The 57,671-nt window shown below is 40.8% G+C and carries 47 protein-coding genes and 1 tRNA gene (2 of these 48 only partly in view); 34 read left to right on the top strand and 14 right to left on the bottom strand.

Annotated features, from left to right (window positions below):
* The 5 genes from KZP23_RS01700 to KZP23_RS01680 all read right to left on the bottom strand — a co-directional run.
* Positions 1 to 2,333: the 5' portion of an McrB family protein gene (locus tag KZP23_RS01700; RefSeq protein WP_226334428.1), read on the bottom strand. Its footprint begins 508 nt before the window's first position; only the first 2,333 of its 2,841 coding nucleotides appear in the window; it begins with the start codon at positions 2,331 to 2,333; its stop codon lies beyond the left edge, outside the window.
* Positions 2,334 to 2,344: 11 nt separating this feature from the next.
* Positions 2,345 to 5,563, bottom strand: coding sequence for a type I restriction endonuclease subunit R (locus KZP23_RS01695; RefSeq protein ID WP_226334427.1), 3,219 nt, complete (start codon positions 5,561 to 5,563; stop codon positions 2,345 to 2,347).
* An 85-nt stretch (positions 5,564 to 5,648) separates the two neighbouring features.
* Positions 5,649 to 7,013: a hypothetical protein gene (locus KZP23_RS01690; RefSeq protein ID WP_226334426.1), complete on the bottom strand. Its 1,365-nt coding sequence runs from the start codon at positions 7,011 to 7,013 to the stop codon at positions 5,649 to 5,651.
* An 11-nt stretch (positions 7,014 to 7,024) separates the two neighbouring features.
* Positions 7,025 to 8,326, bottom strand: a complete 1,302-nt coding sequence (locus tag KZP23_RS01685) for a restriction endonuclease subunit S (protein ID WP_226334425.1) — start codon at positions 8,324 to 8,326, stop codon at positions 7,025 to 7,027.
* On the bottom strand, positions 8,323 to 9,888 hold the full coding sequence (locus tag KZP23_RS01680) for a class I SAM-dependent DNA methyltransferase (RefSeq protein ID WP_226334424.1): 1,566 nt from the start codon (positions 9,886 to 9,888) through the stop codon (positions 8,323 to 8,325). The genes KZP23_RS01685 and KZP23_RS01680 overlap by 4 nt, the downstream gene beginning before the upstream one ends.
* Positions 9,889 to 10,276: 388 nt before the next feature.
* Between KZP23_RS01680 and KZP23_RS01675 the strand changes: the two genes are divergently transcribed.
* The 7 genes from KZP23_RS01675 (at position 10,277) to KZP23_RS01645 (ending at position 14,794) form a co-directional block, all read left to right on the top strand.
* Entirely contained in the window at positions 10,277 to 10,888 is a 612-nt protein-coding gene (locus KZP23_RS01675; protein WP_226334423.1) for a hypothetical protein, read from the top strand.
* A 131-nt stretch (positions 10,889 to 11,019) separates the two neighbouring features.
* Complete coding sequence (locus KZP23_RS01670; protein WP_226334422.1) at positions 11,020 to 11,469, top strand: terminase small subunit; 450 nt, start codon at positions 11,020 to 11,022, stop codon at positions 11,467 to 11,469.
* Positions 11,466 to 12,494, top strand: a complete 1,029-nt coding sequence (locus KZP23_RS01665; RefSeq protein WP_226334421.1) for a hypothetical protein — start codon at positions 11,466 to 11,468, stop codon at positions 12,492 to 12,494. Before KZP23_RS01670 ends, KZP23_RS01665 begins: the two co-directional genes overlap by 4 nt.
* Before the next feature lie 79 nt (positions 12,495 to 12,573).
* Entirely contained in the window at positions 12,574 to 12,855 is a 282-nt protein-coding gene (locus KZP23_RS01660) for a helix-turn-helix domain-containing protein (protein WP_226334420.1), read from the top strand.
* Positions 12,848 to 13,231 (top strand): hypothetical protein, encoded by a 384-nt coding sequence (locus tag KZP23_RS01655; protein ID WP_226334419.1) that lies wholly within the window; start codon positions 12,848 to 12,850, stop codon positions 13,229 to 13,231. The genes KZP23_RS01660 and KZP23_RS01655 overlap by 8 nt, the downstream gene beginning before the upstream one ends.
* A 328-nt stretch (positions 13,232 to 13,559) precedes the next feature.
* The gene (locus tag KZP23_RS01650) at positions 13,560 to 14,153 is read left to right on the top strand and encodes a hypothetical protein (protein WP_226334418.1); all 594 of its coding nucleotides are present in this window, start codon (positions 13,560 to 13,562) and stop codon (positions 14,151 to 14,153) included.
* A gap of 416 nt (positions 14,154 to 14,569) precedes the next feature.
* A complete protein-coding gene (locus KZP23_RS01645; protein WP_226334417.1) occupies positions 14,570 to 14,794 on the top strand; it encodes a hypothetical protein in 225 nt (74 codons plus the stop codon).
* 324 nt (positions 14,795 to 15,118) lie between these two features.
* On the opposite strand, the gene KZP23_RS01640 is transcribed toward KZP23_RS01645, so the two are convergent.
* Positions 15,119 to 15,200, bottom strand: a tRNA-Leu gene (locus KZP23_RS01640).
* 500 nt (positions 15,201 to 15,700) lie between these two features.
* Positions 15,701 to 16,480, bottom strand: a complete 780-nt coding sequence (locus KZP23_RS01635; RefSeq protein ID WP_226334416.1) for an SAM hydrolase/SAM-dependent halogenase family protein — start codon at positions 16,478 to 16,480, stop codon at positions 15,701 to 15,703.
* Positions 16,481 to 16,583: 103 nt separating this feature from the next.
* Between KZP23_RS01635 and KZP23_RS01630 the strand changes: the two genes are divergently transcribed.
* The 11 genes from KZP23_RS01630 to KZP23_RS01580 all read left to right on the top strand — a co-directional run bounded on the left by KZP23_RS01630 (position 16,584) and on the right by KZP23_RS01580 (position 27,668).
* Positions 16,584 to 17,573 (top strand): PhoH family protein, encoded by a 990-nt coding sequence (locus KZP23_RS01630; RefSeq protein WP_226334415.1) that lies wholly within the window; start codon positions 16,584 to 16,586, stop codon positions 17,571 to 17,573.
* Positions 17,542 to 17,982, top strand: a complete 441-nt coding sequence (locus tag KZP23_RS01625) for a GNAT family N-acetyltransferase (protein WP_226334414.1) — start codon at positions 17,542 to 17,544, stop codon at positions 17,980 to 17,982. The genes KZP23_RS01630 and KZP23_RS01625 overlap by 32 nt, the downstream gene beginning before the upstream one ends.
* Positions 17,983 to 18,041: 59 nt before the next feature.
* On the top strand, positions 18,042 to 18,587 hold the full coding sequence (locus tag KZP23_RS01620) for an outer membrane beta-barrel protein (RefSeq protein WP_226334413.1): 546 nt from the start codon (positions 18,042 to 18,044) through the stop codon (positions 18,585 to 18,587).
* 132 nt (positions 18,588 to 18,719) lie between these two features.
* On the top strand, positions 18,720 to 20,684 hold the full coding sequence (locus KZP23_RS01615; protein ID WP_226334412.1) for a ComEC/Rec2 family competence protein: 1,965 nt from the start codon (positions 18,720 to 18,722) through the stop codon (positions 20,682 to 20,684).
* 56 nt (positions 20,685 to 20,740) lie between these two features.
* Positions 20,741 to 21,517, top strand: coding sequence for an enoyl-CoA hydratase/isomerase family protein (locus KZP23_RS01610; RefSeq protein ID WP_226334411.1), 777 nt, complete (start codon positions 20,741 to 20,743; stop codon positions 21,515 to 21,517).
* Between the two features lies 1 nt (position 21,518).
* On the top strand, positions 21,519 to 23,441 hold the full coding sequence (locus KZP23_RS01605; protein ID WP_226334410.1) for a RecQ family ATP-dependent DNA helicase: 1,923 nt from the start codon (positions 21,519 to 21,521) through the stop codon (positions 23,439 to 23,441).
* Positions 23,438 to 24,031: a hypothetical protein gene (locus KZP23_RS01600; protein ID WP_226334409.1), complete on the top strand. Its 594-nt coding sequence runs from the start codon at positions 23,438 to 23,440 to the stop codon at positions 24,029 to 24,031. The genes KZP23_RS01605 and KZP23_RS01600 overlap by 4 nt, the downstream gene beginning before the upstream one ends.
* A complete protein-coding gene (locus tag KZP23_RS01595; protein ID WP_226334408.1) occupies positions 24,024 to 24,575 on the top strand; it encodes an NUDIX hydrolase in 552 nt (183 codons plus the stop codon). The genes KZP23_RS01600 and KZP23_RS01595 overlap by 8 nt, the downstream gene beginning before the upstream one ends.
* A 162-nt stretch (positions 24,576 to 24,737) precedes the next feature.
* On the top strand, positions 24,738 to 25,457 hold the full coding sequence (locus KZP23_RS01590) for a tetratricopeptide repeat protein (protein WP_226334407.1): 720 nt from the start codon (positions 24,738 to 24,740) through the stop codon (positions 25,455 to 25,457).
* Positions 25,454 to 26,416 carry an L-threonylcarbamoyladenylate synthase gene (locus KZP23_RS01585; RefSeq protein ID WP_226334406.1) on the top strand — a complete coding sequence of 321 codons (963 nt, stop codon included), beginning with the start codon at positions 25,454 to 25,456 and terminating at the stop codon, positions 26,414 to 26,416. The genes KZP23_RS01590 and KZP23_RS01585 overlap by 4 nt, the downstream gene beginning before the upstream one ends.
* 52 nt (positions 26,417 to 26,468) lie before the next feature.
* Positions 26,469 to 27,668: a phosphoglycerate kinase gene (locus KZP23_RS01580; protein WP_226334405.1), complete on the top strand. Its 1,200-nt coding sequence runs from the start codon at positions 26,469 to 26,471 to the stop codon at positions 27,666 to 27,668.
* Positions 27,669 to 27,770: 102 nt separating this feature from the next.
* Here the strand turns inward: KZP23_RS01580 and KZP23_RS01575 are convergent, their stop codons facing one another.
* The 3 genes from KZP23_RS01575 to KZP23_RS01565 form a co-directional block, all read right to left on the bottom strand.
* Positions 27,771 to 28,136, bottom strand: coding sequence for a septal ring lytic transglycosylase RlpA family protein (locus KZP23_RS01575; protein ID WP_226334404.1), 366 nt, complete (start codon positions 28,134 to 28,136; stop codon positions 27,771 to 27,773).
* An 81-nt stretch (positions 28,137 to 28,217) separates the two neighbouring features.
* The gene (yaaA, locus tag KZP23_RS01570) at positions 28,218 to 28,970 is read right to left on the bottom strand and encodes a peroxide stress protein YaaA (RefSeq protein ID WP_226334403.1); all 753 of its coding nucleotides are present in this window, start codon (positions 28,968 to 28,970) and stop codon (positions 28,218 to 28,220) included.
* Positions 28,971 to 28,974: 4 nt separating this feature from the next.
* Entirely contained in the window at positions 28,975 to 34,584 is a 5,610-nt protein-coding gene (locus KZP23_RS01565) for a T9SS type B sorting domain-containing protein (protein ID WP_226334402.1), read from the bottom strand.
* An 80-nt stretch (positions 34,585 to 34,664) separates the two neighbouring features.
* Between KZP23_RS01565 and KZP23_RS01560 the strand changes: the two genes are divergently transcribed.
* Positions 34,665 to 35,714, top strand: coding sequence for a PorP/SprF family type IX secretion system membrane protein (locus tag KZP23_RS01560; protein WP_394370961.1), 1,050 nt, complete (start codon positions 34,665 to 34,667; stop codon positions 35,712 to 35,714).
* Between the two features lie 12 nt (positions 35,715 to 35,726).
* Positions 35,727 to 36,959 carry a M48 family metallopeptidase gene (locus KZP23_RS01555; RefSeq protein WP_226334401.1) on the top strand — a complete coding sequence of 411 codons (1,233 nt, stop codon included), beginning with the start codon at positions 35,727 to 35,729 and terminating at the stop codon, positions 36,957 to 36,959.
* Positions 36,960 to 37,136: 177 nt separating this feature from the next.
* On the opposite strand, the gene KZP23_RS01550 is transcribed toward KZP23_RS01555, so the two are convergent.
* The gene (locus KZP23_RS01550) at positions 37,137 to 38,318 is read right to left on the bottom strand and encodes an IS4 family transposase (protein WP_226332592.1); all 1,182 of its coding nucleotides are present in this window, start codon (positions 38,316 to 38,318) and stop codon (positions 37,137 to 37,139) included.
* 118 nt (positions 38,319 to 38,436) lie between these two features.
* On the opposite strand from KZP23_RS01550, the gene KZP23_RS01545 reads away from it, so the two are divergent.
* From KZP23_RS01545 to KZP23_RS01530, 4 genes are all read left to right on the top strand, one after another.
* Positions 38,437 to 40,014, top strand: a complete 1,578-nt coding sequence (locus KZP23_RS01545; protein WP_394370960.1) for a M81 family metallopeptidase — start codon at positions 38,437 to 38,439, stop codon at positions 40,012 to 40,014.
* Positions 40,015 to 40,212: 198 nt separating this feature from the next.
* Positions 40,213 to 41,226, top strand: a complete 1,014-nt coding sequence (locus KZP23_RS01540; protein WP_226334400.1) for a phosphotriesterase family protein — start codon at positions 40,213 to 40,215, stop codon at positions 41,224 to 41,226.
* A gap of 43 nt (positions 41,227 to 41,269) precedes the next feature.
* Positions 41,270 to 42,076: an Nmad3 family putative nucleotide modification protein gene (locus KZP23_RS01535; RefSeq protein WP_226334399.1), complete on the top strand. Its 807-nt coding sequence runs from the start codon at positions 41,270 to 41,272 to the stop codon at positions 42,074 to 42,076.
* An 89-nt stretch (positions 42,077 to 42,165) separates the two neighbouring features.
* Positions 42,166 to 43,260: a lipid II:glycine glycyltransferase FemX gene (locus KZP23_RS01530; RefSeq protein WP_226334398.1), complete on the top strand. Its 1,095-nt coding sequence runs from the start codon at positions 42,166 to 42,168 to the stop codon at positions 43,258 to 43,260.
* Positions 43,261 to 43,356: 96 nt separating this feature from the next.
* Here KZP23_RS01530 and KZP23_RS01525 read toward each other — a convergent pair whose 3' ends face one another.
* The 3 genes from KZP23_RS01525 to KZP23_RS01515 form a co-directional block, all read right to left on the bottom strand.
* Positions 43,357 to 44,250: an SMP-30/gluconolactonase/LRE family protein gene (locus tag KZP23_RS01525; protein ID WP_226334397.1), complete on the bottom strand. Its 894-nt coding sequence runs from the start codon at positions 44,248 to 44,250 to the stop codon at positions 43,357 to 43,359.
* 68 nt (positions 44,251 to 44,318) lie between these two features.
* Positions 44,319 to 45,383, bottom strand: coding sequence for an NAD(P)H-dependent glycerol-3-phosphate dehydrogenase (locus KZP23_RS01520; RefSeq protein WP_226334396.1), 1,065 nt, complete (start codon positions 45,381 to 45,383; stop codon positions 44,319 to 44,321).
* Positions 45,358 to 47,058 (bottom strand): 1-acyl-sn-glycerol-3-phosphate acyltransferase, encoded by a 1,701-nt coding sequence (locus KZP23_RS01515; protein WP_226334395.1) that lies wholly within the window; start codon positions 47,056 to 47,058, stop codon positions 45,358 to 45,360. The genes KZP23_RS01520 and KZP23_RS01515 overlap by 26 nt, the downstream gene beginning before the upstream one ends.
* 160 nt (positions 47,059 to 47,218) lie before the next feature.
* Here KZP23_RS01515 and KZP23_RS01510 point away from each other — a divergent pair, with 160 nt between their 5' ends.
* The 10 genes from KZP23_RS01510 to KZP23_RS01465 all read left to right on the top strand — a co-directional run.
* Positions 47,219 to 48,139: a lipid A deacylase LpxR family protein gene (locus KZP23_RS01510; RefSeq protein ID WP_226334394.1), complete on the top strand. Its 921-nt coding sequence runs from the start codon at positions 47,219 to 47,221 to the stop codon at positions 48,137 to 48,139.
* Between the two features lie 105 nt (positions 48,140 to 48,244).
* Positions 48,245 to 49,219, top strand: a complete 975-nt coding sequence (locus tag KZP23_RS01505) for a polyprenyl synthetase family protein (protein WP_226334393.1) — start codon at positions 48,245 to 48,247, stop codon at positions 49,217 to 49,219.
* Positions 49,220 to 49,658: 439 nt separating this feature from the next.
* The gene (gene mraZ, locus KZP23_RS01500) at positions 49,659 to 50,111 is read left to right on the top strand and encodes a division/cell wall cluster transcriptional repressor MraZ (protein WP_226334392.1); all 453 of its coding nucleotides are present in this window, start codon (positions 49,659 to 49,661) and stop codon (positions 50,109 to 50,111) included.
* Positions 50,108 to 51,016: a 16S rRNA (cytosine(1402)-N(4))-methyltransferase RsmH gene (gene rsmH / locus KZP23_RS01495; protein WP_226334391.1), complete on the top strand. Its 909-nt coding sequence runs from the start codon at positions 50,108 to 50,110 to the stop codon at positions 51,014 to 51,016. Before mraZ ends, rsmH begins: the two co-directional genes overlap by 4 nt.
* Before the next feature lie 2 nt (positions 51,017 to 51,018).
* Positions 51,019 to 51,417: an FtsL-like putative cell division protein gene (locus KZP23_RS01490; RefSeq protein ID WP_226334390.1), complete on the top strand. Its 399-nt coding sequence runs from the start codon at positions 51,019 to 51,021 to the stop codon at positions 51,415 to 51,417.
* Complete coding sequence (locus tag KZP23_RS01485) at positions 51,414 to 53,528, top strand: penicillin-binding protein (protein ID WP_226334389.1); 2,115 nt, start codon at positions 51,414 to 51,416, stop codon at positions 53,526 to 53,528. The genes KZP23_RS01490 and KZP23_RS01485 overlap by 4 nt, the downstream gene beginning before the upstream one ends.
* The gene (locus KZP23_RS01480; RefSeq protein WP_226334388.1) at positions 53,528 to 54,994 is read left to right on the top strand and encodes a UDP-N-acetylmuramoyl-L-alanyl-D-glutamate--2,6-diaminopimelate ligase; all 1,467 of its coding nucleotides are present in this window, start codon (positions 53,528 to 53,530) and stop codon (positions 54,992 to 54,994) included. The genes KZP23_RS01485 and KZP23_RS01480 overlap by 1 nt, the downstream gene beginning before the upstream one ends.
* Positions 54,995 to 54,998: 4 nt before the next feature.
* Complete coding sequence (mraY, locus tag KZP23_RS01475; RefSeq protein ID WP_226334387.1) at positions 54,999 to 56,210, top strand: phospho-N-acetylmuramoyl-pentapeptide-transferase; 1,212 nt, start codon at positions 54,999 to 55,001, stop codon at positions 56,208 to 56,210.
* A gap of 3 nt (positions 56,211 to 56,213) precedes the next feature.
* Positions 56,214 to 57,554, top strand: coding sequence for a UDP-N-acetylmuramoyl-L-alanine--D-glutamate ligase (murD, locus tag KZP23_RS01470; RefSeq protein ID WP_226334386.1), 1,341 nt, complete (start codon positions 56,214 to 56,216; stop codon positions 57,552 to 57,554).
* Positions 57,555 to 57,557: 3 nt separating this feature from the next.
* Positions 57,558 to 57,671, top strand: the 5' portion of a protein-coding gene (locus KZP23_RS01465; RefSeq protein ID WP_226334385.1) for an FtsW/RodA/SpoVE family cell cycle protein. It continues 1,056 nt past the right edge of the window; 114 of the gene's 1,170 nt are visible here — the first part of the coding sequence; its start codon is at positions 57,558 to 57,560; its stop codon lies off the right edge, out of view.

Here is a 57,671-nt window from a genome sequence, read left to right as displayed (position 1 = left end):
GTTCCAATAATATGAACATTGGGAGGAACCCCAAACCATTCCTTACTGTATGGAAGTTGGACTTGAATAGCCTCTGGATTGCCTAGACGTTTATCTTCTTCAATTAAAGTGATTAACTCCCCGAAAATCTGAGATACATTTCCTCGATTTATTTCATCAATAATAAGTACATATGGATCCCCTGTCTTTCCTTTGTAATCTTCTTTTTTCAAAGATTTGACTACTTGCACTTTATCGTCCCAAGAGTATTTTCTAATCTCCTTTGGAGTTTCTTTAGCTACAGGGGTGTTATTCCTGATAGCGTTTAGTACTGACCAATTCGCTGTAGAGTTACTTCCTCCTATTATCGACCTAAATTGTTGATCTATATTGTTTACATCGTCTAAGTCTGGAAATGCAGCATGCAGTTTTGAAAGCCTCTGTTTAGAAACAGGGTAGGTATTATCTCTTCCTGGATGTTTAATGATGATGTTACCTTGCTGAGAAATACCATCCACAATTACTTTTCCTCCATTTTTGGTATCCAATTCAATGCTTTTTCCTGAGGCAAGGTTCTCTTCAGTTTCTTGGACAAAAATATCGAAGGCTAATGAGAAATCGAGTACATTTTCAGTGGCAACTGATTCTTCCTCCTTGGCTAGTGAAAAAGATGCTTCAATACATAACTTTCTAAAAATCCCTTCCTCTACCCTATAAACGACCGGATCACCTTCCTTTTCGGGTTCAATAGGTTTAATTCCTTCTACAAAATCTTCATAAGTCATGCTTTGATGAAAGGTTGTGAAAATAATTCTTCCCTCATCTACCAATTGTTCAAAGCGATCTTTGATATCAGCTCTACTTAATCCTTTTAAATCTTCGCCACAAAGCTCTAATGCCTTATTTAGCGTATAATAAGTTTTTCCGGTTCCTGGAGGCCCAAAAAGGATCTGATTGAGTTCATTAATCATTTTTTGTTCCTTTTTATTTATTTTAAGTAGATGATCTATTTTATTTATAAAGTCGAGTTGAGAAATTTTATAAACTGTTGTCCTCAATCCTTCAATGTTCTTAAGATTTGGAGATTGTAGTTTCCATTCCACAGGCTTGAAATGTGAAAATATTTGAGAAGAATCATAGTTATATTCATCAACCACTTCTCCTATACCTAAAATATCTGATCCAGCTTGGGCAATAATGATGTCCCCATCCTTTATGTCATTATAGAAATTTAATATTTCTCCTGCCTTTCTGCTGCCAACCTTTTTGTCGTCTAAGTAATAGCCTTCGCTTTCTAAAAGTTGTATTATATCCTTTTTATTTTTTACCTCCTTTTCTCTTAAATCTCCGATTTCTTTCCAACCGATTGAAATATATTGATTGTCTTGCATAATATCCCAATAATTGGATTTATGATCACTTGTTCCAACCCTCCAATAGTTTCTGCCTAACCCTTTTTGTTGATCCAATGTTGAGTACAAAATATCTTGTGCAAAAATTTTATGATTCAAATCTTCATAACAATCATCAGTCAATAATTGCTTTTTTAAATTTAGTAATTCAGAATCTTCTAAAATGTAGTTCTCTACAAAATCCTCCAACAGAGAAAGATAATGAATTAGTTTTTTTCCACGTTTTTCAGGTTTGATACCGATCAACTTGCAATATTTCTGATAGAAAGAATCTTTATAGAAAGCGTATTTGGAAGAATCATAAAAAGCTAAATAGGTAGCCATTGTTCGTTCATCCTGTCTATGAGGTAAATGACTTATTTCTGAATGTATTGCCTCACATCTTTTTTCGAAACTTGACAGCCTGTACTCAAGTTTATTTTCTTCATTGAACAAAATTTTAAATGCCTCACAAAAATCATCGGGTCGATTCTTTGCCAATAAATTTGCAGAGGCAAGGGCTCGAGGACCATCAATTAAATTAGCGAAATTGATTGATAAAAATTCATTGGTAAAATCAGATGAATCTGGATTAGGTCTACCATGGAAAGCTTTCACCAATCGCCATTTATAGAGTTCATCTTTTAATTTCGACTTAAGAGCATGCTCCTTATATCGTTCAATTAAACCGAGTACAGGATCATTGTTTTCCGTCTTAGAAACAATTTTAAAATCAAATTGCTTTAGCCATTTATTAGTGGCTTCTCCTCCACCATATGTCCATAAAAACTCACCATTCATTTCTTGGTGTGCGTACCTCATAATTTCCTTAGGAGGAAAGCTCTGACCATTAATAACCACATTCCATCTCGTGGAGGGATTTAAATCAAGTTTTTCTTGTTTAATTTTTTCAATTGCCTTAAGTATGTGGTCTTTTGTGATTTTTTCGGGTTCAAATGCCATATTTTTAGTACTTAATTACTCCAAAAATCCGCCAATGCCTCAGCCTGCTGCAGTACTGTATCTGTTGCCAGCTTCTGCAAGTCAGGTGGGTAGCCGTATTGGCGAAGTGTTCTTTTTACTATTACTTTAAGTTTCTTCTTTACTGATTCCTTTACTGTCCAGTCTATGGAGGCATTGGCTTTAACCCGCTCTACCAAGACCCTAGAAAGCTTTAATAATATATCATCACCAAGTAGATCCTTTGCACTTTTATTATTGGCTACTGCATCGTAAAAAGCCAGCTCATCCTTTGACAAGCCCATTTTATCCCCTCGATTATCAGCTGCTTTTATTTCCTTGGCCAGTTCGATCATCTCCTGTATGATCTCGGCAGCACTGATCAAGTTATTCTGATAGCGCTTGATGGAAGATTCCAACATATCCATCAAAGACCTGCTTTGAACCACATTATGCCTGGCCCTAACTTTTATTTCATCATTCAACAACTTCTTCAATACCTCCAATGCAAGGTTTTTATGTTTCATATCCCGCATTTCCTCCAGGAAGCCATCATCCAATACGGAAAGCTCTGGCTTCTTAATCCCTGCGGCATCAAAGATATCGATTACCTGCTCAGAAACTATCGCTTGATCCACCACCTGTTTGATGGCCGTTTCGATTTCATAATCAGATTTACCACCTGTGGAGGTTCCTGTATCAAACTTTTGGATTCTCGCCTTTACAGCCTGGAAAAAGGCAATTTCATCCTTGGCATCCATGGCTTGTTCATGGGGCAAAGCAATGGCAAAAGCTTTGGACAGGGCAGTTACCTCTCTCACAAATCGGTTTTTCCCATCTTCCAAACTCAATACATGCTCCACCGCTGATAAAATGATTTCCAACTTTTCTTTTACGCTGCCATCAATATAATCCTCATAGGCAAAGGGCTTCCCATAAAGCCCCTGATCTTCGGCTGCTATTTGAAAACTAACATTGGCTGATTCAGCCTTTTCTTCAAACATCTGAGAAACCACTTCCAACTTTTCTAACATCAACTGCACTGCCTTCTCCTGAGCTTCTGCAGGATCTCCTTTACCTCCACTGTCTGAATAAAAAGACAATGCTTTCTTCAAATCTGAAGCAATTCCAAAGTAGTCCACTACCAGCCCTCCCGGTTTGTCCTTATACACCCGGTTCACCCTGGCAATGGCCTGCATTAGGTTATGTCCCTTCATGGGCTTGTCGATGTACAGGGTATGCATGCTTGGTGCATCAAACCCGGTAAGCCACATATCCCGAACAATAACCAATTTCAATGGATCGGTAGTATCCTTCATTCGATCTGCCAAAGCCCTTCTTTGCTCTTTGGAGGTATGATGTTTCATCATATCAGGACCATCTGAAGAAGCTGCTGTCATTACTACTTTTAGGACTCCTTTATCCAAGTCATCATCATGCCAATGTGGTCGTATGGCAATAATCTCTTTGTACAGGTCCACGGCTATTTGCCTGCTCATGGCCACGATCATTGCTTTACCTTCCAATCCACTATTACTTCGTTCTTCATAGTGGAAAACAAGATCCTCTGCTACTTTACGCAAACGTTCAGGACTACCTATGATGGCTTCTACCTTGGTCCATTTAGCCTTGGCTTTTTGTGTATCGGAAAGCTCATCACTGGCCAGTTCATTGTCCAGGTCTTCAATAAGCTGTTTACCCTCTTCTGATAGGTTGATCTTTACTAGACGACTTTCATAATAAATCGGTACCGTTGCTCCATCCTCCACAGCTTGTGCGATATCATAGATATCTACATAGTTCCCGAATACTGCAGGAGTGTTATTGTCTGTAGATTCAACCGGAGTACCTGTAAAGCCCAAATAGGTCGCATTAGGCAAGGCATCACGCATATACTTGGCAAAACCGTACACTAGGCGCTGTCCAACAACATTGCCCTTATCATCTTTGACCTCTATACTTTTGGGTTTAAAACCATACTGGGTACGGTGAGCTTCATCGGCAACCACAACAATATTGGTTCTGGCCGAAAGTTCTTTGTACTCATTGCTTCCATCATCTGGTTGGAACTTCTGGATGGTGGCAAAAACAATTCCTCCTGAAGCTACTTTTAATAGTGCTTTGAGATGGTCTCGGCTTTCTGCCTGTACTGGAACTTGTCTTAGAAGCTGTTTGGAAGATGCAAAAGTATCAAACAACTGGTCGTCCAAGTCGTTTCGGTCCGTGATAACCAAGACGGTTGGATTGTCCAACTGTAGCACCAACTTCCCTGAGAAAAATACCATTGAAAGGGACTTTCCACTTCCCTGGGTATGCCAGACAACTCCTCCCTTTCGATCACCATCGGAAGAAGCCGCTTTTTTAACCGATTCAATGGCTTTGTTCACAGCATAATACTGGTGATAGGCCGCTACTTTCTTAATGGTTTGTATGTTGGCTATCCCAGAACTATCAATGTGCTTGGTTTCCTCAAATACAATAAAGTGACGTATATAATCCAATAGATTAGCAGGATTCATCAAGCCCTTGATCAAAACCTCTAGCTGACTATTAAGAAGTGAGGCTTCTTTTACCCCATCACTGGATTTCCAGGCCAGATATCGAGAAAAACCAGCAGAAAGAGAACCTGCCTTGGCATCGGCCCCATCAGACAATACACAAAAAGTGTTAAAGGTAAAAAGGCTGGGAATAGTGTCTTTATAGGTTTGGATTTGCTTATAGGCAGATAGCAACGTAGCATTTTCATCTATGGCATTTTTAAGCTCAAACAATACCAAGGGCAGACCATTAACGAAAAGGATTAGGTCAGGACGTTTATTATTATTGTTTTCAATAATGGTGAATTGGTTAACTACCAAAAAATCATTTTGTTCGGGATTGTTAAAATCGACCAACTGAACCCGATCACCTCGCTGAACCCCGTCCTTGCGATACTCAACGGGGACACCTTCTGTAAGCAGTTCATGAAAGGACTGGTTATTGACCATCAATTCCGGAGACACGATCCGCTCCACTACTTTTAAAGCTTCTTGCTGTGCCTCATAGGGAATAGTAGGATTATTACGAGAAATTCCCTCCTTCAATCTTTCTCTGAGGATTATATCTCCAAAAGTATTTCGTTCGGGCTGCTCACCATCTGGAGCAATTAAAGCACCATGGATATAGTTCCATCCAAGGTTCTCCAATTCCTCAATGGCCCATAACTCTATGTCGTTTTCAGTTATTTTGGTCATAACATTTAAGCTTTAAAAATACTTTTCCAATTGATCTCGCTTATCAATTCTACCTCCATACCGCCCCCTTTAAACCTAGGTATAATTAGTTTTCATCTTCTGGCTCCTCCACATTTACCTTCCAAGCCTCATTAATTATTTTTTCCTTTTCTTCAAATTTCTTCTGCTTCTTTTTATCCAAAATAGCTGCTATCTTACCCATTCCAGGTATACCTTCAAGTTTATCTATTACAAGTTGAAATTTATAACTTTGTTCGAGAGCTTCCATCAAAGGATGATCTGAAGCTTCATAGTTTGAAATTAACTTACCAGGATTTTCGGAAGTAACTTGTAAAAAGTTTGCCAATAATCTAAATCTCAACTCTTCTGAATTATCCTTATCCCCCATGTTGGCTATTTGTTTGGTTAGACCTTCATAGGTTCTACTTAACACCTCCTTATGAGAGTATTCCTCTATTAGCCTTTTAGATAGGTTTAGTTTTTTATTTGAAGAATAAGCTAACCACAATATTGGTATATATATAGGAAGTATCGCTAAGACAACTCTGGGCAATTTCAATATTACTTCGTCTAGTGGCACATCCAAAGTAATATAATAATAACTAACAGCTGCAGGTATCATACTAACCAATATCATTAATCCTATTCCAGAAAAAAAAGTAATTCGATGCCACTTGGCTGACATAACCTCATCAGTTTTTTTAGATGAAAATGCAGAACTTAGTCCAGCAGTTAGAGCATTAGGCAAAAGACCCGCTATTTCTTCTGTTATCTGAGTATACTTCTTGTGGTATTCCTTCTCAAAATCTTTATAATTCTCTTTGTAAGAACTATTAAGTTTTTCTAAATCCTTTTTGCCCTGATCAATATCTTCAATTAATTGGGAATAGGCTTCCTCAAGTTCTTCCTTAACCCCTCCTATATGCTGTGTCTCACCTGTTTCATCATTTTCTTGATCGTACCCAAATATTTCGAAATATATTTCATCTACTTCTTTCTTACGCTTGTTAATGTTGTTTAGCGAGGCCTGGGATTTTGAATGATAATCAGTAATCGATTCAGATAGAGTTTCAAGATTATTAAGATGATCGTCAATATTTGGGAATTTTTCTTGGAGTTCTTCAAGGTTGCTTAAGCTTGACTCAGCATTCTTTATTGTGAGCAATAAATCGTCTATTTCCTTAACCTTTTCTTCAGTACTTTTTCCTAGGCCAGCAATCAATTCAACCTCTTTTTCTATATCCGAAAGAAAATCCGTCGCTTCTTTTAATCTTGATTCAGCCCTATTTCTAAATAATGCTGCCTTTTTAGAATGTTCTTTTGCCTCTTTTTCAGAATCAGACGATTTGGCTTTAAGATCTTTTTCCAATTCAGTAATTCGCTCCCAAATTTTTAATCTTTCCTCTTCGAGATAATCAATTCTATCTCCATTGTTACCAAAAATTTTCATATGATAAGGTTTTATATAATATTCGGTCTCAACTCCCCACTCATCAACTTTGGCAATAACGTATCTCTTAATTCGGTGAGGGATTGAATTTCATTTGTATTATTCTCAATTGATTTAAAAATTGGCTTCATCGATTCATCAAAGTGTTGATGAATCTGACTTGTTCCAATCAATACTTCCATATTCCTGAAGTCTGTTTTACTAATCTCAGGAAAGGTGCTTCCTGATGCTAGATTATGAACTGTGCTTAATTTCGTTTTTAGCCAATCATATAGAAAGAATAGGGAAATCTTCTCATTTGGAATAAGTGTTATAAAACCTTGATTAGTACATGCTTCAGATGTGTTTATTGTGATTTCACCCACAGTAGCCCTACTTGTCATCAAAATTGAATAAGCTGGAAATAACTTTGCTGAACTTTTCTGAAGTCCTAACTCAGAAATTTTCTTGCTTGAACTATTCGAGAACATACTATTTGACTTTGTTAGGTCTGTAGGCGAATACCAAAAAATCTCGCCGTTTTCCCAGTAAGCTGGCTCCTGAGTAGAGGGGGTACCGCCTCCCAATGTTTCAACATTTTCTCCGATAGTAGATAACGTCCACCCCTCTGGAATCTCTCCAAGTTCACTTGCTGTCATTTTTCCGCTAGAGCTTTTGTAGGGCTGGCCTACTAAGTCAGGATTGCCCATGGCAGCAGCTTGTTCTTCGGAGATGGGAAACTCAAACTCCACAAACCACCGCTTAAACAGTGTCTGCGCAAGTTCCTCCAAGGTTTGGTTTTGCTCCTGGAGTAGCGTGATTTTTTGGTCGAGGCTAGAAAGTGCTTTAGCTATTTCTTTTTGTTCTGATAGCTCGCAATGAATTACTGGAATACTTTTTAATATCTGAGTATTGATAGAAGGCATGGTTGAACCCACAGCGATGTTGTTTATATACTTTCTAACTCCATAGAGTCTTAGATAGTAAGACAAATACAAAGGATCAATTAATTTCCGATCTGGTCTAACCCTAAGCATTCTACTTGAAAATAGCCAACCAATATTTTCTTTCAATGCAATTGCACTAAGATCTACAGACCCAACTCTAGAGAAAACAATATCTCCTTCTTCTAAGGTGTAGCTTGATAATCTATCTTTATCTTCATCAGTTACAGAGGGATAATCCAATTGAGAAATCCGGAAATCTTTTATGTGCTCTACTGTAATAACCGGGGTTCCTCCTTGAATATATTGTTCATTCAATAATGCACTTCCAAACGGTCCTGTTTTCACCTCTGCAATTTCACCTATGGTTACTTCCTTCCACTCACTCATAACTCAATACCAATTTTAGCCATCTGCTTTTTAATTTCCTGGTCCAGCTCCTGAGCAGTTTGCATTTGTGTCCGCAACTTTTCAGTAATGGCATCAACTTTTTCCTGAAAAGGAATACCATCATCTTCTTCATCGGGAATGCCTACATAGCGACCTGGTGTAAGTACGAATTTGTGTTTTTTGATATCCTCGATGGTAGCTGATTTGCAGAAACCTTTGATGTCTTCATACACTTTGGACTTGCCTTGGTTCTCGACTCCGCTCGAACTGACAGACAACCAATTGTGGTAAGTGTCGGCTACTTTTGCAATGTCCTCTGCTGCAAAGGTTCTGTTTTTGCGGTCTATCATATAGCCCAGGTCGGAGGCATCGATAAAGAGTAATTCACCATTGCGTTTTTTCTTTCCTCTGCGCAAAAACCACAAGCAGGCAGGAATTCCCGTATTAAAGAACAAGGCCTTGGGCAGCATCACAATACATTCCACTAAATCATTCTCCACCAGTTTTTGACGGATCAATCCCTCTCCACCAGTATTGGAACTTAGGGAACCGTTTGCCAAGACAAAGCCAGCATGGCCACCATCCGGCTTAAGGTGGTACAAGAAGTGTTGCACCCAGCCAAAATTGGCATTCCCTGTCGGAGGTACACCATATTGCCACCGGGCATCATCCCTTAATAACTCCCCGCTCCAATCACTCACATTAAAGGGAGGATTGGCAATAATATAATCAGCCTTTAAGTCCTTATGGGCATTGTTCAGGAAGGAACCTTCCGTATTCCACTTGATATTGGAACCATCTATACCACGTATCGCCAGATTCATCCTACATAGACGGTAAGTGGTCTGGTTACTTTCCTGTCCGTACACCGAAATATCATCCAAACGTCCCTGATGGTTTTCAATAAATTTTTCTGACTGTACAAACATTCCTCCACTTCCACAACATGGATCGTACACCCTTCCTTTATACGGTTCGAGCATTTCTACCAATAACTTTACTATGCTTTCAGGAGTATAGAACTGTCCACCTTTTTGGCCTTCAGCAAGAGCAAACTGGCCCAAGAAGTATTCGTACACCCGTCCCAGTACATCCTGGCTTTTAGCCTTATGGTCTCCCAAGGCAATCGTACCAATGGTATCGATCAATTCGCCAACTGTGGCACTACCAAGATTCTGACGACCGTACACTTTGGGCAAAATCCCTTTGAGGGTATTGTTATCGGCCTCGATCATATCCATGGCATCATCGATCAGCTTACCGATATTTGGCAACTTTGCCTGTGACTGTATATAGGACCATCTTGCTTTCTCTGGGACGAAGAACACATTTTCAGCTCCATATTCATCTTTATCTTCTGGATCTGCTCCCACATATTCTCCTTCGCCATTCTTAAGCTTTTCATACAGTTCATCAAAGGCATCGGATATGTATTTTAAAAAGATCAGCCCCAGCACCACATGCTTGTACTCAGCAGCATCGATGTTATTTCTCAGTTTATCTGCGGTCTTCCACAGCTTCTTTTCCAGGGCCACTTCCTGCTCTTGCTTTTTCTTAGCCATAAAGGATTGTACTCTTATTTTTTTCTAATAGAATTTTTTGTCGATGATTTTTGGTTTGTCTTTTTATTTCAAGAACACGTACTCTCATCCAGGATACTTTGAATGAGGATTAGGTAAGCCATAGATTTATTTTGGATTTTCGTTTTCCAATGCATGATCGATGGATAAGTATGTTCTTACGATATAAAAGCATGCTCGGGCAAAAGTTTTTTTCATTCTTAGTATAAAAAGATAGTTTAATGGTAAATATAATGGTATTTGTGGAAAAAGTGTAATCATGAGATATATGTCGCTTTTTACGTCAAAGTTTGTTTGTAAAGTAGCAATATGGCTTGTAATTGCTTAAATTATCGTGAAAACTTTTGTTAATTAATTTAAATCCAAACATATGAATAAGGGCCAAATTTCCACAAAAAATATATTATTTGACCTGATGAGACTCCCCGGTAGACTTAAGATTGTTTTAGAGAAGGGGAATGAATTCAATGTTTTTTTAAGTCCCTTTTTAGAATGTGATTGGGAAAAGGAATTTGGTGATAAAATTCCCTCGGTCAAACAGCTGTCCATCCGATTTAATATTAAATATGACAGGCTCAGAAATTACTTATACGAAATCTATGATGCAGTAATTGATGAGGCGTGGGATGTTCCTTTTGAATTTTCTGAGATTGAATATTGGTTAGAAATCTATTCTCAGAAGAGACAAATAGCAGTAAACCTTTTTTGTAAATCTATTCCTGTTTTACCGAGAGTGGGGGAAAGTATTGATATTCCATTTCTATATGCATATTTTGAAAATTCAAGATACTATGTGCAGAAAATCTCTCACGAGTTCACAGAGAAAAAACAGGTTGTTCATATAGAACTCCATGAGGGGGAATTTAATCCATACTGGCATTTTAGAAAAGCACAAGCGGAAGAAGAAGGAGAGTTGAGCTTCGAAGAATTGATGAATAAAAGTGACTTTGAATTAAAGTACAAATTGAAAATTGGAAGATAAACATGTCTGAATGCGTTTTTTTGATGGCTTACAGACCTGACAAAACTTAACATTTTAAAAGTGTAGTAAAGTTGTTTTCACGGTAAACTATATGGTTTTGTTAAATTTTGATTGTTTTAGTATTTGATAACATGAAACACCAACAACCACATAAAAAGGAGACAGACTGCTTAACAGACAAGGAGAATCTGTTTGTTACATACTATTGTAAATCTTATAATGCTGCGGATGCAGCCAGAAAGGCAGGATATAGTCCCCGTTTAGCCAGGCAGCAAGGTTATGAAAACATGGCCAAACCCCATATTAAGAAACTGATAGAGCGAGAAAAGGATAGGGTATATGAAAGACTAGCTGAAGATCAAGAAAAAGTGTTGCAAGAGCTTGAGACAATTGCCTTTAGTAGGATAACAGACTTTGTAAATCATGATTTTACCCTGAAGTCATTAGGTCAAATTAACCCTTCAAAGGTGGCAGCAATCAAAGATATTCGAGTTAATGAAAATGGCTTTCGCATAATCTTGCATAATAAATTACGGGCATTGAAGATTTTGTTGGACATGATGAACGTTGAATCAGAATGAATGAATTAACCGTGGATCCCAAGTTCTATTACAATAGGTTTTTTGAATATCATTTTGACAATAAGCAGGGGGAAGCTAAGAGTATAGCCTTGCTCAAAGATATAGAATTGGTTTTAACAGCTCTGAGAAATCAAAATTTAGAGGTGTCTGTAAAAGCCAATGAATATGTTAAATTCTTTGTGAAGGGTAAGGAAATTGTTTTTAAGGACTTGAAAGAGGTTGATAGCATGGTATCCTCAATTAACCATTTTATGAATGAAATGGTTGAAAATTTCCAACCTAAACCAAGTAAATCTTTTGAGGATTTCTTAAATGGGTATTCCTTGGCAATAGGGAATAAATTATTAGAGGCGGAGAATGTTGTTCGTAAACTTACTTTTATCCTTAATTCTGAGGAAATGCAAAAGAGAGATGAGGCATTAGAAAAGAAATTAATAGAAGATTACGATTTTGAAAGATTCAAATCTGAACTTGAAATAAATGAATATCCATCAGATAAACTTCTAGAATTAGACTTCTTTGAGAGTAGTCTTAAGTCAGATGAGGATGCGAAGAGGTTAATTCCTGAGATTCGGTTAGATGTTTTGAATGAACTCAGGAAATTAAGAGTGTTTGTTGAAGTGGAAATAGCGACTAAAGAGCGGGCCCAAGAGAAAAATTTTGAGTCAAAGTTGTTTCATAATAAGAATCTGGAAGAAGAAATAGGTAAAGATTCTATTTTGAAAGAAAAGAAAAGGAAATTCAAAAATGTATTTGTTGATGATGGATATTTACTGTTTTGTGAATTAATTAAGAATTCGAAGATAGGAAAATCAAAGACTGATATTGCTTTCATATATAGGATGATGAAAAAGGATGGGTTTATTGTATGCACCCAGGATTACTTTAAGAAGGAGGTTGAGTCAGAAGAAGAGTTTGGAATAGCTGACTTGGGACAATTTAAAACCCTCAAAAATATGGAAACAGATAAAAGATCAAGCGTATATAATATGGTATTAAATCAATTAGAATTTAAAAAACACTAAATTTTATCCATCATACGATTTCGTACTGGTAACCATACGGTCACTTTTTGACCTTGCATGAGTAATCAAAAAAATACTCATGAAAAAACTACAGTTATTTGAAATGACACTTGAAGAGGTGGAAGACCGTTTTTCTGTCCTCTTTTTAAAACATTTCCAAGAGTTAAAAAAGGAATTCAAGCCTGATCAGCCCGAAGAGTATCTTTCTAGAAAAGAAGTGGCTGATATGCTTAAAATTGAATTGAGCACTTTACATAATTGGGTCAAGAAAGGCAAGCTTCAAAGCTACGGGATTGGTAATAGGGTTTATTTTTTAAGGTCGGATATTGAAAAGGCTATGAAGCCACTTAATCATGAGTAGGACGGATAAGCTGGTTTTTGGAAAAACACCATTCTTTTCAGCTTATTATCTCAAATTGTCCACTGGGAAATACCAATGGGCAGAATGGCAAAATATGGGCTTAGATGCTGTAAAGGTTTTTGGGATAATAGAGTCCCTTCCAGATCTCCTTAGTATGTTTGGAGCTAAATATTCGGTATTGATGAGCACAGGGGAATGCAAGGGATCTAAAGTGTTTATTGCACAATCTGAAGAAATTGGGGATTGGTACTCTACTGTCCAATCTCCTTTTCTTTCTTCTTTAGGTTTAAATTATTCCTTGTCTTTCCGAAAAATGAACAAGGATGTTTTGGAATTACGTTTTTATCAAAAAAGAGAGGAGGCTGGGGGTGATTGATGACTTAGTAGTCAAGATGGAAGTTGATTCGCCTAGTATAGTTAAGGAAAGGTTGCCCCAACAGTTTGTATATTATGACATAACTTTCAGTCCCGTTTTTAGGCATGGTATTGTAACCAAATATTTGGGGAATTGGAAAGGGTTGAGGCTTGAAATGAATAGTGATTTCCTTTTGATAAAAAACTCCTGGCATAAGTTTTACCATGGGAATAATTATGGGGACTATACCCATGACGAAATTATAAAGACAATTCAGATTTTTGTACAACGTTTTGGGAAGGAGTTTTTGGATGCCAAAATAATTAGAATGACAATTGGGTGTAACTTAATGGTTGATTCAAATGAGTTCTTTCCATACTGTCTAATGTTAGGTCCTGATTTTTTTGGGGATATGAAGGGTGGCAGGAAACATCATTGCTATGGAAAATATATTAAGAAAACGAATACACGATTTAAAATCTATAACAAGCAATTTGAGGTTTGGGAGCATGATAGGCAGATGATTGGACCAACATTACGGGTGGAGCAGGAAATGTTAATGAGCTATGTCCATAAACGAAAGCATACGCCTATTCATGTGTATAGGCCTGCGGATTTATTGGGTACTTCTTGGATTACACAAATATTATTTGAGTTAATCTTGCTTGTTGAAAGGGTTTTGTTTTCAACTGCTATTGGAGTGACTGTAAACGATGATTTTAAGGATTATCAAATTAAAAGGTTAATGGGGAATCCGGTTGATAGAAAGTTTGTAAAACAAAAAGCTTCTGAAAGCACCTACAAAATATGGAACAAGAGATTTAATCAATTGATGGAAGAATCGGGTAAATTAGAGTTACAAGATAGCTTGTCTAAGCTAGTGGAGAAAAAAATGAATGACTTGATGGAACCTAGTAAAATCACATCATCAAATAAGGTATAAGAACCAACCCTTATTTGGTGATGTAATTCATGGTTGAAAGTAGGCTTATTTTTGCCCTTAATTTTGAAATGTTTAAAGCTGGCATCGAAGGTAGTTTTAGTACGTGTAATATATACTCAAATTAGGGGTGATTTTTTAATATCTTTTTTTCTTTATAAGACCCATATATCAAAAATGCTGGGGTTAAGATAATGTTGGCCCTTGATGAATAAATGAAAGGGATTTTTATTAAACCAAATGGTTAATTGAATACCTTAAGTCATATCTATTGGATACAAAAGGAAAAAAATAAATAAAGTAGAATCAGAGGGAACTATTGAAAGATGATATTTGGTTAATGTTGGTCCAGATGTAGTAGTGAGATTACGTTTGAGAGATATTTTTTCTATTATTTTTTAATTAATTATTACTTTTAAATGAGCGAAATAAAAAGAGAAATCGCTAAATCTGTGCTCTCGTGGGCGCAACATGGTAGTTCGTATAGGTATGAAACGATATGGGGTGCCAAAAAATTCTACCTCGAAAAGGGCTGCAGCTCTGTGAAAGTCGAAGAAATTGATACTACTGGTACCAAGGTCATCGGCAAGGCAGAAACCAAGAGGGGGTTTGTAAAAGTAGTCCACAAGTATCTTTATGGATAACCTTTTGCCAAGAAATTTAGATTTTGGGCTACTCAATTTGTTGAGTGGCCTTTTTTATTTTCTTTTATGGTGAAATTATTAGAATATTGATTATTTAGAATTTACCATGAAAATTTCTCTGAAAGCTAAATGAAATTAATAGGCAAATTAGATTTTTAGCATGTACTTGTTTTTTTGAAATAGAATGCGCTGAATAAAAGTGATATTTTTGATAAGGTTAATAGTGAAAGTCACTTTTATTTTAAGGCAAAAAGAAATGGTTTAGCAATAGTTTAGCAAAAAATAGAAAAACCCCTTCTGATTTCCATCTGAAGGGGTTTTGTGTACCCAGGGCCGGAGTCGAACCGGCACGCCCGAAGGCATTGGTGTTTGAGACCAACGCGTCTACCAATTCCGCCACCTGGGCATATGCTGCGGTACTTTTACCAACAGGGATCAAAATATTTATTTCACAGGCCTTGATCCAAAGCGCCTGCCTGCCGGCAAAGGCAGGTCTATCAATTCCGCCACTTGAGCTTAGTGACATGGTATGTTCAATCATTTTTGTCAAAACATTGGAGTAATTTCTCTCTCGTTTTGTTTCCATTCCTTCCTGAATGGGATGCAAATATGGACAAAGATTTTTTCTTGTGCAATAGCTGGAGCCTAGATATTTTGATTTTTTTTCAAATTAATTTTTTCGATTATCAGATTGTCTAAAGCCGATTTTTGTTGGTTTGATGTTAAGTGTTTGTACACCTGTTGCTTAGTGGTGTTTCTTTGGTTTGGGTAGCTTAAAAATCGGGAGAGAAGATTTTTTTAGTTCAAGTGAAAAGTTTTTTCGGGAAGTGATTTTAATCAAAAAAATGGAAGGTCTTTCGGGAAGGAAAACGCATAGCATAGAAAAAATATGCTATGCGTTTTCAATTAATCTTCTTCTCTGTGAAAGTTAATCATTACGGGACTGTCGTATTTTAGGCCAAGAAGGTCAGCTCCATGGCCATGATTAATTCCGATTTCCAGTAAATCCAGGCTATTGAAAAAAGCAAAGCAATCACCTGGTTCTACATTATCATAGGATTGGTTGATTTTCTCCAGTATCTCGCGGCTAAACTCCAAGGTGAATTTGCCTGGGTTTAAGGTGTTGAATACATCTTTGGGGATATTGGTGATCAGGTTACCATAGTTGTCCACCCTTAATACATGACCGACGATTTGCTTTTTAGTGGCTTTGATCTGTCTGGGCATCATTTTTTTGATTTGCTTCAATGGACCGCCAAAATCATGAATGGCTGCCCCGCTGGCTACTTTTGCTGCAATGGGAGCAAGGATGTCCTTTGCCGGAAAGGAGCTGTCCTTTACATGGATATCAGCAAATTGCACTACAATTCCTGGGTCGTAATCCGCCAACATGCTCAAGACGCCATTATTGGGGCCGATGAAGATGTGTTCTTCTAATTTGATGCCAATAAATCCTGAAGTGATGCTGCTGGTGCTGTTGAGAGCTACGAGGTGAATGGTCCCTTTGGGAAAGTCTTTGTAGACCGACCTTAGTACAAATGCAGCGTGGGCGATGTCATAAGTGTCAATTTTATGCGAAATATCGATGATATTCAGCTGAGGATTGATGGATAACATCTTGGCTTTTACTGCAGGTACATAATAATCACAATCTCCAAAATCAGACAGGAATGTTACTAAGGCCATGGAACGAAGTCAATTAAAATTTTGTACTTTTGTAAGTGTAAACAAAAATAGAAATTTTATTTGTCTAAGAATAATCTGACAAAGCTAAATACATCATATCGGATTGGTAGAAAAGGTAATTACTTTAGAAAATATCCCGCTTTTGGATTTTCTCGGCTCTGAAAATGAGAATATCCGTCAAATAGCTGCGGCATTCCCAAAAAGCAAAATTGTTTCGCGTGGAAATGAAATTCGAATTCAGGGCATGGCACCTGAAATTATTCGGATCAATGATGTTCTTAATATGCTTTTGCAACATTTTAACCGTTTTGGTCAGGTGACCCCGGAGAATGTAAAGGAGTATATTGACCTGGAGGGGGTACCCTTTGAGGAAGAGCATAAAAATGATATTATCGTATTTGGCAATAAGGGCTTGGTCATTAAACCGAAATCCAGTAATCAACGTAAATTGGTGGATGCTGCTTTTAAGAATGACTTGGTGTTTGCCCTTGGGCCTGCCGGTACCGGAAAAACCTATATCGCAGTAGCCTTGGCCGTAAGGGCGCTTAAAAACAGAGAGGTGAAACGGATCATCATTACGCGGCCAGCAGTGGAAGCTGGCGAAAACCTAGGCTTTTTGCCTGGTGATCTTCAGGAAAAGCTGGATCCTTATTTGAGGCCAATTTACGATGCCTTGGGAGATATGGTTCCTGCAGAAAAACTGAAGTTTTACCAAGAAAATAGGGTGATTGAGATCGCTCCGTTGGCTTATATGCGTGGTAGAACCTTGCATGATGCTTTTGTACTTTTGGATGAAGCCCAGAATACGACCAGAGAACAAATTAAAATGTTCTTGACCAGAATGGGGCCTAATTCAAAAGTGATCATTACAGGTGATCAGACCCAAGTGGATTTGCCGAGTAAACAAAAGTCGGGATTGAGAGAAGCACTTCGTGTATTGAAAGATGTGAAGGGAATTGGTTTGGTGAAGTTAGGCGGAAAGGATGTGATTCGTCACAGGTTGGTAAAATCCATTATTGAGGCTTACGATAAAGATGATTTGGAAAAGGAAAAACTCAAAGATGAATATAAAAGTCAAAAAGGTTCAGAATAAAGTGGATCTTGAGCAGGTTTTTAAAATCAGAGAAGAGGTTTTCGTAGAAGAACAAAAGGTAGACAGGGAAGAGGAATACGATGAGTTTGAGGAAACTTCCACTCATTTTTTGGCCAGCTTGGAGGGGCATGCCGTCGGGACTGCTAGGTGGCGCTTTACCGAAAAGGGTGTGAAACTGGAGCGCTTTGCCGTGCTAAAAGCAGCTCGAGGAAAAGGGATCGGACAGGCTTTGGTCGCTGCGGTGCTGCGGGACATTCAGGGGAATTCGCAAGCAAAGGATAAGCTACTTTATTTGCATGGACAGTTGGGGGCTGTTCCTTTATATGAAAAATTTGGTTTTAGAAAGGTAGGGGATATATTTACCGAATGTGATATACAGCACTATAAAATGGAAAAAACATTTTCATAGTTGTTGTTTTGGTCCACTACTTGCTTCGATAGACAGTGTCAATTATTTAATTAATCCATATGAAAAAGTTACTACTAGTTTTAATGTTATTTGGGTTCTTTTTACAAGCTAAGGCCCAATCAGAAGATGAGTATAATAAAAGTGAAATCAAGCTCAATATCCTCAATACGATAATTCAAGGCTCTGTAGAGATTGGATATGAGTATTTTGTTGAGCAAAACCAGTCCATTGGGGTTGAGTATCTTATCAATGATCGTTTTGGGTATAATTCAGAAAATGACTCCAAAGAGTACAATACCAATAGTTTGTTGTTTTCCTATAATTTTTATTTCCTGAATGATTATAGTGATGGGAGCCTATATGTATATCCTTTTTTCAAATACCGTTTTGGGGATTTTCAGGAGGTTAAGGATAATAATCCAATGATGGAAACGGATATGAACAGTGCGATGTTGGGCATTGGAGCAGGTTATAAATTTGTTCAAGGAGACAAGTTTGCCATTGCGCCTTATGTGAATTTAGCAAGAGGTTTTAGTGATGAAGTTAAAGATAGGTTTTCTGCAGTTGAACTGAATGCTGGTGTAAGTATTGGCTATAGATTCTAAAACTTACTATCAAATAAAACCATTGTGTAGGCTGTTCCAAAGTGACTTTTGATAAGTCGGATTTTGGAACAGTTTTTTTTTGACTTGAGATTTATCGAAGGACTTCTTAAATTACAGGTAAACTTTTTTATCATGAAATTTAATGAATTCCCATTTTTGCGCTATTTCGCATTTATTGCTTTAGGTATTCTAAGCTATCCCCACTTTCATTTTTTCAATAATGAAGCACTGATATGGGGGATTGTCCTGTTGTTACTGCTTTATTTCACCTTGGCCATTGGGCAGTTAAGTAAAAGAGGATTTGCCTATAAATGGTGCTATCCCGTCTTGGCTTATTTTATGTTGATGCTTAGCGGTTATTACTTGGCTTATCAAGCGGATGAGCGCAATGAACCCAATCATTTGATGGGGTTTCAGGAGGTAGAGGGGTATATGGCGGTTGTTTTATCCTCAGATCGGGAAAAATCAAATTCCATTGCCAATAAGGTAGCGGTGAAAACAGTAAAAACTCCCCGTGGGTATTTTGAAGCGAGCGGGCAGGTGATGATATATCATCGGCTGGACTCAGTGCTTCATATTGGGGATGTCCTTTGGTTACAGGGGAAACCTGAGAAACTAGCTCCGCCAAGCAATCCAAAAGAATTTGATTATAGGGGATTCTTGGCCAATAAACAGATTTATCATAGTCAATTTGTCGGTAAGAGCCTATCGGTTTTGGGCAAAGTGAACGAACAGCCCATTTATTCATGGATCAGTAACATTCGTGACAATGCCATGATAGTCATTGACAGAGAGATAAAAGATGGACAGGTAGCACAAGTTTTGAAAGCTTTCTTATTGGGAGAGAAACAAGATTTGGACGAAGCCCTAAGTGATGCTTATGTCAAGGCAGGAACCATGCATATTCTGGCCGTTTCTGGCTTGCATGTGGGCATGATTTATGGCTTCTTTTTTCTTTTCTTTAAGCCTGTGCAATCTTCCCAAGGGAAACGGTTGGTTATATTGTCCGTTATTGTACTTTTAATATGGGCTTATGCTTTGCTTACTGGATTGTCCCCTTCGGTTATGAGGGCAGCTAGTATGTTCACCATTTTGTCTTTGGCCCAAGTCATGTCCCGCTCTCCATCCATCATTAATTCTTTGGCTTTATCTGCGGTGGTATTGCTGGTTCTTCAGCCTTTCATTATTTACGAAGTAGGGTTTCAGCTTTCCTATGCTGCGGTGCTAGGTATAGTGGTTTTGCAGCCAAGAATCAGAAGATTATGGTTGCCCAAAAATAAGTTGCTGTATTATTTATGGGAGATAAGCTCAGTAAGTATTGCTGCTCAACTGGCTACATTTCCCATTTCAGCTTATTATTTTCATGTTTTTCCTAATTATGGTTTGTTGGCCAATCTGTGGGCTATTCCTGGAGCATTTCTGATCATGGCCTTGGGGCTGCCCTATTTATTGTTATTGATTTTTGACTTTTCCTTTCCTCTTTTGACCGGTTTACTGGAAGGAGTGGTGAGGGTTTTGAACTATCTTATTTTTAGCATTCAGGACTTACCTTTTGCTCAAACAGAGGGGATATATATAGACCTGGCAGGGATGCTGCTATTTTGGCTGGGAGTGGTTTGTGTGTTTTATGTTTATGAGTATAGAAGAAAGACTTATGCTTTTGTGTTTTTCATTGTTTGTTTTTTGGGCATTGCTCAGTATTATATGAAGTGGTTTTTGAAGGCGCAGAAAAATGAACTATATGTCTATTGTCTTAGGGAAGGTATGGCCATGGACTATTTTAATAAGGGGAAGCTGTACAAAATCAATTGGAATTTACCATCCAAAGAGAAGGAATTTAAAGTCGAGCCCCATAGGGCTTATCTAGTAAATCAAGCTGTTTTTGAATTGAAAAGTGAGGGGCAGGGCGATCAAAGACGGGTGTATTTGCCAGATGGTAAATCCCTTTTGATCAATAAGGGGGTACTTGACTTGAGTACTTTACCGGTAGGGGAATTGTCCTTTTTTGAGGAGGGGGGCTGGAAGGTTTTGGCAAAAAGGGATAATTTGAAATTAGGAGAAAGCGCCTATAAAATTATTTTGGGGACAGGAAATTAAATTTTTGGAAGAACAGCTTACTCCACCTATCTTCAACTAACCAAGACATCTAAATTATGGGAAATCATGTGGTCATAGAGAAACAAGGGCGGATAGCTTATGTCATTATGAACCGTCCTGAAAAGCGAAATGCACTTAATGGAGAAATGGTAGGGCGTTTGATAGCGGCTTTTGATGCGCTAGAAAAGGATGCTGAAGTGAGGGTGGTCATTTTGAAGGGAGAAGGAAAAGTGTTTTGTGCTGGTGCCGATCTTGAAGATATAAAGAATATGCAGCTTAATAATTTTGAGGAGAATTTAGCTGATAGCAGGCATTTAAAGGAGCTCTTTTATAAGATTTATACTTTTCCGAAAGTGGTAATTGCTCAAGTGCATGGGCATGCCATAGCTGGCGGATGTGGCCTGGTATCGGTATGTGATTTTTCCTTTGTGGTTCCTGCTGCTTTTATGGGATATACTGAGGTGAGGATAGGGTTTGTTCCTGCGATGGTTTTGGTGTTTTTACTTCGAAAAATAGGAGAAGGCGCTGCCAAAAGTTTACTTTTGGGAGGAGAATTGGTGTCGGGAGAAAAAGCAAAGGCATTGGGCTTGGTAAATGAAGTGTATGATGCTGGAGAGCTGGAGGAGAAAGTAAGGGGATTTGCAGAAGGTTTGTTAAAACAAAATTCCGGTCAGTCACTTGCCCTGACCAAAGAGATGATTGCAAAGGTTCAGGAGATGGGCCTTGAAGATGCATTGGATTATGCTGCCCATATGAATGCCCAAGCCAGGGGAACAGAGGACTGTAAAAAAGGGATTGCGGCTTTTCTGGAGAAAAAGACAATTGAGTGGTAAGTTGAAAACAAAAGCATTATCAGTATTAAAAAAGGTTTTCGGTTATGATGATTTCAGACCGATGCAGCAGGATATTGTCCTTTCTGTAGCCAGTGGAAAGGATACTTTGGCCCTGCTTCCTACAGGTGGGGGGAAGTCCGTTTGTTTTCAGGTACCGGCCCTGATGCAAGAGGGGGTTTGTGTAGTGGTCAGCCCGTTAATAGCCTTGATGAAGGACCAAGTAGATAATTTGCGTCAAAGAGGGATTTTGGCGACGGCCATTTACTCTGGTATGCGCAAGCGGGAAATTGATACTACATTGGACAATTGCATATATGGTAATTATAAGTTCCTGTATGTGTCCCCTGAGCGTTTAAGGACTGATTTATTTATAGCGCGTTTCAAGAAGATGACGGTCAGCCTTATTGCAATAGATGAAGCGCATTGTATTTCACAGTGGGGTTATGATTTTAGGCCTCCTTATTTGGAAATAGCCAAATTGCGGGAGTATCAGCCAGATGTTCCTTTTATAGCCCTGACAGCGTCTGCCACTCCAAAAGTCAGGACGGATATAGTGGAGAAACTGGCATTGAAGTCCCCCAATTTATTTGTCAAGTCATTTGCCAGAAAGAACCTGAGTTATGCGGTCAGAAAGGTGGAGAATAAGCTAGAGAAAGCCGTTGAAATTCTGAAACGTGTCAATGGGGCGGCCATTGTGTATGTGAGAAGCAGAAAAGGCTGTAAGGATTTGGCCCTTGCCTTGCATCAGTTGGGGATTTCGGCAACCTATTATCATGCCGGTTTGGATAAGGCAAGCCGGGAACTTAGGCAATTGGATTGGAAAAACAACAAAATCAGGGTCATGGTGGCAACCAATGCCTTTGGGATGGGGATAGACAAGCCTGATGTGAGAGTGGTGATCCATGCGGACATTCCTGAGAATTTAGAGAACTATTACCAAGAAGCAGGTAGGGCTGGTCGTGATGAATGGAAGGCGTTTGCGGTCATCCTTTATCAAGACCGGGATTTGGAGCTGCTTCAGGAACGGGCAGAGCAGGCTTATCCACCTATTGAATTTATCAAAAGGGTTTATCAGAGTTTGGCCAATTATTACCGGATAGCTGTAGGCAGCAGTTTGATGGTGAGTTATGATTTTGAGATTACGACATTTACCAATATTTATAATTTGGATGTTTTGCTGACGTACCATGCGCTGAAGATTTTGCAGGAAGAAGGCCTGGTAGAATTGAACGAAGGTTTTTATAGTGCCAGTTCGTTTCATTTTTTGGTAGATCAGAAGGAGCTTTATGGTTATCAGATCGCACAGGCAAGTTTGGATCCATTGATCAAGGTACTGCTAAGGATGCATGGGGGGGAGCTTTTTACCGAGTATATCAAAATCAATGAGGAAAAAATAGCGGGTATCCTGAATGTGTCCGAGGGGCAGGTGGTCAAGCTTTTGGAGCGGATGGAAAATTTGGGCATAGGAGCTTATAATAAGAAAAAGGACAAACCACAAGTAACATTTTTAACGCCCCGTTTTGATGCGGGGAGGTTGCCGCTTAATGTAAAGCGGATCAGTGAAAGGCGGGAGAATAGTGTGGCAAAGGCCAAATCCATGGTCCAGTATATAGAAAATGGCGTCCTTTGCAGGACCCTACAGCTATTGTCTTATTTCGGGGAAGAAAAAGATGAACCTTGCGGCGTCTGTGACGTTTGTTTAGAAAATAAAAGGGCAGGAGACCTAGTAGGGCATCTTGTGGAGATGAGGCAAAAGTTATTGAAAACTTTAAATACAGGAGCTTTGTTTACCTATAAAGAGCTCTTGTCAGAAGCTGGATTTAGTCATGAGGATGATGAAGCCTTAAAACTGCTTCGACAAATGGAAGAGGAAGGGCTTTTGATAAGCTTGGAAGATGGAAGAATAAAGAAAAACGCTGAATGACATTTGTAGAAAATATCTTGAATAAGCTTTTTCCAAAGGATAAGGAGACGATCAGTCATCGGGAAAACGCGAAATATGGCCCTGAGGACAAAGCCAATGTACAGCAATGGATGAGATCAGCAGAGGGGAAAAAGTTATTTGAATCTATTTATTCCAGTTACCATTTGGAGAAAATAGGAGAAGTATCAAATCCTGAAATTCAGATATACCGTTCGCCATACGCCAATGGAATCGCAATTTTTTATGATTTTCCCTTTAATTCCGAAAATTTTTACCAGCTTTTCTTTGCATTTGGCGAGCGAATGTTAGCTTTAGGATATGATCGTGTAAGTATTGAACGATCTGTTCAAGAAAAGAAGCAGGGAATCAATATTACAGAGAAGCAATACCTTAAGCCCAAGCCAACCTTAATGGCGGATCAAACGGAGCAGCTTTTTGGAAATGTTACTATCGAAAAAGTATTGGTTAACCATCAGCCCCAGATGATAAAAATCCTCGTCACGGTTTATTCTGACAGGCTGTATACCAAAGCCAAATCGTTTGATTCCTTTATTGAAGCAATATTTAATCACCCCAATAAACATGAATAGAGAAGGACTTAAGAAAATATTAAACAATTACCGGACTCCATTTGAGGAGGAAAAATCTTTTATCAATGACTTTATAGCACTTGCAGATGATCCAATGGCCTTTTCAAGGGAGAGGTCAGAAGGGCATTTTACTGCGTCGGCATGGATAGTGAACAAAACCAGGACCCATGCGCTGCTGACACACCATAGAAAATTAAATCGCTGGTTGCAATTGGGCGGACATGCAGATGGAAACGATAACCTGATGGAGGTGGCCATGACCGAAGCAAAAGAGGAAAGCGGATTGATTTCATTAAAGCTGGTGGATTCCTTTATTTTTGATATTGATAAGCATTTGATTCCAGCCAATGCCAAAGAGCAGCAGCATTACCATTATGATGTGCGATTTCTGGTGGAAGCTGCCATGGACGAGCCCTTGACCATTAGCGAGGAAAGTAAGGATTTGGCCTGGGTGAGCTTTGAGACTGTTCCTGATGTGGTGAATAGTAATGATTCTATCATTAGGATGTTGGAAAAAACCAGCAAATCAGAATTGGTTTTTTAATAAGTTTATCTTTCATTTTAGGATTTGGGCTGCTGGGCATGCTGTTTTTTTGAGGTTGCTAATTGATTGATTATGACTGGTTGTTAGATATTTGGTAAAGATTGTTCTAATAATCTGTCAGATCATTTATAATTCTTATCTTTGTCTGAAAAATTACCAAAAGTGAGAAAATTACTAATATTGCCTTTGCTGATGTTGATGTTTTGGGCTTGCTCCCCTTCAGAGCAGGAACTTTACGATGCGGGAGTCAAAGAACTGCGAAGTGGAAATTACCAAGAAGCGATCAGTTATTTTGATAAAGTGATCGTGAAAAATTCAAAGAATACCGCGGCCCATAATGCCAGGGGGGTAGCCTTTTTTGAACTGGAGCAATGGGATGAGGCAATAGCTGCTTTTGAGACTTCCAAGGAAATAGATTCTACTTCTTATAAGCCTTATTTGAATTTAGGCAATGCACTCCTGGAAAAAAAGGAGTTTAAGAATGCGGTCAAAAATTATAATATGGCCAGTGCCCTTGACCCCAACCAAACAGATATTTATTATAATCGCGGCCTGGCATTGCTAGGTATGGAGCAATATGAAGATGCTATCCTGGATTTTGATATGGCCTTACAGGTGGATCCCAATCAGGCTTTAGTACATTTTAACCGAGCAAAAGCCCTATTGGGAAATAATAATCCCTTAGAAGCCATTAATGCCTTGGAAAGAGCGGTGGCGCTTGATGACCAAAATGGCCCTGCTTTTTACCTCCTTGGTGTTACCCAAATGAGCGCACTGGGAAAGAAAGAAGAAGGCTGCATGCACCTGAAGAAGGCCTTGAGTCTTGGGTATTCAGATGCTCAGGAATGGATTGATGAATTTTGTGATACAGCTTCTGAATGACAACGATCGGAAAAGATATAACCAAGGCAAAGGAGATCCTAGAGGCAGGAGATCTAGTAGGAATACCTACGGAAACGGTTTATGGTCTCGCAGGAAATGCCTTAAATCCTGAGGCGGTTACTAAGATTTTTGAAACCAAGAATAGGCCTAGCTTTGATCCTTTGATCGTTCATACAGGCAGCGTAGATCAGATCCAGTCTTATACTACTGGATTATTACCTGAATTAGTAGAATTGGCAGATAGGTTTTGGCCGGGACCACTCACGCTATTGTTGCCCAAAAAGAATGTTGTTCCCGATTTGGTGACCAGTGGTTTGGATCAGGTGGCGGTTAGGGTGCCTAGCCATCCATTGACCAGAGCGTTATTATTATCCCTGGATTTTCCTTTGGCTGCACCAAGTGCCAATCCATTTGGTTATATTAGCCCTACCCAAGCATCCCATGTAGTGGATCAGTTGGAAGGTAAGATTCCATATGTGCTAGATGGAGGAAAGTGTGAGGTGGGATTGGAGAGTACCATTGTGGGAGTAGAAGAGGGGCAAATTATCATTTACAGGCTTGGGGGCGTGGAAGTGTCAGCCATCAAAGAGGTGGTAGGAAATGTGTTGATTTTACCGCAGTCTAGCAGTAATCCAAAATCTCCAGGGATGCTAAAAAGTCATTATGCGCCTAGGAAGCCTTTTATTTTGGGAGATTTAGAACAATTGGTACCTTATTATATGGAAAAGGGAAAGCAATTTGGAGTGTTGAGCTTTCAGAAGAAATATGAAGGTATTGCTGAGGGAAATCAAATTGTGCTTAGTGAAAAGGGGGATTTTAAGGAGGCCGCCCAGCAACTATTTGCTGCCATGCGATATTTGGACCAACAGGATGTGTCGGTGATTTTGTCAGAGGAGCTGCCCGAAAAGGGGCTGGGCAAAGCGATCAATGACCGTCTGAGAAGAGCTTCTGCCAAATAGCTTTTTTCAAATTATATTAGAAATTAAAAATCATATTAAAACCTATTTAACCATGAACAGTAGGATAAAATCTGTTGATAACCTTAGCTTTGAAGGTAAAAAAGCCCTAGTAAGAGTAGATTTCAATGTTCCATTGGACGGTGATTTCAATGTAACAGATGATACCAGGATCCAGGCAGCTTTGCCGACCATCAACAAAATTTTGAAAGATGGTGGTGGCGTGATTTTGATGTCCCACCTTGGTCGTCCCAAGGAGGGGCCTGAGGACAAATTCTCTCTAAAGCATATTTTATTGGATTTGGAAAAGGCTTTGGACCGTCCTGTGAAATTTGCGCCTGATTGTGTTGGTGATGAAGCAAAACAATTGGCTGCAGGCCTTAAAGGAGGTGAAGTTTTACTTTTGGAAAACTTGAGATTCTATAAAGAAGAAACGAAAGGTGATGCTGAGTTTGCCCAGAAATTGGCTGGCCTTGGAGATATTTATGTAAATGATGCCTTCGGTACTGCTCACCGTGCACATGCTTCTACAGCTATTGTGGCTGAGTATTTCAATGATAAAGTATGTGGTTATTTGATGCTCTCTGAATTGGAAAATGCTGATAAGGTGTTGGGCAATCCAGTGAGGCCATTTACGGCCATCATGGGAGGGGCAAAAATCTCCGATAAAATCTTGATCATCGAGAAATTGATGGACAAGGTGGATAACCTGATCATTGGTGGAGGTATGTCTTATACCTTTGCTAAAGCAAAAGGAGGAACCATTGGTGATTCTTTATTGGAAGAAGATAAAATGCCATTGACGCTGGAATTGGTAGAAAAAGCAAAGGCAAAGGGGGTTAACCTTTATTTACCATTGGATAATGTGATCTCTACTGATTTTGCCAATGATGCTGAACAAGGAACTTCTAAAAGCGGACAAATTCCTGACGGATGGATGGGCTTGGATATTGGAGAAGAAACTAGGGTCCTTTTTGCTGACGTGGTGAAAAACTCTAAAACAATCCTTTGGAATGGTCCAATGGGTGTATTTGAAATGTCCAGCTTTGACAAAGGCACCAAGGCGATTGCTGATGCAGTTGTGGAGGCAACCAAAGCAGGAGCATTTAGCTTGATCGGTGGTGGTGATTCTGCTGCTGCAGTGAATAAGTTTGGATTAGGAGAAGATGTGTCTTTTGTTTCCACCGGTGGAGGAGCTCTACTGGAATATATGGAAGGCAAAGAGCTTCCTGGTGTAAAAGCCTTGGAACCTTAATATTCTTAAAATTTAGTGACTATAACTGTTAGGGCTGCTTCTTATGAGGCAGCCTTTTTTTGTCGATCAGGTTATTGTAACAATTTGGTGAACAGTTGCTTGCTAATATTTTATCCTGACTGGAACCACTCCATCCCGTATCATGTCGATTCTTTTTGCTGCTTTTTTGGAAAGGTCGATTACCCGGCCGGAGACAAAAGGCCCTCTATCATTAATTCTGACTTTTACCGTTTTTCCGTTTCTAAGGTTTTCCACTGTTACCATAGTCCCAAACGGCAGGCTTCTATGCGCAGCCGTCAATTTGCTGTGATGATAGCGTTCACCACTTGCAGTTTTTCTTCCGTCGAACTTATTGGCATAATAGCTGGCAAGGCCTTTTTCACTTCTTGCGCTATGTTTGGTAATACTGGCGCATGAACTGAAAATCAATAGTCCTATGAGCATCAACAGGCTTATTTCTTTTTTCATTTTTGGGCAATAAATACTAAAGCCAGCAGGTTGGACTAAGTGCTTTCCCGCTGGCCTTACTTGAGTTAGGACTTCAATTACTTATCTAACGAAGATCCATTCGTTTTCCGTGCTTTGTGGAGCAGAAAATTCATATCCATCCACATTAAATAGTTTGATTTTCTCTGGCTCAGTAATTTGGTTTTTGATGATATAGTCAGCCATTAAGCCCCTTGCTTGCTTGGCAAAGATGCCGATGATCTTGTATTTACCATCCCTATGTTCTTTAAAATTTACATTGATCAATCGTGATTTCAAGGATTTTTTGTCAACAGCTTTGGCGTATTCTTGAGAAGCGAGGTTAATGATAGCTTCTCCTTGAGCCAATTCATTTAAGGCTTTGGAAATCTTTGTTCCCCAGTATTCATAAAGGTTCTTACCTTTTTTATTTTTCAGGGAAATACCCATTTCCAATCTATAAGGTTGTATTAGGTCCATTGGCTTTAGCAAACCATAAAGTCCTGAAAGAATCCTAAGGTGCTCCTGTGCAAAGTTCAGGTCTTCTTCGGAATAGTTATCTACATCCATGCTTTTGTACACATCACCTTTGAAGGCCAAAAGTGCCTGCTTGGAATTTTCTACGTTAAAGTCAGCACTGAAATTTTGGTATCTTTCCTCATTGAGCTGGGCAATGTTTTCACTTACCTTCATCAACTTTTGGATGTCTGAGGAGGATTTTTTTTTCATGATGGATACCAAGGCTTTGATATCAGATTTAAAATCAGGCTGGGATGCCAAGGAAATATCAGTGGTGCTAAGATCAAGAGTTTTAGCGGGGGATATTATTGCAATCATATTTTTATTCTACTACTACTATAGCTTTTTTTATGGTTCTCTCTATATTTTGTTCTTCGCTATTAAACTTAATAATGACCGGATAGGTTCCTACGGGGACTTTTTTACCATTTACGGTGCCGTCCCAAGTACAGAAAGGAGAGTTTCCTGGCACATTTTGTTCTATACAATGTTTGATCAATTCTCCCCATCTATTATAGATCAATACACTGATTTCATCAACGAAGTCATTGACGTATACGACAAAGTTTCTGTTGGGATCTTCAGGAATAAGTGCTTCAGGGAAGACGATTCTTAGTCTACAGTCTTCTATGACCTCAAAGGTATCCACAAAAGAGCAGCCTGCAATGTCACTTAACATTAAAGTGTAATTACCTGGCAAGGTCGGGGTGAAAATGGAATCTGTGCTCACCAGTTCATCGTCAAGATACCATTCAAAGGTATCCCAATTACCCAATGAATCTAAAGTTTCTGTCACCCCTTCAATGGCACAGATGGTATAGGTGTCATCTAATATTGGAGGACGGTTCTCAGAGGCCAATACTGTTATTTTATCATTTCCAATAGAGCATAATCTGCCAAATGCTTCCGCTATCAGTCTTACGCGATAGGTGCCCGGTTCAGTTACAGTTATTTCATCCATACCATCCAGCCCTGGTATATAGGTGCTGATATTATTATTGTCTACCGTAAACCAGCGCGTTTCGGCTTGGATATTTCCCAGTTCAGGATAAGTGGCCGTAAGTGTGGCCACAGAATTACCATCACATATTGGGTTTGTCAAGTTAAGTTGGATATCAACGTTTTCTGGCAGCGGCTCCACGACAAACTCGATAGGGGCTTGGGGGCATGGAGTACCAATTTTAGGCTGAACATCCAAGGAATAGTTGCCCTCAATACTTGAAGAAAAGCTTTGGTTTCTACCTACTATCTCTCCAATGGAATTTCTCCAGAGGAAAATATAGTCCGAAGGATTCAGCCCAGGCCCCAATTCAGCAGTGTACAGTGCTCCATCATCACAATCATAATCGGGTGCCGGCAGGGTAAATTGAACTTGGTCATTGATGGTGAGGTTCATTTCCCTGGTTCTAGGGCAATCAATTCCATTCGGATCCTCTCCAAATACCGTGTACAATCCCTCTATATCAAGGATATAAACACCATTGGCTTCGGGCGAAATAATTGTACCCGCTGGTCCTGTAATGGTATAATTTATGCCTACGGCAGGTTCAGGAGTAAAATAGAATGCCTCACAGGCTACCGGATTGGATGGAACGGTAAAGCCTACAGGAACTTTAGGGTCGATCACATAATTTTGTGGATCAGGAACAGCGCAATTATTAGGGTCCGAAACTTCAAGGGCATAGGTGCCATCTGAAAGGGGGACTGTAACGCTGCCTGAGATCGTACCGGTGAGTTGCTCTCCATCATCTTCATTGATGATGGTGTATGATCCGTTGGAGATGTTTCCTGTCAAGGTAATGATCAAACTGCCATTCGCAATGCCATTTGCATCGCATTCTTCTGGATTAGCGGTAACAGTATATTCAAAGCCTGCCGGTGGGTTTTGGTTTTCGATGCTTACTGTTTCGATGAATTTACAGCCATCATTCTCTGCAGTTATGGTGTATACTCCAGGTAAAAGGTCAGTAATGGGGCCTAAAGTTTGGCCGTCAGTTACATTGGTGAAGCTATCTCCTGTTTCTTCTACAGTGACCGTTTGTGCATCTGACATCATGGTGATTTCAAAACTTCCATCTGCTGTGGCACAATCACTGGCATTGTTGAGAATAGTGGTGGTGAATTCAGGTAGTGGGTCCACTCGAAGTTCTACCCTTTTCTCGACCACACAACCCGGAAGAATAGGGTCTTCGGCTCTAAATATAATATCATATAGGTCTGGTCCAGGTAGGCTTTCCACATTTATTTCCCATTCAAATCCTGTTCCCAGCATTGTAGGAGGGTCGGTACTTCCTTGTACCTGATAGGACCATTCACCACTTACAGGGGTGTCGGGAGCAAAGTTGATATAATTTTCCTCATAACATGATTCCTCTGCATCCTGAGTAAGTTCAAAGTCAAATGCAGGCCCCACAAAGACTGATGAGCTGGCCGGGCATGACTGAAAGGTGGAGTCTGCGTCTGCCGGAATGATATGATTGACTGTTACGGTATAGATGCTTTCTTCCGAAACATCTATGGAATTGGACGTACTATCTCCTAGGATCTCACCCTGCGCATTGATCCATTCAAATGTGTAAAGCCCCTCATTGGGATCGTAGCCGTCTATTGCTGTAAGGGTTACCGTATTTCCTGCACAAAGCGTAATGTCATCCTGGAGTGTGATCGTTGGGGGAGCTACCACTTCTATTTCCAGACTGCCAGCATAATAATCAGGATTACCACATCTTTCCACGTCCAATAAGACCGTATAGACGCCTGCTGAGTCAAAGGTATACTCCATGTTTTGAAAATCATCCCCTTCACCACTGTAGGTGAAAATGGTAGCGTTATTGCTATCGGTAATGGTCCAGTTATAGAAGTCAATATCAGGCTCACCAGCTCCTTCAAATTCTACAAAAGCCTGGCCATCTTCCAAGCAAACCCTGTCGGGACCGGCGATTTCAGGATCTGGGACATTGCTTCCCGAGTTTTGGACATAGGAAGGTAGTCCTAGGTTGTTGGTAGCACTTCCATCTAAACTGGTAGTCGGCCCTTGTTCATTATAAAAGCTGGTATTACAGTCATTGCCAGGTTGGATGGTGCCAACCTGTGGTGCTCCGACGACCGAGACATAAATCTGGCCGTCAGGTCCCATTTGCAGGGCACCCAAGTTACTTCCGCTGCTCCCTGAAAGCGTCGTTCTACTGTCTTGTATACATTGTTCTATTGCTGCTTGGCTATTGGCGTTCTCGAAACAATTTGGACAGACACTGGTCACAGGATTGTTTGGGTCAGTATCATCGGTCAATGTGACTCCTTGAATAGGGATTTCTTCAATCCCCTCACCATTTTGATAGGAGACGAAGATTTTGTTGCTATCACTGCCAAACTCCAAGCCATAAACTTCGTCATCACAGCCCAAGTCAATGGTGGCATACTCACTGAGTTCTCCGGTTTGTTCATCAAAGTCAAATACGTCGACTTTACTACAGCCGTTTGCGTCCACCACTGTAACTGCCAGCTTTTCCCCGTCCGGACTGAATTTCATGGCACCTACACCCGTGCCAAAGTCATGGTTACTGCCTACGGAACTATTGATAGATTGTCCTACTCCTTGTGAGGTGACTGGATAGGCACGGAAGGTGTTATTGCCCATTTCATGAAACATTACCCAAGTCGTATCCCCCGAACTGATAGCAGCAGATTGCTCGGTGGCTGGATCGAAGAGGAAGTTGTTACCACTGACTACACTGCCGATTCCCTGCTGGTTTTCACCTTTTATGTCTACTAGAGAGAATTTGACCTGATTTGATCCCCCCGATGCTGATTCTGTAGTGAACAAATAGTACAGGGTTTGTTCTTGGGGAACCTTTACTGCAATGACACTTTGGGAGGCACTGTTGTCGCCACCTATGTCCTCTCCGCCTTGCATGGGATTGCCGTTAAGGTCCCAAACAGTCTGTCCATCCGTATAAAACAGTACTTGGCCTGCCTGATCTGAGATGGTGGTGGTCCCGGCTGGTAAATCCCATGTAAATCCCGGATCTTCTACAGGTCTGGGAACAGGCGCATTGGGGTCGTCTGGATCTGGGTTAAAGTCTAGGCCTGCGCCATTGCCGAAATACCAAATATTATTGGTTTGGTCATTTACTTTTTCATTGGCTACAGGATCCCACATTTTAACGGTGGTTTCCGCATATACATAACATGAAGAACCTGGTTCGCGGGCCAGTACCCAGTATGTACCCGGTTCACAGACTTCATTGGCTCCTTCAGCTATCCATCCCTCTTCTTTTTTATTGGACCAGAAATACTCATAAGTGGAGCCGCCTCCTTGGCCACCTCCTCCGATACCACCTCCTCCGGAGCCACCGCCTTGCCCTTCCTCACCAGATTGGACATCTAGCATTTCATTGAGATCAAGACAGGTCAAACAGGTCGTTGTATCCGAAGGCGTAAAGCTGGCTTGCAGGTTGTTTTCCTGAAAGGTTATGGGATAAGATACTGTTTCCGTACTGCCATCTGCCAAGGTCACAGTAAGGTTTACAGTGATGTTTTGTTCACCCGTTGCGTCAGCAGGCAGTAATAAGTGTTCTTCGGTTAGGTCCAATTCGATTTCTTCACCATCCTGGTCTGTGGGAGGAGGCAAAACTTCCCATGCATAGGAGCTTACGGGGATGTTGGGAGGGTTAAGCAGGGAGGTTAACTGTAAGGGATTATTCATACAGGGCATCTGTGGCATCCAAGTGAAATCCACACTGACATCCAAGTCTGAATTAGGGGCAAATGAAGGGAATATCCCCCCACAAAAATCCGTGCCATTAAATGGGTTTTCATCCACTGTCAAAAGGGTAGGATCTGTTTCATCTGGATTCTCTAAAGTACCAACATAGTATGCGTCGTTATTGGATTCCTGATAGATATAATAAAGTTGTCCATCTGGGCCTACTTTGACATCCATGATCTGCTCAATGGTTTCTGTGTTCGAGCTTGGAGGTGTAGGGATGATTTCAGGTGCAGCCGAAAGATCATCAATAGGAATCCTCAACAACTCATTTCCCTTGGAGAAATAGATGGAATTTCCATCTGGAGAAAGGCTTGCTCCTCCATATTCACTGCTCGGAGCACCTATGGATTGGTCTATTGTTTGAGGGTTTGAAAAAGTACCGGTTCCTGTATCAAAGTCCAAAACTGTAAGGGGGCTCGAAGGGTCACCGGGGATAATAATGAGTTTTCCTGTAGATTCATCAAAAACCATCCTTTCGGGAGTATTACTGATGACTTGGTTATCTGTAATGATAAAATCACCTTCTACGTCATTGATTTCCCTGGACACCAATTCACCTCCTTCAAAGCTGATCAGGTAGCTGGGTGAGTCGGGTGTTTTTACCACTGTGACCGCTCCAGATGCGGGGCCAATAACTTGATCCAAGCTGCTTACTTCACCAGCTGGAGGTGAATTGGCAGGAGCGGAACCTTGGGCATTCATGTCCATCACTGCGTATTGGAGTTGCCCGGATGGACTTAGGTAAAAAGTGTAATAGGTCTGTTCACCTTCAGGGTCATAGTTCAATGGAGCAATCGCCACAGTTTGACTTCCGTCAAAATCACCATTGATACCATTGGGAGCTCCTTGTATGGGTTCATTGAGGTAGTTATAAACCAATTCACCATTGGTGTAAAACAAAGGTTCTCCAGTGATAGGGTCAATGGCGATGGCATTATTGTTTTGGCCTACTACGACTGAGCCTGGCAAAGTGTTTACATTGGGAGTGTCTCCTTTGCCGAAGGAGATATAGTTGTTCTCAGTACCTGGGCCACAGTAACCAAATATCCATTCATTATTATTGTATCCCTGCGAAAAAGAATTGTTTGTAAATAAAAGACATAAAATTATCCCATAGTATATATAAATCAATCTGAAATTTATGTATATAGGAGTCCTTTTCATAATTTAACAGTGGATGTAAACAACACCATTTTCAGGTAAAACGTTTATAATCTTAGTTATTCAAATAAACGAACAAATAATTGTTTAGGTCTTATATAAATATAGTTTTTTGCACTTTAGCATTTACGTTCATCACTAAATATAGTTTTGGACAGGATCCTCAATATAGTCAGTATTATGCAGCGCCACTTTATTTGAATCCTGCTTTTGCTGGATCGGATTATCAAACGCGTATTGGAGCTAATTATAGAACCCAATGGCCAGGCTTGGATGCGCAGTTCAATACATTTTCTGTTTATGCCGATACTTTTTTGGAACGCTATAATAGTGGTTTTGGTCTGATGATCATGAATGATGTAGAAGGGGCCGCGGACCTTAGATCGCTTACCATTTCTGGAATATACTCATATGAACTGAGAATTGCTGAATCTGTTTATTTTCGACCGGGATTTCAGGCTAGTTATATCCGCAGGGATATCGGTTATTATGAAAATTTGATCTTTGCCAATCAGATCAATCCTGAAGACCCTTTTGGTCCTTTATTGCCGGGCAATTCTGATTTGTCTGGATTGGGAGAACCTGTGAATATGTTTTCTCTTTCTTTCGGAGGATTGTTCTATACGGAAAATCTATGGCTCGGAGCCTCCGTGCACCATATTAATCAACCCAATCAGTCTTTTTTGGATGGGGAGAGCCTTTTGCCCAGGAAATATTCAGCTCACGCGGGGTATAGGATAGGTTTGGGACATGGGGCCATGAAAAGGGATTTTACCCATACCTATAAACAGCGGTATTTTGTCCCTACGGTCAATTACAAACGACAAGGCCCATTTGAGCAATTGGATTTGGGGGCTTATTTGTATGCCGAGCCTTTGATTGTAGGACTTTGGTATAGGGGCTTGCCATATAAGCCGTTGAACAGCGAAAGTAACCGGGATGCTATTGTGGCTTTGATAGGAGTGAGTCTTCCCTCTGGTTTGGATGTGGGCTATAGTTTTGATTATACTGTTTCGCAATTGGGTATTCAATCTGGAGGAGCGCATGAAATAAGTATTTCCTTAAGGCTTCCAGATAGCAATCCTGGCGCTCCAAGGCTAAGGGAGACACTATTGCCTTGTCCCAAATTTTAGTAGATTTGCCGCATGAGCGCAGAAGGACTAAAATACCTAATGGTGGGGCTGATTGTACTAGGCTTCTTTTTTGATAAACTTAGCAGTTGGTTGAATGTGCGACAGCAGGTGCCGGCTGTACCCAAAACATTGGCCAATTACTTGGACAAAGCAAAACTTCAAGATTCAAAAAACTATCAAAAGGTAAATTTTAAATTTGGTTTGCTTACTGGCTTTTTGTCTTTTATTGTAACGCTTGGATTACTTTATTGGGGTGTTTTTGGGATGTTGGACACTTGGGTTTGTTCTTGGGTCGAAAATCCCATTTGGCAATCCCTGATTTATTTTGGTTTGCTTTTTATAGGTTCAGACTTGCTTTCCCTGCCATTTGACTATTACCATACCTTTAAAATCGAGGAGGATTTTGGTTTTAACAAAACCAGTAAAAAGACTTTTGTTTTGGATAAGCTCAAGGGATATGCATTGACCATTCTAATTGGTGGCGGTCTTTTGGCATTACTGCTTTGGCTGATCAATGAACTGGGGAGTTCCTTTTGGCTTTATTTTTGGCTGGTGGCAGCCGTTTTTATGGTACTGCTCAATATGTTCTATACTTCATGGATTTTACCACTTTTCAATAAGCTTAGCCCTTTAGAGGAGGGAGAACTTAAAGAAAGCATCTTGGCCTATGCTGCTTCAGTGGGCTTTTCCTTAGAAAATGTATTTGTCATTGATGGGAGTACCCGTTCTACCAAGGCCAATGCCTTCTTTTCTGGAATTGGTAGGCAAAAGAAGGTGGTGTTATATGATACCTTGATAGCGCAACATAGTAAGGAGGAATTGGTGGCTGTTTTAGCGCATGAGATCGGGCATTATAAGAAAAAGCATATTCTACAAAGTATGGTCATCAGTATTTTGCAGGTGGGGTTGATGCTATATATTTTGTCATTGTTTGTAAATAGCGAGATGATCAGTTTGGCAATGGGAGCCGAAAGGGTGGCCGTACATTTGAACTTAATTGGATTTGCCCTGCTATTTTCGCCTATATCTACCTTTTTGGGAATCGGAATGAATATTTTAAGCAGGAAAAACGAGTTCGAGGCTGATCGATATGCCAAGGAAACCTATGCAGGCGAGCCTTTGGCGGCTGCCCTAAAGACCCTATCAGTGAAAACCCTAAGCCAGATTAATCCCCATCCACTATATGTTTTTGTCAATTATTCCCATCCACCTTTAATGAAACGATTGGGAAAATTGGAAGATTAAAGATGTGGCTTGGTTTTTATTTCACGAAGTGATTTTTAATGGTCCTTTGAATACCGGATAAAGAAGAGGGGTGTTTTTGATACATTTGGTAAAAATTTAATTAAATTGGATCAATGCTGTCCTAAATAATTTTTGATAAGCCCTTTATCCAGTGTTTAAATCCAAATTAGGGACATATTAAGGAGTTTGAGCAAACAGATCCCCCTGTACTATATTCTGGGGTGGTTTATCGGGTTCCATGAAGGGGCTGTCGAGCCATTTCTGCAGTTCGATTTTAACAAAGATATTAAGCCGGATAAAGGCGACAAGATTGGACAGGTGCCAGCCGAATTTTGCGGTAGCCTTCATGACTTTGAGCAACAGGATGGTGATCAAAGCCGTCCATATCTGGATCATTACCGCATTTTTAGAGGTTCCGATAAAAGTTTTGATATGCAATAGCTGCTTGATGTCCCGAAAAAACACCTCAATTTCCCATCGTGATTTGTAGAGATCCCCAATGGTCTGAGCGGCCCATGCAAAGTTGTTGGTGATCAGTTCTATGGTCTGCTGGTTTTCCTCATCCCACACGGCCACTCTTCTGAGCCTCCCGGGGTACTTGGCCTTGGACTGTGGGTTTGTCAGTTCGATTTCTTCGTCCTTGAGCACATGTTGAGCGGTTGTTGTGGGCAGTTCCCGTTCTTCGACGGTACTGAAAGCAAGGTTGCCCTTGTGCCTGATCACGAAGAACACCCCTTTGCTGTCCCAGACGTTGAGCATGGGAAAGTCATTGTAATACCGGTCGGCGACGATCACCGACCCTTTTTCCAGGGGGATGTCGTAAGCCCCTTTATTGTCCCCGACACTCCCCTCGGTAATGTTCACGTAAACAGGGAGTTTCCCGTCATATTCCAGCAGGGTATGCATCTTTACAGCTCCCTTTTTGGTACGGAAAGTGGCCCAGTCAAAAACCGAAAGGCAAAGGCTGATCACCGTGGCATCCAGCAGATAAACAGGAACCTTGATCCTGAGTTTGGACCTCTTAATGGAAGCCTGCTGTCCTAAACTTCCCAGCAGGGAATAGTAAAGGTCCCTGAACAGGTCCGAATCCCTTCGTTTGTTCTGATAGCTGATACTTGATTTGGAAGGGGCCCTGGAAATACCAAGATGGTTAAGGTTACCGGTGGCAGACCGGAGTCCGTTGGAAATGTCCCTTACCGAGGTGCTCTTGGCAAAATGGCAGAACAACATCGAGACAAGATGTGTCCAGCTATCGAATCCCTTGCAGCCCTTATCGGTCTGCTTTTTCTTTACCAAATTCTTGAAAATTGATCGGTCTATCTTTTTAATAATTTGTGAAAACAATGTAATATTACCCATGGGAGGTCTGAGTTTTTGGTGCAAACCCAAAATAACTATTTTGGGCAAAAATTAAGACCTCCCATTTTTTTATTTAGGACGCTATTGAAATTGGATAAATTAATTAAAAACTTTACTTATGAACAAACCACTTACCACGACTACATTGTTTTGTTTAATGCTTTTTGTGCTGGGTTTTTCCAGCTGTACTTCTTCATCAGAAAAGGAAGAGCTGGATTTACCCAAGATAGCCATAGCGGGATTGGCCATTGAGTCCAGTACCTTTTCTCCTGCGGTGACCGAAAAGGAAGCCTTTAAGGCCAGAAGAGGAGAAGAAATTTTCAATTATTATCCATTTATGGCAGAAGGGTCAGAGAATAGGAAAAGGGCTGATTGGGTGCCCACCTTGAAAGGCCATGCTATTCCTGGAGGGATAGTGAGCAGGGAAGCTTATGAATCCTTGATGGATGAGACATTGTCGATGCTCAAAGAAAATGGTCCTTATGATGGCTTGTTTTTTGATATTCACGGTGCTATGAGCGTTCAAGGGATTGATGACCCAGAAGGGGATATGATAGAAAGAATCCGTGAAGTGATCGGGGAGGAAGCCATTATTTCCACTTCCATGGACTTGCATGGTAATGTTTCACATAGATTGGCGAAGCATTCTGATATCATAACCTGCTATAGGTTGGCTCCACATGAAGATGCTTTGGAATCCAAGAAAAGGGCCATGGATAATTTATTGGAAAGATTGGAAAGTGGAAAGGGTAAGCCTGCTTATAAGGCTTATGTACCTGTTCCGATCTTATTGCCCGGGGAGAAAACATCCACCCGTATAGAACCGGGAAAAAGTTTATATGAACAGGTAGCGCCAGCGGCAAACCAGGAAGGGATTGTGGATGCTGCGATTTGGATAGGTTATGCTTGGGCAGATGAGCCAAGAAATCACGGGGTGGTAATGGTGACAGGAGATGATAAGGAAAAAGTAGGCAGCACAGCTGAGAAATTAGCGGAAAGCTTTTGGTCAGTCAGGGAGGAATTTGATTTTGTTGCGCCTACTGCTACTCTTGAAGAGGCTTTGGATGCTGCTGTAAAAAGTGATAAGGTACCATTTATGATCAGTGATTCAGGGGATAACCCAACTGCTGGTGGTGCTGGTGATGTGACTTGGACCTTGAAAGAAATATTGGCAAGGCCAGAATTTAAAAAGAAAGATGGTCCTTCATTGATTTATGCCTCTATTCCAGGACCTGAACTGGTGGAAGCTGCTGAAAAAGTAGGTGTTGGTGGAGAGGTTGAAGCTCCTGTAGGGGCAGCTGTAGACGATCGATTTGCTGGTCCAATAACCTTGAAGGGAAAGGTGCTGGCCATAGAAAAAGGTGATAGAGATGCAGATGTAGAGGTTGTTGTAAAGGTAGGCTCGGTTAATGTGATTGTTACCAAAAAGCGAAAGCCGTATCATCATGAAAGTGATTTTACCAATTTGGGCCTCAATCCTAAAGAAACGGATATAGTAGTCGTGAAAATAGGTTACTTGGTTCCAGAGTTATATAATATGAGGGCTGATTGGCTCTTGGCGCTTACTCCAGGCGGAGTAGATCAGGATTTGATGCGTTTGGATTATAAGCGCATTAAACGTCCCATGTTCCCTTTTGATCCTGAAATGGAAAAACCAGATTTATCTGCACGGTTTATTCCTTTATCTCATGAATAAGTAATAGGATTTATACCATACCCAAAGAGCGCCATCTGCATGTAAGGATGGGCTCTTTTTTTATATGGACAGTCATACGGAATGGCTTGAAAATTTTGTTGGAGGAATTTGGCTGGTGTTCTGAATTATAATGAGTAATTTATAATGAAATGGTGGTTTTAAGTATTTGTAAAGCGGCTAAAATTCGTTTGGAATTCCATGAATCAGCGTATTAAGTGTTTTCTGATAATCGCCTCTCTTGCCTTGGCCATAGCTTGTAAAGAAAAAACTAATGAATTTTTTATTCAAACTGTAGAAGGTAGCTTGTCTGTAGATACCTCAAGTCTTTGGTTAAGTCATGAACATTTGCTTGTGGACTTTATTGGGGCTGACAGTATTCGGGCAGATGATTGGGATGATAAAGAGGTAATCCATACCATGTTGCCCTATCTGGAAGAATTGAAGGCTTACGACGTGAGTTTTTTTGTCGATCCTACACCAAATTATCTGGGGAGAGCTCCTGAATTATTGAAAGAATTTTCGCAGCAGTCCGGCATCCATATCATTACCAATACGGGATTATATGGAGCGGTAAACAATAAGTACCTTCCTGAATATGTATATGAGTTGGAAGCAAAGGACTTGGCTGAAATGTGGGAGGATGAATATAGTGATGGGATAGGCGGTACCGGAATTAAGCCTGGATTTATTAAAATCAGCGTGGATAATTCGGATCCGTTGGAGGACATGGATGCAAAGTTGGTTGAAGCAGCCGCCATTACCCATTTGAAGACAGGTTTGACCATTGCCTCACATACTGGTGCAGCGAAGGCACTTTGGCCTCAATTGGAAATATTAGCGCAAAACAAAGTATCTCCCAAGGCATTTATCTGGGTGCATGGGCAAGCAGAATCTGATTTTGAGCAGTTTCTGAGGGCAGCCCAAACAGGCTGTTGGATCAGTTTGGATGGTCTAGGCTGGGAATTGGAAAAACACTTAGAGCAATTGGTTTATGCCAAGAAAAATGGTTTTTTAGGCCAAGTGTTGATTTCCCATGATGCGGGTTGGTTTGATCCCCAAAAGGAGCAGCAGGATATTGTGGGCTACACTCGGATTTTTGAGGAACTTATTCCCCGGTTAAAATCGGAGGGATTTACTACCCAAGATATTGACATGCTTTTAAAAGTCAATCCGGCAAAAGCCTTTGGGATTAGAGCGAGGGAGTTGGAGTAAACCGTTGTTTTTGCATATTATTAAATGTTTCCAATCTTTGTCCATGCGAATTGTTTTAAGCAGAAAAGGATTTGATATGCAATATGGCGGACAGCCCAGTCCTATTTTGCCTGATGGTACCTTGCTGAGTTTGCCTATTCCAGAAAATAAGGAAACCTTGACTTTTGGGGGAATTAGCCATGAGGGACAAAGTTATTTCGATATTATCCAAACATTAAATCCTAGAACTGCTATTGATTCCCAAAGTGCATGTCATTTGGATCCTGATATCGTAAAAGAAGCCATTCCTAGATTGCCGAACTGGCGGCCTTTATTTGGTCAGGCTGGAGCAGCCCAAGGACATTTGGCAAAAAGTGGGGTGGGGAAAGGAGATCTATTTTTGTTTTTCGGAACCTTCAGGCAAACGGAAATGGAAAATGGATTTCTGCGCTATGTCAAAAAAGCTCCTGATGTCCATCTTATTTATGGTTATTTGGAAGTGGGGGAAGTCCATGATCATTTTGAAAGTCTAGCAGCGGATGTGAAATACCATCCCCATGCTCATGAAAGATTTAGGAAAAGTGTCAATAACTGCATCTATGAAGCAAGTGATAGGCTTGGTATACAGCCTGAATATCCTGGGGCAGGAGTATTAAAGTATCACCAAGGTTTAAAACTTACCAAAGATGGATATTCAAAAAGTAGGTGGGATTTGCCTGCGTTTTTTAAGGGGATTGAGATCAGTTATCATAGTGAAAAGTCTTTTCAAGGTGAGTATTTTCAGTCAGCAGCCAAAGGTCAGGAGTTTGTTATGGAAGCAAATGAACAGGTGGTTAATTGGGCTAAAGGTTTAATACAGAAGGGGCGTTGATTGAAAAAAGATCTTGGTGGATATTTAGCCAAATATTTTTTCGTCTATCAGTCGTTTTTTAGTTTTGCCACTTATTTAATTGAAATGTGATGACTTGTACTGCGAAGAGAAAATCAGTTAATAATATCAGTGCTACCAATATTTTGCCCCAGACTCCCTTTTGGGCAAAGGTGAAGTACCAGCAAGGTTTTGTTCCCCAAGGTTTTGAGTTAACGGTATCCAAGGAATTATTGAACCCTTATACGGAATCAGGTAAGCTGGTTCATGAGGATCTCTTGATCTTGATCAAATATGTCAATGAGAAAGACTGTTTTGCTTATGTGCCTTATGGCCCCAAATTGGAACCCAAGTTTGAGCAGCAGGGGATGTTTTTGGAAAAATTATCAGAGGCTTTAAAGCCACATTTGCCTGCCAACTGTGTTTTTATTCGATATGATCTGATTTGGGAAAACCAATGGGCAGAGGATGAAAGTTATTATGATGATAAAGGAAATTGGCAGGGTCCACCTTCTGCCCAAACTCAGGAATTTAGGGTGAATTTTGGCACGGATTACTGGAATCTGAAAAAGAGCCCCGGAGATGCTTTGCCAAAGAATACTTTTTTTCTGGATTTGGAAAAGAAGGATGAAGAATTGCTTTATGAGATGCGGTATAATACCCGTTATAATATCCGTCAGGCATTTAAAAAAGGCGTTGCGGTCAAGGAGTATGGAGTAGAGATGTTAGATGAATGGTTCTTGCTGTATGAAGAAACGGCTCTTCGAAAAGGAATTGAATATCAAAGCAAGGATTATTTTTTAGACCTATTTGCAAATCAGGATGAGCAAGTTCGGGTTTGTTTGTTGATGGCAACATATGAAGAGCAGGTATTGGCTTCTATGTTTTTGGTGCTTTCAAATAAGCGGGCCACTTATCTTTTTGGAGCCTCTTCAAGCCATCAAAAGCAGGTGATGGGAAGTTATGCCCTACAATGGGAGGCGATCAGGAGAGGCAAGGAATTTGGTTGTGAAGAGTATGATTTATTTGGCTGTGCACCCAATCTGGACAAGTCACATCCTTTGCATGGTGTGCATCTGTACAAAAAAGGTTTTGGTGGGGAGATCTATCATAGAATGGGTTGCTGGGATTACCCTTTTGATCAAGGAAGCTATGAATTGATGAAGGCTTTGGAGTTGAACAAATGAAGTGACCAGTCTCCTTTGCTCCAGTAATTTAAGAGAAAATTAAGGGTGAAACATTTTCATGTCTTCACCCCTTATGGTTTGATTCTTAGTTCCAGCTTATTTCGCTCCGGGAATGTTCATCTTCAAAGTATAGACTGCTGTACTGGCAGTGATAAACAAAGTTTTCCTGTCTTTCCCTCCAAAGGTGACATTGGCGGTCCATTTTTTGGGTACTGGGATATGGCCGATTTGTTCTCCTTTAGGGTTGAAGATGGTGACACCATTTCCGGTGAGGTACACGTTTCCTTTTTTATCTACGGTCATTCCGTCTGAACCCATTTCTGCAAAAAGTGCTGGTTTTCCTAAACTGCCATCTTTTTGTATGGCATATTTATAGGTCTTATTATCACCAATGTCAGCGATGTAAAGTGTTTTGCCATCCTTTGTTCCTATAATACCATTAGGCCTGACAAAGTGGTCTGCCACTACCTTTACTTCCTGGCCATCAGGGTTTCGGTAATAGACACGTTGGCTATCCATGTCCATTTCTTGTCTTTCCCAATAAGGGCGTTGATAATAGGGGTCGGTAAAGTATATTCCACCAGCTTTGTCCACCCAAAGGTCATTTGGACCATTGAAATTTTTGCTGTTAAAGCCATCCTCCAAAACTGTTACCGCTTTATTTTTGTCTATTTGCCATAGCTGAAAGTTCTCATCAGCGCAGGCCAAAAGCCTGCCTTGATTGTCGAAATAGAGCCCATTGGCACGGCCGGCATTTTCCATGTACAGGCTTACTTCACCCGTTTCAGTCGACCAACGGTGGATGTTGTTATTAGGTTGGTCGGTGAAATAAACATCTCCACTGGGCGCCACTGCGGGGCCTTCTGTAAAGGCAAAGCCCTCTGCCAGTAATATTGGGCTGTCGCCTTCAGGAAAAAGTTGGGTTTCTGAAGCCTTGCAAGAAAATAGAGCCGTACAGATAGTGAGCATAAAAAGTGATCTGAGTTTCATCTTGTTGATTTTTTTGGTTTGAAAGAAAAAAGCCCAGCTCAAAATATAAAGAGCTGGGCAGAATATTGTTACAGGAAGTCAATATCTACATTGAACGGGTATTTCATGAGGTAATGTAAGGCGTCTTCCACCTTGAAGTCCTCAAAGAGTACTTTGTACAGGTTTTCTGTGATTGGTGCCCTCATGCCTGATCCCTCCAAAAAGGTTTTCATGAGCTTGACGGTATTGATGCCTTCGGCTACTTCTTCCATGCTATTATTGATTTCTTCCAAACTTTCTCCTTGGGCAAGTCTATAGCCTACGGTATAGTTTCTTGAAAGGGTGGAACTACAGGTAGCCACTAAGTCTCCGATGCCAGCTAGTCCTATAAAGGATTGTGTTTGGCCTCCCAGGGCATTGCCCAAGTGAATCAATTCCACCATTCCCCTGGAGATCAATAGCCCTCTGGCATTTTCTCCCAAGCCCAGTCCGGCCAAGGCTCCTGAAGCAATGGCAATGGTGTTTTTCAGTACCCCGCTGAGTTCCACCCCAATGATGTCCTGGTTGCCGTAAACTTGAAATTTATCCGAACGCAATAGTCTTTGTCCTTCTAGGATGACCTCATTGAACCGGCTGGCCACCACGGTGGCGGCGGGCTGGCCTTTTGAAAGTTCTTTGGCCAAGTTGGGGCCGGCCAAGCATCCTACCCGTACCACTACTGTTTCGTTTAGGATAACCTCACTCATGGTGCAGATATTTTCCCTTTTGATCTTGCTGACATCTTCCAGGGTTTTGCCATTGGGTAAGTTTAGGGCCAATCCTTTGGTCCCGTGGATCAAAATATGGTAAGGGTGAAGGTAGGGGGCGAACTTTTGCATGACCTCCCGAAAACCAGAAGAGGAAACCACAGGAAACATTACCTCACATGAATCACAAATCAATTCCGGATCGGTGGTAGCGCTGATGTTTTCATGAAGGACCCTGCCTTCAACGGTATGTTTTTGGTTGATTTCATCAACGATTTCCTGCTTTCGGGCATAGACGATTACCTTGCTTTTGGCTGCAAGTATATTCGCAATGGCCGTGCCGAAGCTGCCTATTCCGATGACTCCAACTGGCTTGTCAGAATTATTTGAAGAGTTTTTCAAGGTCATAACCATCAAGTCTGTTGTGATAAAAATATAATAGGCTCATATCCTGTGTGGTGATTTGTTCTTCTGGGGTTTTGATCAAGGGGCGTTTGGCATGGTACATCCCGACGTTGGAGAGGCCGTGGTTGATGATATCATCAAGTCCCTGTTTGAGGTGTGGGGCTACATGGACCAGGCCTTCGCTCCGTATTTCCATGATGCGATTAAGCACCCTTTGACATTCTGACCGAAAATCACTGTATTCCAAAATAAGATCTTCTTCCGGGAGTCTTAAAAGACTAAAGAGATCCATTTTATTATTGTTTTTCTTGATCATTTCAAAAGCAGTAAAGGCGACCAGGTGGCTGCTAAAGATTCTGTTGATCTTATGGTATTCTTCTACAATTCTTTCTCCCAGCTTTTGTGTGTAAACCTCTTCGCGCTGGGGGTCTTCAGTTACTTTTCCGTTGGAGATAAAATAATCCCTGCAGTCTATGATCCTGTTGTCCTTGTCTAAACTGTTTCCCTCATTATCTACATAGTTACCTAAGATATCCATGGCTTTTCCGATTGAAACAGAAATATCAGAACCCTTTGTGAAGAATTTTACTAAGAATTTGGAGATTTTATAAGACGTAGAAAATTCATCTGTTTCTTTGTAATAACGCTCTTGTCCTGTAAGACTAAGGTGTTCCTTGATCAAGCTGGGAGCTTCCAGTACAAAATGGTAATTGATAGTGACCGGAACAATAAATACTTTTCCGTCAATATCGTTGAGGCCTTTTTCATAGTTGGCTCTTTGGGCACCAATGGCCGTGCTAAGAAGACCAAGTTTAAGTTTGGATTCTATTTTTCCGCTCCGGGACCTGGTTCCGCCAGGGAAGAACAGGCTATGACATCCGAACTGGATGGCCTCACTGGAATAGGTCTTTAAGGTTTCCAGATAGATTAAGTTTTTCTTTCTGCGGTCCACTTTATAGGCACCCAGGGCATTCATAAAGTAGGCAAAAATCTGGATATTGAAGAGGTTGAGCCCTGCTCCATAGATAAAAGGCGGCATTCCTAAGGTGCTGATGGTCCAACCGATTAGGATACTATCCAAATTGCTAAAATGAGTAGGGACCATAACTACTGTGCCTTTTGAGGCCAAGTTTCTGATTTGCTCGGTTTCGCCTATGATCTGAATTTTATCCTCCAGGCTGTATTGTTTGCTGAATATGGACATTAATCCCTTGACCCTTCCTGCATTCAACAATCTGGAAAAGCCAAAGGTGACTATTTTTCTAGTGGCCCTATAATGGCTATGTTTAAAATTACTGGCAATTTCTTCGGCATAGCGGGAAGTGATCTTGTCCAAGATTTCATGATAGCCTTTCCTTTTTGATTCCTCAGTGCTGTTGGTTTCGGAGGAAAGCTGAACCAAAGTAGATTTTACATTGGCCCAAAATTCATCTTCATCATCAGGGTCAACAAGCCAGGGGTTTTGTTTGATGCGAAGTTTTTCCCGGTATAGGGTGGTTTCTAGCTCCTCCTTAAGAAGTTCGATATTGTTGCCCGTAATATTGATGACGCTATCTCGACTGTGAGAAGCGATTCTTTGCACGAATTCTTTTCGGCTTTTGGATAGCTTCACCACTGGCCACTCATCTTTTTTGGGAAGAATCGGGTCGTATTTGTGTTTGATATAATCGTCAGTCAATGGAAATAATTTTGTTGATTTGTCAAAGATAAACAAAAATTGAAGCTTTGATAATAAGGGAACCAATAAGCTAATGAAAACAAAAATGGGATTCCTGTAGGTCAGAATGAAGTTTTTTTGATACTTTGAATAATCTTTTATCCAAAGTAAATCTTGTCCCTTGATTACGCCCAAGTTAGCCCTTGTGATTTCTCTGTTTTTGGTCTTGCCTGTGACAATATGCAGTGCTCAGCAGGCTGCTGATGAGATGAAAAAGCATGAGGTGTTTTTACAGTTGGACAATGATGTTTTTGCTTTCTCCCGGTTTGACCGATATTATACCAATGGGATTTTTATTGGGTATAACTATTTGTTGAATGAGCGTTCCAGGCTGAAATTTAAATTGTCCCAACAGATATATACTCCACAAAAATATACCAAACCAGAACTTAAATATTACGACCGACCATATGCGGGTGTTTTGTACGGTGCAGGAGGTTATCAGCATTTTATAAAAAAGGCATGGTTTGAAGGGGAGTTGCTTTTTGGGAAAATAGGCCCCGGTTCAAAGGCAGAGGAAGTGCAGGTTTGGTATCATCAGGTCTTTGGCTTTCCAGAGCCGAGAGGTTGGCGGTATCAAATCCGAAGTGGAGGCCTAATTAATTTAAAGGTTAAATCTGCTTATAATTTAATTGCTGCTAGGGGCTTTGATTTTTGGGTCAATGGAGCCGCCGCTGTGGGAAATTATGATCGGAGTATACAGATGGGGCCGTCTTTTAGGTTGGGCAGGTTTTTGCCTGGAGAGCAAAGCTATATTTCTGGATCACGACTAGGGGCAAATGGCAAGAAGGAATTTTATCTTCATATGGGAGCATTGTTTAAAAGGGTCTATTGGAACGCTACTTTACAAGGGGTCAATGATCACGCTCGATGGAATATGGTGACGATGGAACCGGAACGTTTGACAAATGAGTATTTTGCTGAATTAGTTTTGGCTTATCCTCGTTTTGGTTTTTCCTATCGGATTTTTTATCGTAGTCGGGAAACCGAAACGGCCAGCGGTCAGTATTTGGGAAGTTTGAGGTTTTCCTACCTTTTTTAGATTTTTTCCCATAGCTTATAAAAACCAATTCCCTGTTGTGAATAAACGCGTCCTCCATTTTGTCAATGGCATATTTGATTGTATTATTGCATCACTAAAGACGTAATGAAACCAGACCTCCAACAAATACAAGCTCCTATAGCATCGGAAATGACCGACTTCGAGAAGAAGTTCCGTTCTTTTATGAAGAGCAAGGTCAAACTTTTAGATCATATCACTAGCTATATTGTCAAAAGGAAGGGGAAGCAAATGCGCCCTATGTTTGTTTTTTTGACTGCTGGAGTGACAGGAGGTATTTCGGAGTCTACCTATAGGGGGGCAGCGCTTATAGAACTGCTACATACTGCTACCTTGGTGCATGATGATGTGGTGGATGATGCCAATTACCGTCGTGGTTTTTTCTCTGTAAATGCTTTATGGAAAAATAAGATAGCTGTTTTGGTAGGTGATTACCTCTTGTCCAGAGGTTTACTGTTGAGTGTGGACAATGGGGATTTTGACTTGCTTAAAGTGGTTTCCAATGCGGTTAGGGAAATGAGTGAAGGGGAGCTTTTGCAAATTGCCAAGGCAAGGAAGTTGGATATCACGGAAGAAGTTTATTATACCATTATACGTCAGAAAACAGCCAGTCTGATAGCTTCTTGTTGTGCTGTCGGTGCCTTAACAGCGGGAGCTGAGGAGGAAGTAGTGGAAAAGATGCGTGATTTTGGGGAGAAAGTGGGGATGGCCTTTCAGATCAAAGATGATTTGTTTGACTATGGTGAAGATGAAGTGGGTAAGCCGGTAGGTATTGATATCAAGGAGAAGAAAATGACACTGCCCTTGATCTATGCGTTGAATAATGCTGCTTGGTCCGATAAGAAAAAGATTATCTACCTGATTCGTAATAAGAATGAAGATAAAAAGGCTGTTAATCAGGTTATTGGCTTTGTGAAGGCTTCAGGTGGTTTGGATTATGCGGAGGAAGTAATGAATAAGTTTTATCAAGAGGCTTTGGATATTTTGGCTGGCTTGCCAGATTCTGACTATAAGACTTCCTTGAAAAACTTGGTAAAATATACAATAGAAAGAAAGAAGTAACTGCACTTTTTGGTTTTTGATAAGGACCTCTCATCGTTAAAGAAATGATGAAATGTTTTGTTTGACGGTTGTTTGGCAAGTGTTTTTTTGGAGTATATTTTTCTTAGGATGTCAAAAATATTTCTTTTTCGAAAAATCAATGGGATTTCCCCCCACTTTTTGGGGAATCATGCGGCTCCCTGTAAGATTGTACTAAAATTCACCCTTAATAAGCCATAAATCGGCTTATATTGACTATAAGTCGTGTTTGAATGATTTGTTGTCGCTTGTGTAACTAGGTGAAAACCAGTTGATAGCTTTAATATTTTTTGTCTATTTATTGGGAAAAATCAAACTTTTGGATACTTTTATAAAGAAGTGGGAAAAAGTGGGGAAAGGTGGTGGATTGTGTGATTGCTTTTATTACTTTTGTATTTGAACGAAACTCGATCGGAACAACATGGCAAACTTCTCTAGCGAATATTATTGCAAGCTTGACGCCAAAGGACGTCTGGTTTTGCCTGCCAAGCTAAAGGCGGCATTGCCGGAGACCCATGGTAATGAGCTTGTTATGCGTAGAGGGTTCGATCCTTGTTTGGTGTTGTATCCCATTAATGAGTACCGCAAGTTAGACAGTAAGGTGTCCGCTTTAGATGATTTTGATGCAGATCAGAGAAGGTTCAAAAGGAATTTTTACCGCGACAACACAGAGGTGGAGTTGGACTCTACTGGTCGCTTTTTAATTCCTAAGCCTTTGTTGAAGTTTGCTGATATCACCAAGGAAGTGGTAGTAGTGGGTATGGGTAAGACCATTGAGATTTGGGATCCGGAGAGATATGAAGATTATCTCATCCAGGATCCAGATGTTTTTGCAAGTGAGGCTAAGAAATATTTGTCCAATACAAACAAATGAGTGCGAGCGAATACCATATTCCCGTAATGCTCTCACAGTGCATTGAGGGCTTGGATATACGTCCAGATGGCGTATATGTGGACCTGACCTTTGGTGGTGGAGGGCATTCAAAGGAGATCCTGAAGCATTTGGGGCCTGAGGGGCATCTGTATGGCTTTGATCAGGATGATGATGCTGCAAGGAATGCTTTGGAGTATCCAAATTTCACATTTGTACAAGCCAATTTCAGGGACCTGAAGCGTTACCTCAGGTTGTATGGGGTAAGTCAAGTGGATGGGATTTTGGCCGATCTTGGGATTTCTTCCCACCAAATTGATGAGCCTAGCAGGGGGTTCTCAACCCGGTTTGATGGGGACTTGGATATGAGGATGAACCAACTTGGTAATGTTACCGCCAAGGATGTATTAAATACTTATGAGGAGGAAAAGCTTCATAAGGTTTTCGGTATATATGGGGAGGTGAAAAATGCAAAATCGCTAGCCCAAGCAGTGGTTTCCGAAAGAGCCATTCGGCCTTTTGAAACCATTGAGCAGTTTAAGCAGCTATTGCAAAAGCTGGCTCCACGAAACAGGGAGTTCAAGTATTTTGCCCAGGTGTTCCAGGCATTGAGGATAGAGGTGAACGATGAGATGCGGGCACTGGAAGAGATGCTGTACCAAACGGTAGAGGTGTTGAAGCCAGAGGGAAGGTTAGTAGTTATGAGCTATCATTCCTTAGAGGATCGTATGGTTAAGAATTTTATGAACAAGGGAAAAATGCAAGGTGAGGTAGAAAAGGATTTCTATGGCAACCTGATCAGACCCTTGGAGCCGGTGAGCAGAAAGGCTATTCAGGCAAGTCCAGAAGAAGTCGCGGTCAATAACCGAGCGAGGAGTGCTAAGTTGAGGATTGCAAAAAAGGTGTAGTCATGGAAGGGAATACTTTCAAGAAAAAAATCAAGCGAGGGGCCAATGAGTCCAGGCAATCAAGTAACCTTGGTGGAGGGAGTAATCTCTTTTCATTTATTGATCAGAAGTTCAAGATCAGTGATTGGCTTGGAGAAGGGATTCCTGTAAGGTTGGTGCCGCCTTTTTTGTATGCCGCCTTTTTGGCTTTGATATATATCTGGTCCAATCACAAAGCGGAAAGTACAATTCGGGAAATCGAAAAGCTGCAGCAGGAAGTGGAAGATCTGAGGGCTGATGTTACTACACTGGAAGCGGAGTATATGTTCAGCAGTAAGCAGTCAGAAGTAGCCAAGAAAATTAAAGTATTAAACATTTACGAGATAGAGGAGCCTCCAAAAAAGATCATAGTAGATAAATGAATATAAAAAAATCCATACTTCTGAGAGTAAGACTTGCCTTTTTGGCAATGGTACTCTTTGCAGGGGCTATTCTTTATAGGATAGCCCATGTTCAGTTTGTGGATGGAGATAAATGGCGTCAAAAAGCGGAAGACATTAATCTTCAATATAGGAAAGTCAGTGCTACCAGAGGCAATATATATAGTGCTGATGGTAGTCTTTTGGCTACCAGCTTACCTTTTTATAGGGTGGCTATGGATCCGGGAATTGCCAGTGAAAAGGATTTTAGGGCAGGAATAGATTCCTTGGCCATGAACCTGTCCAGTTTCTATAAGGACAAATCAGCCAATGCCTATAAACGCATAATTAATGATGCCCGAATAGAAGGCAGGCGCTACTTGGTGCTTAACAGGAGCCAAATAGGCTATCAGGCCAAACAAAAAATGTCCACCTGGCCTATCTTCAGAAAAGGCAGAATGGGTGGAGGTGTATTGTTTGAAAAGGTGGAAAAGAGGTACAGGCCATTTAAGAATTTGGCAGGAAGAACTGTGGGGTTCTTAAATGAAGACCGATATGGCGCAGGATTGGAGTATAGCTTTAATGGCTATTTGGAAGGGAAAAATGGGGAGGCTTTGTTTCAAAAGATAGCTGGGGGGACTTGGAAACCGGTGCATGATGCAGAGGACATCCGGCCAGAGGATGGTTACGATATAGTAACTACTATAGATGTGAATATTCAGGATGTAGCGGAGTCAGCCTTGTTGAGGCAGCTGATGAACAAGGATGCTGAATACGGTTGTGTGCTGGTGATGGAAGTAAAGACAGGACATATCAAGGCCATTGCCAATTTGGAAAAGAAGGATAATGGCAATGGATATGGTGAGTACTATAATTATGCAGTTGGAGAACAAGGTTTGACAGAGCCTGGCTCTACCTTTAAATTGTTGTCCATGTTGGCACTCTTGGAGGAAGGCAAGGTAAATCTTAAAGATACAGTAGATACAGGCAATGGCGCCTATAAATTCTATAACCAAACCATGAGGGATGCCAAATATGGTGGTTATGGAAAGCTGACTGTCAGGCAGGCATTCGAAAAGTCCTCTAATGTGGGGATTTCCAAATTAGTGGATGAGCATTTCGGGGTTAGACCAGAGAAGTTTCTTTCTTATTTGGAGCAGGTGGGGTTGGATCAACCTTTGGGTTTCCAAATTAAAGGTGAAGGAGTTCCTTATTTCAAAGATCCCAAGGATAAAAAGAATTGGTACGGCACCACCTTGCCTTGGATGTCTATAGGTTATGAGCTAAAAGTAACACCATTACATACATTGACTTTATACAATGCAGTGGCAAATGGAGGTAAGGTGGTCAAGCCAATGATTGTGGAAAGAATCCAAAAGGGCAATCATATTGAAGAAGAATTTGAGACGGAGGTATTGAGGAGAAGTATTGGCTCCGAAGCTACCATCAAGCAGCTTCAGTCTTTGCTGGAGGGAGTAGTGGAGAAAGGGACTGCCAGAAATATCAGTGATAGTGAGTATAAGATTGCAGGGAAGACAGGAACCGCTCAAAAACTGGTGAATGGTAGGTATACCAGGAGGTATTACACTTCCTTTGCCGGCTATTTTCCTGCGGATGAGCCGAAATACAGTATGATCATTGTGATAGACAGTCCCAAAGGGTTCAATGCCTATGGAGGAGATGTTTCTGCTCCTGTATTTAAGGAAATAGCGGATAAGATCTATGCACAGGATTTGAAATTGAATAAAGAGGAAGAAAAGCTTGCGCCTAAGGCTCCACAGCTGTCTCAAGTAGTTTTTCCCTATATCCAAGCGGGTATGGCAGATGAGCTTCAGATGATCTGCAATAAATTCGGGCTTTCCAATCATTATGATGGGGCAGACAGATGGGTGAAATCTTCCGTTGTGAACAGGTCTATCAATTGGAAATCCAATAAAGTGGAAGCACCAATGGTGCCGGATGTTTCAGGAATGACTTTGAAAGATGCACTCTATGTATTGGAAAATAAGGGGCTGAGGGTAGACTATATCGGAAGGGGAAGGGTGAAGAACCAGTCTGTTCCTGCAGGTTCCAGTGTATCAAAAGGAGGATTAATAAGAATTGTATTAGGCTAATGAAGACCCTAAAGGACATATTGTACAAAGTTTCACTGACTTCTACTACCGGAGATATGGAAGTAGTCGTGAATGATATTGTCTTTGACAGCCGCAAGGTAAGAGAGGGTGTTGTGTTTGTAGCTGTTGCTGGTACTCAGGTAGACGGGCATGACTTTATAGATCAGGCCGTAGCAAAGGGAGCTAAAAGCATCGTTTGTGAAAGGATGCCAGAAAATTTACATGCCCATATCACTTATGTGCAGGTCGTTCATGCTGCAAATGCCTTGGGGGTGATGGCATCCAATTTTTATGGAAATCCTTCCAGTAAATTGAAGGTCGTTGCGGTAACCGGTACCAATGGTAAAACTACTTGCGTCACTTTACTTCATCGTCTATTTATTGAGTTAGGCTACTTGACCGGTATGCTTAGCACGGTGGAAAATAAAATCAATGAAAAGATCATTCCGGCGACGCATACTACGCCTGATAGTGTGGCGATCAATAAGTTGATGGCCGATATGGTCGAGGCTGGATGTACTCACTGTTTTATGGAGGCAAGTTCCCATGCCATTGTTCAAGAAAGAATGGCAGGATTGCATATTAGTGGGGCAGTGTTTACCAATATTTCCCATGATCATTTGGATTATCATGGCAGCTTTGATGAGTATATCAAAGCAAAGAAAAAATTATTTGATGAATTGCCAAGAGATGCATTTGCCTTGGTCAATGCCGATGATAAAAGGGGGATGGTAATGCTCCAAAATACCAAAGCGAGCAAGCATACCTATGGATTGAAGTATCCTACGGATTACAAAGCAAAGGTGCTAAGTAACACCCTTCAGGGATTGGAGTTGGATATTAATGGCAAGCAGGCATGGTTCCGATTAATAGGAGAATTCAATGCCTATAACCTTTGTGGGGTGTTGGGGGCTGCGATATTATTAGGCGAGGAAGAAGATGAGGTGTTGACCCAGCTCTCCAAAATCAAAGGTGCCCATGGCAGATTTGATCAAATAGAAATAGCGGGTATTACAGCAATTGTAGATTATGCCCATACGCCTGATGCATTGGAGAATGTGCTGAAAACGATACAAGGGGTGAGAACTGGAGGGGAGAACGTGATCACTGTGGTAGGATGTGGCGGTAACCGGGATAGGGCCAAAAGACCACTGATGGCAAAAATAGCTACAGAATTTAGTGAGAAAGTAGTGTTGACTTCGGATAATCCGAGAGATGAAGAGCCGATGGATATTATCCGTGAAATGGAAAAGGGGGTAAATCCGGTTGCTTTTAAAAAAACAGTGGTCATCGCGGACAGAAGGGAGGCCATCAAAACGGCCTGTGTAATGGCCGTGAAAGGGGATATTATCCTTGTGGCCGGAAAAGGGCATGAGACCTATCAGGAGATCAAAGGAGTAAAATATCCTTTTGATGATTTCCAGACCATAAAAGAATTGATACAATTAATACATACGACAAAATAGATAAATGCTTTACCATCTTTTCGACTATATCGACAGTAATTTTGATTTTCCTGGTTCGGGTTTGTTCAGGTACATTTCCTTCCGAGCGGGCTTATCAGCTATGCTGTCTTTGATTATTACGATCACTTTTGGTAAAAGTATTATCAATTGGATTAGGAAAAAACAAATTGGAGAAACAGTAAGGGACCTAGGCTTAGCCGGACAATCAGAGAAAAAGGGAACGCCTACCATGGGAGGTTTGATGATGATAGCGGCTATAATAATCCCAACGCTTTTGTTCGCTGATGTTTACAATATTTATATTCTTCTTCTTTTGGTCACAGTAGTGTGGCTTGGAGGAATAGGCTTTTTGGATGACTATATCAAAGTATTCAGGAAGAATAAAGAAGGACTTGCCGGTAAATTCAAGATTATAGGCCAAGTGGGGATAGGGATTATCGTAGCCATTACCCTTTTTTACCATGAAGATGTGGTCGTCAGGGAGTTCCAGACGCCGGTTTCTATAGAAGAAGGCGTGGTAGAGACTCCAGCATATAAGGATGTAAAGGTGATGAAAACTACCATTCCATTTATGAAGAACAACGAACTCAATTATGAGAATTTCTTCGGTTTTCTTGGGGATGGGGTTACGCCTGTTTTGTACACATTGTTGGTGATATTTGTCGTTACCGCAGTGTCAAACGGGGCCAATATAACAGATGGGATTGATGGATTGGCAGCTGGTACTTCGGCCATTATAGGCTTGGCTATTGCGATTTTTGCTTATCTCAGTGGTAATGCGATATTCTCACAGTACCTCAATATCATGTTTATCCCCAATTCAGGTGAGTTGGTGATTTTCTGCGCGGCTTTTTTAGGGGCATGTGTGGGCTTTCTGTGGTACAATTCCTATCCTGCCCAAGTGTTTATGGGAGATACGGGTAGTTTGATGCTGGGAGGTGTGATAGCTGTGCTTTGCCTGGTATTGAGAAAGGAGCTTTTGATCCCAGTGTTATGCGGGATTTTTGTAATAGAGAACTTGTCGGTAATCATTCAAGTGGCCTATTTCAAATATACCAAAAGAAAATATGGTGAAGGTAGGAGGATTTTCAGGATGTCCCCTTTACATCATCATTACCAAAAAGGCGGAATTCCTGAATCCAAGATCGTAACCCGTTTTTGGATTGTGGGGATTTTATTGGCGATTATCACATTGGCCACTTTAAAATTAAGATAACTAATGAAAAAAATAGCCATACTGGGAGCAGGAGAAAGTGGGATTGGTGCAGCATTGCTGGCCAAGAAGAACGGCTATGATGTATTTGTCTCAGACGGAGGCAAAATAAATGCTGAAAGAAAGCAGCGATTAGAGGAGGCAGGGATCGCCTACGAAGAAGGACAGCATAGTGGGGAACGTATTTTAAGTCAGGGTGAAATTATTAAAAGTCCTGGGATTCCCTTTGGCAATACTATAGTCAATGCGGCTTTGGAAAGAGGTATTCCTGTGATTGATGAATTGGAGTTTGCCTATGGTTTTTCTAGGGGAAAGGTGATTGCGATTACGGGCACCAATGGAAAAACCACTACAACGCTTTTGACCTATCACCTGATGAAGAAAGGAGGGCTTGATGTAGGAATGGGGGGTAATGTAGGAAAAAGCTGGGCGGCTCAGCTGGTTGAAGAGGATCATGACTGGTGGGTACTTGAGGTAAGTAGTTTTCAGATAGATGGGTTCAAGACCCTCAAGCCCAGGGTTGCTGTGCTAACGAATATTACTCCTGATCATTTAGACCGGTATGAGTATAAATTGGAGAAATATATTCATTCCAAACTGAATCTCTTGAAGCAGATGGATGATGAAGGTGACTTTATTTATTTCAGTGAGGACAGTAATATCTGGAAAGGATTATCGGATTTGATCGTGAAGCCGAAGGTACATGAAGTATCACTGGAAAAGATTGTGAAGGATGGTAGTTTTTTCAATGGTACAGAGGTTAAGATCAATCATGATGAGCATATGATCTCATTTCCTTTAAGTGAAATGTCACTTAAGGGAACACATAATATGCTGAATGTGATGTGTGCGGCGAATGCAGCATTATTGGCGGGAGTACAGGAATCAGCTATCAGGGAAGGCTTGGCTGATTTTAAGAATGCCCCTCACAGGATGGAACAGGTGGCTGAGATTGATGGCGTGGTATTCGTGAATGATAGCAAGGGGACCAATGTGGATGCAACCATTTATGCCTTGGCCGCTTTCAAGGAGCCATTGATTTGGATTGCCGGAGGAGTGGACAAGGGCAATGAGTATGAAACAACCATGACAGAAGTGAGGGGGCATGTAAGGACTTTGATCTGTCTGGGAAAAGATAACGAAAAGCTTAAGAAGGCTTTTGCAGGAGTGGTTCCAGAAATTTTGGAAACGCAGGATATCACAGAAGCGGTGAGATGGGGATATGAGAAGGGAAAATCCGGGGATGTGGTTTTGTTGTCACCGGCCTGTGCAAGTTTTGACTTGTTCAAAAACTATGAGGACAGGGGGGATCAATTTAGAGAAGCAGTAAAGAAGTTGAAGCAATAAATTATGGCAGCTGTCAAGACTTGGATCGATAAGAACTTAAAGGGTGATCCCATCATATGGGGGATTGTGATGGTCCTTTCCATCGTCAGTATCCTGGTGGTTTATTCCGCTACAGGA

This window comes from Echinicola marina, assembly GCF_020463795.1.
GTDB lineage: Bacteria > Bacteroidota > Bacteroidia > Cytophagales > Cyclobacteriaceae > Echinicola > Echinicola marina.
Note: the sequence above shows the minus strand (reverse complement) of the source record. Positions and strands in the feature narration are given on the sequence as shown.

Excerpts from the sequence above, each read along its gene's own strand:
- KZP23_RS01695 (WP_226334427.1), bottom strand. The coding sequence starts at position 5,563 with ATGACCAAAATAACTGAAAACGACATAGAGTTATGGGCCATTGAGGAA.
- KZP23_RS01690 (WP_226334426.1), bottom strand. The coding sequence starts at position 7,013 with ATGAAAATTTTTGGTAACAATGGAGATAGAATTGATTATCTCGAAGAG.
- KZP23_RS01685 (WP_226334425.1), bottom strand. The coding sequence starts at position 8,326 with ATGAGTGAGTGGAAGGAAGTAACCATAGGTGAAATTGCAGAGGTGAAA.
- KZP23_RS01680 (WP_226334424.1), bottom strand. The coding sequence starts at position 9,888 with ATGGCTAAGAAAAAGCAAGAGCAGGAAGTGGCCCTGGAAAAGAAGCTG.
- KZP23_RS01675 (WP_226334423.1), top strand. The coding sequence starts at position 10,277 with ATGAATAAGGGCCAAATTTCCACAAAAAATATATTATTTGACCTGATG.
- KZP23_RS01670 (WP_226334422.1), top strand. The coding sequence starts at position 11,020 with ATGAAACACCAACAACCACATAAAAAGGAGACAGACTGCTTAACAGAC.
- KZP23_RS01665 (WP_226334421.1), top strand. The coding sequence starts at position 11,466 with ATGAATGAATTAACCGTGGATCCCAAGTTCTATTACAATAGGTTTTTT.
- KZP23_RS01660 (WP_226334420.1), top strand. The coding sequence starts at position 12,574 with ATGAAAAAACTACAGTTATTTGAAATGACACTTGAAGAGGTGGAAGAC.
- KZP23_RS01655 (WP_226334419.1), top strand. The coding sequence starts at position 12,848 with ATGAGTAGGACGGATAAGCTGGTTTTTGGAAAAACACCATTCTTTTCA.
- KZP23_RS01650 (WP_226334418.1), top strand. The coding sequence starts at position 13,560 with ATGGTTGATTCAAATGAGTTCTTTCCATACTGTCTAATGTTAGGTCCT.
- KZP23_RS01645 (WP_226334417.1), top strand. The coding sequence starts at position 14,570 with ATGAGCGAAATAAAAAGAGAAATCGCTAAATCTGTGCTCTCGTGGGCG.
- KZP23_RS01635 (WP_226334416.1), bottom strand. The coding sequence starts at position 16,480 with ATGGCCTTAGTAACATTCCTGTCTGATTTTGGAGATTGTGATTATTAT.
- KZP23_RS01625 (WP_226334414.1), top strand. The coding sequence starts at position 17,542 with ATGAATATAAAAGTCAAAAAGGTTCAGAATAAAGTGGATCTTGAGCAG.
- KZP23_RS01620 (WP_226334413.1), top strand. The coding sequence starts at position 18,042 with ATGAAAAAGTTACTACTAGTTTTAATGTTATTTGGGTTCTTTTTACAA.
- KZP23_RS01615 (WP_226334412.1), top strand. The coding sequence starts at position 18,720 with ATGAAATTTAATGAATTCCCATTTTTGCGCTATTTCGCATTTATTGCT.
- KZP23_RS01610 (WP_226334411.1), top strand. The coding sequence starts at position 20,741 with ATGGGAAATCATGTGGTCATAGAGAAACAAGGGCGGATAGCTTATGTC.
- KZP23_RS01600 (WP_226334409.1), top strand. The coding sequence starts at position 23,438 with ATGACATTTGTAGAAAATATCTTGAATAAGCTTTTTCCAAAGGATAAG.
- KZP23_RS01595 (WP_226334408.1), top strand. The coding sequence starts at position 24,024 with ATGAATAGAGAAGGACTTAAGAAAATATTAAACAATTACCGGACTCCA.
- KZP23_RS01585 (WP_226334406.1), top strand. The coding sequence starts at position 25,454 with ATGACAACGATCGGAAAAGATATAACCAAGGCAAAGGAGATCCTAGAG.
- KZP23_RS01580 (WP_226334405.1), top strand. The coding sequence starts at position 26,469 with ATGAACAGTAGGATAAAATCTGTTGATAACCTTAGCTTTGAAGGTAAA.
- KZP23_RS01575 (WP_226334404.1), bottom strand. The coding sequence starts at position 28,136 with ATGAAAAAAGAAATAAGCCTGTTGATGCTCATAGGACTATTGATTTTC.
- yaaA (WP_226334403.1), bottom strand. The coding sequence starts at position 28,970 with ATGATTGCAATAATATCCCCCGCTAAAACTCTTGATCTTAGCACCACT.
- KZP23_RS01565 (WP_226334402.1), bottom strand. The coding sequence starts at position 34,584 with ATGAAAAGGACTCCTATATACATAAATTTCAGATTGATTTATATATAC.
- KZP23_RS01555 (WP_226334401.1), top strand. The coding sequence starts at position 35,727 with ATGAGCGCAGAAGGACTAAAATACCTAATGGTGGGGCTGATTGTACTA.
- KZP23_RS01550 (WP_226332592.1), bottom strand. The coding sequence starts at position 38,318 with ATGGGTAATATTACATTGTTTTCACAAATTATTAAAAAGATAGACCGA.
- KZP23_RS01545 (WP_394370960.1), top strand. The coding sequence starts at position 38,437 with ATGAACAAACCACTTACCACGACTACATTGTTTTGTTTAATGCTTTTT.
- KZP23_RS01540 (WP_226334400.1), top strand. The coding sequence starts at position 40,213 with ATGAATCAGCGTATTAAGTGTTTTCTGATAATCGCCTCTCTTGCCTTG.
- KZP23_RS01535 (WP_226334399.1), top strand. The coding sequence starts at position 41,270 with ATGCGAATTGTTTTAAGCAGAAAAGGATTTGATATGCAATATGGCGGA.
- KZP23_RS01530 (WP_226334398.1), top strand. The coding sequence starts at position 42,166 with ATGACTTGTACTGCGAAGAGAAAATCAGTTAATAATATCAGTGCTACC.
- KZP23_RS01525 (WP_226334397.1), bottom strand. The coding sequence starts at position 44,250 with ATGAAACTCAGATCACTTTTTATGCTCACTATCTGTACGGCTCTATTT.
- KZP23_RS01520 (WP_226334396.1), bottom strand. The coding sequence starts at position 45,383 with ATGACCTTGAAAAACTCTTCAAATAATTCTGACAAGCCAGTTGGAGTC.
- KZP23_RS01505 (WP_226334393.1), top strand. The coding sequence starts at position 48,245 with ATGAAACCAGACCTCCAACAAATACAAGCTCCTATAGCATCGGAAATG.
- mraZ (WP_226334392.1), top strand. The coding sequence starts at position 49,659 with ATGGCAAACTTCTCTAGCGAATATTATTGCAAGCTTGACGCCAAAGGA.
- rsmH (WP_226334391.1), top strand. The coding sequence starts at position 50,108 with ATGAGTGCGAGCGAATACCATATTCCCGTAATGCTCTCACAGTGCATT.
- KZP23_RS01490 (WP_226334390.1), top strand. The coding sequence starts at position 51,019 with ATGGAAGGGAATACTTTCAAGAAAAAAATCAAGCGAGGGGCCAATGAG.
- KZP23_RS01485 (WP_226334389.1), top strand. The coding sequence starts at position 51,414 with ATGAATATAAAAAAATCCATACTTCTGAGAGTAAGACTTGCCTTTTTG.
- KZP23_RS01480 (WP_226334388.1), top strand. The coding sequence starts at position 53,528 with ATGAAGACCCTAAAGGACATATTGTACAAAGTTTCACTGACTTCTACT.
- mraY (WP_226334387.1), top strand. The coding sequence starts at position 54,999 with ATGCTTTACCATCTTTTCGACTATATCGACAGTAATTTTGATTTTCCT.
- murD (WP_226334386.1), top strand. The coding sequence starts at position 56,214 with ATGAAAAAAATAGCCATACTGGGAGCAGGAGAAAGTGGGATTGGTGCA.